We start from the raw sequence: 56,165 nt of genomic DNA, 5'->3' as shown, positions 1-56,165 counted from the left end.
CCGTCGACCAGGTACAGCGCGCGTTCGTCCGCATCGGCATCGATCGGCACCTGCCCGCCCGCCTCCAGCGCGATGTCCGCATAGATGGTCGGCGCATGCGCGGTGACGGGCGACGTCTGCCCCCACAATGTCCCCATGATGACGGTCGCGCGCGCGCCGCTGTCGCCGAACACCGGCAACGCCTGTGCCGCGACATGCTCGAATGCCGGATCGATATCCTCGCGCCCGTCGGGCAGCGCCAGCCAGGTCTGGATTCCCGACAGCGGCGGCCCCTTGGCACGCTCCGTTACCGGCGATCGTTCGGAATGGACGATGCCCTTGCCCGCCGTCATCAGGTTCACCGCGCCCACCCCGATGGTCTGCACGGTGCCCAGCGAATCGCGGTGGTCGATCGCCCCGTCGAACAGGTAGGTGACGGTGCTGAGCGCGATGTGCGGGTGCGGCCGCACGTCGATTCCCTCGCCCTGCGGCAGATGCGCCGGCCCCATCTGGTCGAAGAACACGAACGGCCCCACCATCGTCCGCAGCTTGTGCGGCAGCGTGCGGTGCACCTGGAACCCGCCGAGATCGTGCGTGACGGGCAGCAGCGTCTGCAACACCGGGTCTTCGTTCTGCATCGCGGCTCTCCTGATCGGCCGATCCTAGCTCGGAACCGGCCCCGGCTCCAGCCCGCGGGACGAACGGCGCCGGATGAACGGCGGCTGCCATCCGCACTCATCGGCTGTTCAAGCCGCCCCCGCCAGACGGGTCGCCACACGAACAGGAGAAGCATCATGACGTCCCGCCCGATCTTGGCCACCGTGCTGGCCGCGCTCACCGTCGCCGCGATGCCGGCCACCGCCGCCGCGCAGGACCGCTGGGACTGGACCGGCGGCCGCCGCGGCGAACGCGACATCCGGCTGGAGGGAGTCGGCGTGCCCCTGCTCTCGCCGGAGCTGCGCGGCACCAACCGCGGCCGCGCCTTCGTGCTGCGCAATTTCGACGCGAACGACGATGGCCGCATCAACCGGCGCGAGGCGGACGACGCGAACGCCGCCTTCACCCGCATCGCCGGGGGCCGGCCACGGTTCGACTGGGATGCGCGCGACACCGTGGTCGCCGTGCCGGTCGACGCCCGGGACGGCGGCTGGGACCGCCGCGGGATGCGCGACTATCGCATGAAGCAGACCCGCTACGGCGCGACGCTGGTGTTGCAGGACGTGCTGTTCCGCACCGGCAGCGCCGAACTGCGCCCCGGTGCGGAGGCGCGGCTGCGCCCGATGGCGGGCTATCTGCGGGCCAACCGCGCGGTCCGCGTGCGGATCGACGGCCATACCGATTCGGTCGGCACCGCGGCGGCGAACCGGTCGCTGTCCGAACGGCGCGCCATCGCCGTCCGGCAGGCGCTGGGCGCGATGGGCGTCGCACGCGATCGCTTCCGCATCCAGGGCTTTGGGGAAAGCGCACCGGTCGCCACCAACGCCACCGCCGCCGGTCGCCAGCTCAACCGCCGCGTCGAAGTGACGCTGATCGGGCAGCAGGCACGCACCTTCGACTATCGCGACTGATCGGAAGGCCACGCGACCGAACGCCGGGAGTGGCGGGGGCGCATCGAGCTTTCGGGCACCTTTCCGGCATCGCGGAACACCCCTACACCGAAACGGTTGATCGCCCCGATAGCCGGAGAAACAGCATGACGACTGCCCACACCACCCCGAACGAAGACGTCGATTTCCTGATTTCGTCGCACAAGGTGGACGGCACCCCGGTCCGCACGCGCGACGGCGACTCGCTGGGCGCGGTATCGACGTTCAAGATCGATCGCCGGACCGGACAGGTCACCTATGTCGTGCTGCGGATCGGCGGGATGCTGGGCATCGGCCAGACATTCTATCCGGTGCCATGGTCCGCGCTGACCTACGACGCCGAAAATGTCAGCTATGTCGTGTCGATGGACAAGCGCCTGCTCGAAGGCGGCCCCAGCTTCAGCGGCAGCACCGAACCGGTGTTCGACCGCGCCTATGCCGGCCGGGTGTCGAGCTACTACGCCTCCGTCGCCTGACGCCGGCCGGCCGCATCCGTCTTTTCCGTTCCACCGCGCCGTCCCGCCTGTTACGCCGGTTCATGATGCGAGGGGGGCCGGGTGGACGATAGCAAAATGCGCGATACCGTGCCGTCGGCGGATGTCGTCGCCGACGTTCCGACGCGCCGTGCCCCCCGCGGTACGGGGCGTCGGCTGCACGGCGCGATCGCCCACAAGCTGGGCGTCGCCATCCTGTCGGGCGAATATGCCCCCGGCGACACCCTGTCGGGCGAAGTCGTCTTTTCCGAAGCACTGGGCGTTTCGCGCAGCGCCTATCGGGAGGCCGTGCAGGTCCTGAGCGCCAAGGGGCTTGTCGAAAGCCGGCCGAAGGCGGGAACGCGCGTCCTGCCGCGCAACCGCTGGAACGTGCTCGATCCCGACGTGCTGGGCTGGGCGTTCACCGGGGAACCCGACCTGCGCTTCATCCGCGGTCTGTTCGAACTGCGCGGCATCGTGGAACCGGCCGCCGCCGCGTTGGCCGCCGAACGGCATCAGCCGGCGGACCTGAAACTGATGAAGGACGCGCTGGCCGACATGACCCGCCACACGCTGGCGAGCGAGGTCGGCCGCGCCGCGGACCGCGACTTTCACGATGCTATCCTGAACGCCACCGGCAACGACTCGCTCGTGGTGCTCAGCGCCAGCATCGGCGCGGCGGTCAACTGGACGACCAAGTTCAAATATCGCGGGCTGGGCCTGCCGCGCGATTCCATGCCCGAACATCGCCGCGTCTACGATGCGATCGCCGCCCGCGATCCGGGGGCCGCCAGCAACGCGATGCGCACGCTGGTCGATCAGGCGCTGGAAGATACCCAGGCGGCGATGAAGGCCTGATCGCCCGGATCCGGCCGCTCGTCGATCGACTGCGACCAGACGCGGCATCGGCCAACTTTCCCGTCATCCCGACGAAGGTCGGGATGACGGTGGCATAAGTCAGACCTGATCGGCAGCGAGCGAAGCTGGCGTCGCCATATCTGACGAAGTCAGGCGTCCACCACCTGCACGTCCGGCAGGGCGTTCGTCGTCCGCGAACCCCACAGCGCGTAGAACAGGATATATCCCTCGCACAGCACGGTCAGCAGGAACGACCATTGCAGGCCATAGGCATCGGCCAGCCAGCCCTGAACCACCACCAGCGCGCCGCCCGCGATCGCCATGATGAGCAGCCCGGACCCCTCTTCGGTCAACGGGCCGAGCCCCTTGATGCCCAGCGTGAAGATCGTCGGGAACATGATCGAATGGAACAGCCCGACCGAGATCAGCGCCCACATCGCGACATGGCCGGTGGTGAAGGTCGCGATCAGCATGACGATCGCCGCGCCGACGCTGGCGATCGCCAGCGCGTGGCCCGCGTCCATCCGCTGCATCGCGAATGCGCCGACCAGCCGGCCGACCATCATGCCGCCCCACAGCAGGAACAGATAGTTGGATGCCTGCTGATGCGTCAGGTTGCCGATGTCGGGCTGCGACACGAAATTGATGAACAGGTTGCCCACCCCGATCTCGGCGATCAGGTAGATGAAGATGGCCGGAATGCCGAACACCAGGTTGCGGTGCGTCCAGAGCGATTGTCCGCGCCGGTCGTCCCGCGCGGACCGCTGCGTCGCGGCCCCCATTGCCGGCAACGGGAAGCGCGCGATGACGATCGCCAGTACGGCCAGCACGCCCGCCACGATCAGATAGGGCAGGATGACCGACTGCGCATCGGCCAGCCGCTCCGCCGGGGTCGCCGCCGCCGCACCCGCTACCGCGGTGCCCGACGTCGACCGGCCCAGAATCAGGTAACCGCCGAACAGCGGGGCCAGCGTCGCGCCGGCGGAATTGAACGCCTGCACCAGGTTCAGTCGCGACGATGCCGTTTCGGGGCTGCCGACCACCGCGACATAGGGGTTCGCCGCCACCTGCAACAGCGTGATGCCGCTGGCGATCACGAACAGCGCGAACAGCGTGACGCCGTAGGACGGCATCCGCGCGGCCGGCACCATCATCAGCGCGCCCGCCGCCATCATGCCCAGCCCGATGACCATCGCGCGCTGGTATCCCACGCGCTCGATCAGCTTGGCCGACGGGATCGACGCGAAGAAATAGGCGATGAACCAGACGGACTCGATCAGCGTGGTCTGGGTGTAGGACAGCTGGAACACGCTGCGCAGGTGCGGCAGCAACGTTCCGTTGATGACCGTGATGAACCCCCACATGAAGAACAGGCTGGCCAGCAGCGTCAATGCCGCGCGGTAATTGGTGGGCGCGCTCGCGCCGCCGATCGTTCCACCCGTCGCGGCGCCCGGCGGCGTCGGCCTGTTCTGCTGGATTGGCATCGCCATGCTGTTCGCCCTTCTCCGTGCCGGGCCGCCGCGTCGCACGCACATCCGCGCGGCTTGCCCTCTTCCATCTTGTCCGACTATATATCCGGTCGGGGCACGTCAACGACCCTGCCGTTCGGGAAGAGGGTGTCGACATGCGGAGGATCTTCATGACCTTGCCGGTGCTTGCAGCGATCGCGGGGGCCGGCGGCACCGGCCACGCGGCGACGGTCGACCGGGCGTCCGCTGGCACGCTGGCGGACGGCACGAGGATCGAGGTCGTCACCCTGACCAACACGCGCGGCGTATCGGCGCGGATCCTGACCTACGGTGCCACGCTCCAGTCGCTGATGGCGCCCGACCGCGACGGGCGGATCGCCGATGTCGTGCTCGGCTATGACGACCTGAAATCCTATGTCGACCGGCCCAATTATTTCGGCGTCACGGTGGGCCGCTACGCCAATCGCATCGCCGGCGGCACCTTCACGCTGGACGGGAAACGCTACCAGCTGCCGCTGAACGACAAGACCAACACGCTGCACGGTGGCCCGGCCGGGTTCGACAAGGCGGCGTGGCGCGTCGCGTCATTGTCCGCCGGCCCGGTCGCGCGGCTGGTGCTGACGCATCGCAGCCCGGACGGCGACTCCGGCTTCCCTGGGCAGCTGGACGTCACGACCACCTACACGCTCGACGAGGCGGGCGACCTCGGCATCGCGTTCGACGCCACCACCACGCGGCCGACCATCGTCAACATGACGAACCATGCCATCTTCGACCTGGGCGGCGAGGGGTCCGCGGCCGGCGCCACCGGCCACCGGCTGACCATCCCGGCGGGCGCGATCACGCCGGTCGACGCGCGGCTGATCCCCACTGGCGCGCTGTTGCCCGTCGCCGGCACCCCGTTCGATTTCCGTAAGGCCCGCACGATCGCGGAGGGCCTGCGTGACGGCCGCGATGCGCAGATCCGCTTCGGTCAGGGCTACGATCATAATTTCGCGCTCGACAAGGGGCTCACCGCCACGCCCGGCCTCGCCGCGCGGCTGGAGGATCCGGTGTCCGGCCGGGTGCTGGAATTGCTGACCACCGAACCGGGCGTCCAGTTCTACACGGGCAACTTCCTCGACGGCAGCTATCTCGGCAAATCCGGCCATCTGTACCGGATGGGCGACGGCGTCGCGCTGGAACCGCAGAAGTTTCCGGATGCGCCGAACAAGCCCGCATTCGTGTCCGCCCGCGTCGATCCGGGCCGGCCCTACCATCACCAGATGATCTACCGCCTTTCCACGCAACGCTGACCCGACCGGAACCCCCGCCATGACCGACACCCGCCCGCCGCTGCGTTCGCGCGCCTGGTTCGACAATCCCGACAATATCGACATGACGGCGCTCTATCTCGAACGCTATCTGAACTTCGGGCTGTCGCTGGAGGAACTTCAGTCGGGCAAGCCGATCATCGGCATCGCGCAGACCGGATCCGATCTGTCGCCGTGCAACCGCCACCACCTCGTGCTGGCCGAACGGCTGCGCGAGGGGATCCGCGAAATGGGCGGCATTCCGCTCGAATTCCCGGTCCACCCGATCCAGGAAACCGGCAAGCGCCCGACCGCCGGGCTCGACCGCAACCTCGCCTATCTGGCGCTGGTGGAGGTGCTGTACGGCTACCCGCTCGACGGGGTCGTGCTGACCATCGGGTGCGACAAGACGACGCCGGCCTGTCTCATGGCGGCGGCCACGGTCAATATTCCGGCCATCGCGCTGTCGGTCGGCCCCATGCTCAACGGCTGGCACAAGGGCGAACGCACCGGTTCGGGCACCATCGTGTGGAAGGCGCGACAGATGCTCGCCACCGGTGAGATCGACGACGCCGGCTTCATCAAGCTGGTCGCATCGTCCGCGCCGTCGACCGGCTATTGCAACACCATGGGCACCGCCACCACGATGAACTCGCTGGCCGAGGCGCTGGGCATGCAGCTGCCCGGCTCGGCCGCGATCCCGGCGCCCTATCGCGATCGCCAGGAAATCGCCTACCGCACCGGCAAGCGCATCGTCGACATGGTGGCGGAGGATCTGAAGCCGTCCGACATCATGACGCGCGACGCGTTCCTGAACGCGATCGTCGTCAATTCGGCGATCGGCGGGTCCACCAACGCGCCGATCCACCTGGCCGCCATCGCGCGCCACACCGGCGTCGCACTTGAGTTGAAGGACTGGCAGACGCACGGTCACAAGGTGCCGCTGATGGTCAACCTGCAACCCGCCGGCGAATATCTGGGCGAGGATTATTACCATGCCGGCGGCGTCCCCGCGGTCGTGGCCGAACTGATGAAGCAGGGCCTGATCCACGAGGATGCGATCACCGCCAACGGCCGCAGCATCGGCGACAATTGTCGCGATGCCGTGATCGAGGACGAACGCGTCATCCGCCCGTTCGCCACGCCGCTGCTGGCCGATGCCGGCTTCGTCGTGCTGTCGGGCAACCTGTTCGATGCCGCGATCATGAAGACCAGCGTGATCGGCCCGGAATTCCGCGACCGCTATCTGTCCAACCCGGACGATCCCGACGCGTTCGAGGGGCCGGTCGTGGTGTTCGACGGGCCGGAGGACTACCACCACCGGATCGACGATCCCGCGCTCGGCATCACGTCCGAAACGCTGCTGTTCATGCGCGGCGCGGGGCCGATCGGCTATCCGGGCGCGGCCGAGGTCGTCAACATGCGCCCGCCCGCCTACCTTATCCGCGAGGGGGTTCACGCCCTGCCCTGCATCGGCGACGGGCGGCAATCGGGCACGTCGGGCTCGCCCTCCATCCTGAACGCATCGCCGGAGGCCGCGGCCAATGGCGGCCTTGCTCTGCTGCGCACCGGCGACCGCGTCCGCATCGACCTGAACCACGGCACCGCCGACGTGTTGCTCACCGACGCGGAACTGGCCGAACGGCGCACCGCGCTGATGGCCGACGGCGGCTACCGCTATCCCGCCTCGCAGACCCCCTGGCAGGAAATCCAGCGCGCCACCGTGGGCCAGCTCAACACCGGCGCCATCCTGGAAGGTGCGGAGAAATATCAGCGCATCGCCCAGACCATGGGCCTGCCCCGCGACAACCACTGAGGCGGGGAGCGGGCGGACCTGCAGGCCGCCCCCTCCCCCGTCATCCCAGCGGACGCCGGGATGACGTAATCCAGCCCTCAACCCCCGTCATCCCGGACTTGATCCGGGATCCAGAGCCACACACGCAGCGCCTGAAGCCCTGGATCCTGGATCAAGTCCGGGATGACGAATGCGCAAAATCGATAGCTTCTGACCCTACCCCATCGCCACCATCCGCGTCGCCAGCCGCTCCGCCTCGCGCCGGTCATGCGTCACATACAGGATCGGCAGCCCCAGCTCGTCGCGCACCCGTTCGATCACGGTCATGACCTCGCCGCGCCGCCCGGCATCCAGCGACGCCAGCGGTTCGTCCATCAGCAGCGTGCGCGCGCCGGACAGCAGCGCCCGGCCGATCGCCACGCGCTGCGCCTCGCCCCCCGACAACGACCGCGGCCAGCGATCCAGCAGGTCGCCGATGCCCAGAAACGCCACCACCGCGTCCAGCCCGATCCAGCGATCCGCCGGCTGCGCCAGCCGCCAGCCATAAAGCAGGTTCGCCCGCACGCGCAGGTGCGGGAACAGCCGCCCGTCCTGGAACACATAGCCGATCCGCCGCCGGTCGGGCGGCACGTCGATCCGCCCGGTCGCGTCGAACAGCGTGACGCCGTCCACCCGGACATGGCCGCTATCCGGGGTCAGCAACCCCGCCACCATGTTCAGCACCGATGTCTTGCCCGCGCCGGACGGGCCGAACAACACGGTCAGCCCCGCGTCCGCCACCAGCGTCAGCGCGATGTCGCGCGAACCCAGCCGGCGGCTGATCGCGATGTCAAAGGACATGGCCGGCCCGCCCGTCCTGGCCATCCCGCCCGTGCCGGACCAGCCATTCCGACAGGACCAGTGCCGCCAGCGACAGCGCCACCGATATCCCGGCCAGCCGCCAGACCGCGCCGTCGTTGCCCGGGATCTGCAACGCGGTGTAGATCGCGATCGGCAATGTCCGGGTCTCGTCCGGAATGTTCGACACGAAGGTGATGGTCGCGCCGAATTCGCCGATCGACCGCGCGAACCCCAGCACCAGGCCGGCGAGCACGCCCGGCCAGCACAGCGGCAGCGTGATCGTCGCGAACGTCCGCCACCGCCCCGCGCCCAGCGTGCGGGCCGCACCCTCCAGTCGCCGGTCGACCGCATCGATCGACAGCCGGATCGCGCGCACCATCAGCGGCAACGCCATGATCCCGGCGGCGATCGCGGCCCCCGTCCAGCGGAAGATCACCGACACGCCGAATGCCGATTCCAGCCATCCGCCCACCGGCCCGTTGCGCCCGAACGCCAGCAGCAGCAGCCACCCCGTCACCACCGGCGGCAGCACCAGCGGCAGATGGACGACCGCGTCGACCAGCGACCGCCCCGGAAACCGCCCGCGCGCCAGCAGATAGGCAAGTGCGAACGCCAGCGGCAACGTCACCGCCATCGCCACCCCGCTCACGCGCAGCGACAGCGCGACGATGGCCCATTCCTCGGCCGTCAGCATGGTCGCGCCCCGCGCCTCATCGCGTCAGGAAGCCATGGCGGCGGAAGATCGCCCGGCCGGCCGGCGAGATCAGGAAACGGCGGAATGCCTCGCCCGCCGCGCTGCCACCCTTCAGCAACGCGACCGGATAGGTGATCGGCGGATGACTGTTCGCCGGGAACACGCCGACCACGCGCACGCCCTTTTCGGCGCGCGCATCGGTGGCATAGACGATGCCGTACGGGGCCTCCCCGCGCGCGACCAGCGCCAGCGCGGCGCGCACGCTCTCCGCGCGCGCCACCCGCCGCGCGACCGAGGGCCAGACACCCAGTGCGGTCAGCGCCGCGCGGCCATATTTGCCGGCCGGCACCGCATCCGGATCGGCCATCGCCAGCCGCCCGGTGGCGCCGAGCGCGCGTGCCAGCGGGAACCCGCGCCGGATCGTGCCCGGCCCGGTCGCCTGCCCCCCGCCCCGCCCCGCCGGTGCCACCAGCACCAGCCGGTTGCCCAGGAACGAAACGCGCGTGCCGGCACGCACCAGCCCCTTGCGCGCGACATCGTCCATCCACGCCTCGTCCGCGGACACGAACAGGTCGGCGGGCACGCCGGCGTCGATCTGCCGCGCCAGCGCGGACGACGCCGCGAACGACAGGACCGGCCGTTCGTGCCGCCGCGCGGCCCACGCATCGCCCGCCGCGGTCAGCGACTCCTGCAGGCTGGCCGCCGCCAGCACCAGCGGCGGCTTCGCGGACGCCGGGCCGTGCAACGCCGCCAGCATCAGCGCCGCAAATGTCAGGATCGTCCGATACATGCCGCGCTCCGCCAGTCGATATCCGCCCACATAGGGCAAAGCGGTCGGTCGTGAACCCCGCGCCGCGTCAGGGGATCGCCGGCAACGCCCAGTCGATCGTTCCGCGCCCCTGCGCCGCCAGGAACGCATTGGCCTGAGAAAACGGTCGACTGCCGAAAAAACCGCGATGCGCGGAAAGCCCGGACGGATGCACCGACCGGATCACCAGGTGCCGGCGCTCGTCCACCAGCGCCGCCTTCTCCTGCGCGGGCTTGCCCCATAGCAGGAACACGGCGGGCGGCCCGCGGTCCACCGCGGCGATCACTGCGTCGGTGAACGGCTCCCACCCCTTGCGACGATGCGCGCCCGCCTGCCCCTCCGCCACGGTCAGCACGCTGTTCAGCAGCAGCACCCCCTGCCGCGCCCACGCCTCCAGATGGCCGTGCGACGCCGGCACGACACCCAGATCGTCGCGCAGTTCCCTGTACACGTTGCGCAGTGACGGCGGCACGCGCACGCCCGGCCGCACGCTGAACGACAGGCCATGCGCCTGCCCCGCCCCATGATAGGGGTCCTGCCCCAGGATCACGACGCGCACGTCGGCCGGCGCGGTCAGCTCCAGCGCGCGAAACACCTCCGGCGCGGGTGGAAACACCGTTGCCCCCCCCGCTGCCTCATCCGCCAGAAACGCGCGCACCCCCGCGAGGGTGACAGGATCGGCGGCCGTACCCAGTGCCGCGCGCCACTCGGCCGATGCGATCGGGGAAATATCGTACATGCGGATCGTCACCTGTTGCCCGGGGCTCGATGCCGCTAATCCAGCGCAGCCCGCCCGAACAGCATTTTCGGTTCCGCCGCAACCCGGACCCTGATCCGGTCCGGGACGTTACAGGGCCTCGTCAACAAGGGGGGTCGTCCGGTGCCGCATGCCAGCAACATCGTCTTCTGCGCGGGTCCCGACGCCGCCCACGCCTTCGACAACGTGGCCGTCCAGCCGCGCACCGGCGCGCTGGACGCGCGCTGCCCCATCTGCCGGGGCCATGGCCAGTGGAACACGCAGATCGACCTGATCACGTTCCGCTGCATGCGTGCGCTGTGCGACCATTGCCACGGCTATGGCTGGATCGAAACGGGCAGCGACCCGGTCGCCGTGCCCGATATCGTCATGGCACCCGAAGGCTATCCCAAATGGATCGTCCGCTACCTCGATGCCGCCGAAGTGCCGGGCGGCTGACGCTACCGACTACTCCTCATTTTCGGACGATGTCCCCAGTTCTGTTCGGTTCGAGCCTGTCGAGAACCCCGCGCCCGTTCCCACCGGAATGAACGAGACGAGCTCCCCGAAGAAGCACACCCTAAGACGCGCCACCTCCGTCCCCGCCCACATGGCCCACTACCATCGCGCGCACGTCCACCCGCGCCTTCAGCCGCGCGGCCAGCAGCGCCGTGCCGCTGATCTTGCGCTGCACGAACAGCGTGTCGATCGGCGGCAGGTGCCAGCTCGCCTTGTCGCGCACCAGTTCCATGCCCCGATCGCGCAAGGTGCCCACGAACGCCCGATCGCCGAAGTCGAACGGCCCCGGCCGGTTGAGTTCGATCAGGATCACGTCGATCATCTCGTCGATCACGGCGCGGTGCCGCGCGACGATCGCATCGCCCAGGAACCCGACCGCCACCGCCGCCTCGCGCACCGCATCGCGGTCCCCCGCCAGCCCCGCGGCCAGCAGCCGGCGATATCCCGCCGCGACATCGCCCGGCACGACACGCGCCGCGCCGAAATCGAGCAGCACCAGCCGTCCGCTCTCCCCCTGCCAGCGGTAGTTCGCGAAATTCGGGTCGGTCTGCATCAACCCCCAGTCCAGCAGTTCGCGCAGCACCACGGCGATCAGCGCCTGCATCGCCCGGTCGCGCACCTCCTGCGGCGCGGTTTCCAGCGTCTCCACGCTCACGCCATCGACATATTCCATCGCCAGCACGCGCGACGTGGTCAGTGCGGGGTCGAGCGCCGGCACCACCAGCCCCGGCGCATCGCCCACCAGCGCGCCGTAGCGTGCCAGCATCTCGCCTTCGCGGATATAGTCCGCTTCCTCATGCAACTGGCGCTTAGCCTCCGCCAGCAGCGGCACGATATCCAGTTCGCGCGGAAGGAGCCCGGACACGCGCAGCAGCGTCGCGACATTGTCGACATCCGCGTCGATGCTGTCCTTCACCCCCGGATATTGCACCTTGATCGCCAGCGTCCGCCCGTCGCGCATCCGGGCGCGGTGGACCTGCCCGATCGATGCCGCCGCGACCGGATGGGCCTGGAAATGCGCGAATTTGCTGCGCCAGTCGCGCCCCCATTCGGCGATCAGCACGCGGTTCAGCTGTTCCGGCGGCATATGATGCGCCCCGTCGCGCAGCCGGGCCAGGATGGCCGACAGTTCGGGCGGCAGCATGTCGCCGCTGTCCATCGACACCATCTGCCCCAGCTTCATCGCCGCCCCGCGCAGGTGCGACAGCTGGTCGGCCACCCGCACCGCGTTGGCCGGCGTCAGCAGCAGGTCGCTCATCTTCGGCCGCTCCCCGCTCGCCAGCCGCCGCGCGCCTTCCGAAATCACGTTGCCCGCGACCCCGCCGGCCATCCGACCGAACACGCCGAGCCGCGCCAGCCGCCCGCTGGGGACGGCTCTTCCTTTTCCAGGGCGATCGTCGGTCGTGGCATGATCCTTCAAATGACGCGGGCGCGCTTCGTGGATCGTAGATGGGACAGTCGGGCGATGGATCAATCGGACGTTTTGACCCGCGTCCGCCGCCCGCCGTCCACCGGGAAATATTCCTGCCGCGGGCTTCCCCGGATCATCCGGTTCGCGCCATGATGCGCGCCTTGGACGAACATAGGGGGGCAGCTGCCATGAAAATTTCCGGTCGGATCATCGCGGGTCTGGCGACACTTGCCGCGCCGCTCGCCGCACAACCTCCGGCACAGGCGCAGGCGCAGGCACTCCGGCCCGATCAGGCCGCGTTCCGCGCGCTGTACCGGGAGATGGTCGAAACCGACACGAGCATCACCACCGGCAGCTGCACCGCGCTGGCCGACAAGGTCGAAACGCGGCTGAAGGCGGCGGGCTACACGGCTGCCCAGATCACGCGCTTCGCGGTGCCCGACCATCCGAAGGAAGGCGGGCTCGTCGTAAGCTTACCCGGCGCGTCGCGGACCGCGAAGCCGATCCTGCTGATCGGCCATATCGACGTCGTCGTCGCCAAGCGGGAGGACTGGACGCGCGATCCGTACAGGATGGTCGAGGAAAACGGCTATTTCTACGGCCGCGGCGTGCAGGACATGAAGGCGCTCGACGCGATCTGGGTCGATGCCATGATCCGGTTCCGCCAGACCGGCTACCGCCCGCAACGCACGATCAAGCTGGCGCTGACCTGCGGCGAGGAAACGAGCTGGGCGTTCAACGGGATTCAGTGGCTGGCCAGGAACCGGCCCGATCTGGTCGCCGCCGAATTCGCGCTGAACGAGGGCGGCGGCGGCCGGTCGGACGGCAAGGGGATGCTGGTCATCGCCAACATGCATGTCGGTGAAAAGAGCGCGATCAACTACCGGATCGAAGCGACCAATCCCGGCGGCCACAGCTCCGCCCCGGTCCGCGACAACGCGATCTACGAACTGGCCGACGCGATCGGCAGGCTGCGCGATTACGATTTCCCGTTGCAGCTGAACGACACGACCCGCGCCTATTTCCGCATCGCGGGCAAGGCGCGCGGCGATGCGATGGGCCGCGCGATGATGGCGATCGCCGCCGATCCGACCGACAAGGCGGCGGCCGCGCTGCTCGATACCGACCCCAGCTATCATTCCATGCTGCGCACCACCTGCGTCGCGACGCTGCTCGACGGCGGCCATGCCAACAACGCGCTGCCGCAACGCGCCGGCGTGAACGTCAATTGCCGCATCTTCCCCGGCGTGTCGCCGGATCAGGTGCGCGACATGCTCACCCGCGTCGTCGCCGATCCGCGCCTGACCGTGAAGCAGGTGGACGAACGCGGACCGGTCGCCGTGCCGCCGCCGCTTGATCCGAAGATCATCGGTCCCGCCGAAAAACTGCTCGCCCGCTATTATCCCGGCGTGCCGCTGTCGCCGCTCATGTCGACCGGCGCCACCGACGGCATCTTCCTCGAAGCGATCGGCATCCCGGTCTACGGTCCGCCCGGCCTGTACGGCGATCCCGACGGCAACGGCGCGCACGGGCTGAACGAACGCGCGATCGTGAAGGCGGTCTATACCGGGCGCGATTATCTGTACGACTTGGTGAAGATCTACGCCGGCTGACGGTCCGTGCCGGGGGCGGCTTGCACCGGGTGACGGGCCTGCTACCCCCGCCCCATGTCGCACCCCCATGTCACCCTACTCACCTATCAGGACGAGACCCTCGCCCGCCTTGCACTGCCTGGCGGCACGCTGCACGTCACGCGCGGGCTCGGCTCCGGCCTCGCGCGCCGCGCGGGCGACCCGGCCGGCATGATCTGGGCGATCGGTGATCGCGGCCCCAACCTGAAGATGCCGCTCGCCATCGAACGCTATGGCCTCGACCATCTGGCCGATCATGCCGCGACGCCGGGGGCCAAGCTGATGCCCTGTCCCGATGTCGGGCCGGCGATCGTGGAACTGCATGTCGGCGACCGCCACGTCACTTTACGGCGCACGCTGCCGCTGCGCGACGGAGCCGGGCGGACGCTGTCGGGCCTGCCGCCAGCCGGAACGGACGACCGCGCCGCCGAACCGGCGATCGACCTTGCCGGCCAGGTCCTGCCGCCCGATCCCGGCGGGGCGGATACCGAGGGCCTGGCCTGTACGCCCGATGGCGGCTTCTGGGTGGGCGACGAATATGGTCCGTCGCTGCTCCGCCTCGATCCCGACGGCACGGTGCGTGTCCGCTGGGTGCCCGCCGGTACGGAGGCGTCGTTCGCCGGGGCCGGCTATCCGGTCGTCGGCGCCTTGCCAGCGCTCGCCGCGCGCCGCCGGCTTAACCGCGGGTTCGAAGGGCTGGCGTTGTCCACCGACGGCCGCCGCCTCCACCTCGCCTTCCAGAGCCCGCTCGCCCATCCCGACGATGCCAGCGGCCGCCATGCCCGGCACGTCCGGTTCTGGACGCTGGATACCGCGGACGGCACGCTGCTCGCCGAACATGCCTACCGGCTCGACAAGCCGAAAAGCTTCCACCGCGACGCCGCGCAGGGCGACGTCGACCGCGCCGACGTCAAGCTGTGCGATCTGGCGACCACCGACGACGGCCGGCTGGTCGTGCTGGAACGCATCTCGGCGACGGCCAGGCTGTACGCGGTGACGCTCGACCCCGCCTGCGCGCTCGACCCGCGCTGGAGCGATCCCGCGACCCGCCCGACGCTTGAAACGCTCAGCGCCGACGGCACGCTCGATTGCCCGGTCCTCGCCAAGACGCTGCTCTTCTCGACCGACGACCATCCGGAAATCGGTGCCGACCTCGAAGGCCTTGTCTTCCTCGATGCGCGCAGCTGCCTGCTGGTCAACGACAACGACTTCGGCGTCGAAGGCGCTCCCACCCGCTTCTGGCGCGTCGAACTTTAAGGTGATGACCTTAGGTTGTCCCGTCCATCCCGAGCGCAGTCGAGGGACCCGTCGCGCGTAGCCGAGACGGCCAACAGCGCCCCTCGGCTACGCTCGGCATGGACGGGTCTTGCAATGCCCGTCTGAAGCAGCCCCACCGCGACCCCAAACACGTCCGCTACGCCGCGCAACACTTCTTGTGCTTCCGCCCCGACCCGCATGGGCAGGGATCGTTGCGCCCCACCTTTGCGACCTCCACCGCCGCCGCCCCGCCATCGGGCCTCACCTGCCCGGCGTAGAGCGTCCGGATATCGGCCACGATCAACCCCGGGGCCGCATCGCACAGCGCGTTGATCTCCGCACTGTCCAGTTCCGCCGCGTCGCCGGCCACGTCCACCAGCGTCCGCAGCGAAGACAGCGCGGCCATCGCCGCACCATCGCCCGGCACCGCGTCCCAGCCTTCGGCATGCGCCTCCATCCCCATCGCGAACCCGTCGATCCAGATTTCCCACAGGACCTCGCCGTTGCGCTCGTCAATATCGAACAGCGGTTGCGGCTTGCCGCGCGCGAGATCGCGGACGACCTCCTGGTGGCGCGCCGCGACCATGTCCGCGAACATCTGAACGTCGATCGGATCGTCGAACGGCGGCGCCTCGCCGTGCCCGCCGCCCCAGATCGGCGGCAACCACGCGGCCTGGTCGATCGCCTGCGGATGGACGGCGACGGCGGTCAGATACCCGTCCAGCTCGCTCAGCAGCATCGGATCGTCCATCGGCAGGTCGGCGAGTATCTCGTCGAGCCGGCGGAGGCGGGAGGGCAGTTTGGGCATGGATGCGGTCGCCTGTTGGGGATCGCGCGCCTTCTGGCCGAGTTCGCCGTACCCGTCGAGGTCGGCGATCACGGCATGCCGCGGAGTCAGTGCGCGGCTGCCGTCCGCAAAACCGGGCCGGACGGGGTCGCGACCGATATCGCCCAGAACAGGAAACCGCCCAGCGCCAGCGCCGCCCCGACCCAGCCGGTCGACGTCCAGCCATATCCCGCCGCGATCGCCATCCCGCCCAGCCACGGGCCCAGCGCGTTGGCGGTGTTGAACGCGCTGTGGTTCAGCGCAGCGGCCAGCCCCTGCGCATCCTGCGCGACGTCCATCAGCCGGGTCTGCAACACGGTGCCGAGCGCACCGCCCAGCCCCACCGCGAACACCGCCGGCAGGATCGACCAGAGATGCTCTGCCGATACGGTATAGATCGCCAGCGAGGCCGCGCTCCACAGCAACAGCAGGCCGGCCGTCGGCATCAGCGCGCGGTCCGCGAAGCGCGGCACGACGAGATTGCCCACCGTCATGCCCAGGCCGAAGATCGCCAGCACCATCGGCACCGTCGCGCCCGACGCACGCGTGACCTCGGTCAGCGTGGAGGCGAGGTAGGTATAGACCGCGAAGATACCGCCGAACCCGATCGCCCCGGTCGCCAGCGTCAGCCACACCTGCGGGCGGCGCAACGCCTGCAATTCGCGCAACGGGCTGGCACCCGCCTCGGCCGGCTGGCGCGGCACGAACGCCAGCACCATCGCCATCGTGGCGAACGCCAGCACCGCGACCACCCCGAACCCCCAGCGCCAGCCCAGCGCCTGCCCCAACCAGTTGGCGAACGGCACCCCCACGATCGTCGCGACGGTCAGCCCCAGCATGATCCGGCCCACCGCCTGCGTCCGCCGGTCGGCCGGCACCAGCGATGCGGCGACCAGCGATGCGATGCCGAAATAGGCGCCGTGCGGCAGGCCGCTCAGAAACCGGAACAGCAGCAGGCTGTGGAAATCCGGTGCGATCGCGCTCAACCCGTTGCCCAGCGCGAACAGCGCCATCAGCACGACCAGCACCGTCCGCCGGTCGAACCGCGCCGCGCCGACCGCCAGTAACGGCGCACCCACCACCACGCCCAGCGCATAGGCGCTGATGACATGTCCCGCGGTCGGTGCATCGATCCGCAATCCTTCGGCGAAGATCGGCAGCAGGCTCATCGTCGCGAACTCGGTCGTCCCGATCGCGAACCCGCCGAGCGCGAGCGCGAAATGAACCAGCCCCACCGGGTGCCGGCGCGGGGGAGAAATGGCTTCGACCATGATGTCCGTTTCGATGTTGCGGTGCAGCAGCATGCCATGTGGGATCGGACGGCCGGCGCACAAGGACCGCACCAGCGGGCCATGCCCGCTCCGGACGCTGCATGCTGCGCCCCCCCGCAAAACTACCCCATTGCATGGTCCTTCCCGATCACGCGCCTTGCGTCGAATCGGTCTAGCAGGACGATCAACACGAAGAGGGCGATGCCAGGATGATCGGGGCAGACAGCGAAGTGACGGCACAAGACGAAGAGCGGGACGACAACCCCTATCTGCAGCACCGCGCCGACTGGCACAGACAACGCGCACAGGAAGCGAAAGACGACAGCAGCCGGATCCTGCACCTGCAATTCACGCGGCTCTACGAAGCCAGAATTCAAAAGCGATCCTAGTACAAAAGGCCTAGCGGAACCGGCTTAAATACCAGGAACCACGCACCCGCACCCTGGTTCTGTCGGTCTACTCGGCCGCGATGGTATTTTCGGCCCCCTTGTGGAGCATCTTCCAATGAAGCCTATTCCGACCATCGTCATGCCACTCGCGCTGCTGGCCGGCCTCGCCGGATGCGCCGCCCCGGCAACCCGCATCTCGACCGGGCTCCAGCGTTACGGGCTCGACGCCGCGCGCGCCGATTGCGTCGGCGGACGGCTCCAGTCGCAGCTGTCGCTCGGCCAGTTGCAACGGCTGGGCAAGGCGGCCGCCGCCTACCGCGAAGGTGACACGACGCCCGGCGTGCTGACGCCGTCCGATCTGATCCGCGTCGCCACCGAACTGCGCGATCCGGCGATCGCACTGGAAGTCGGCAAGGCCGCGGCCACCTGCAACGTGCTGCCCTGATCCGGCGCTGCCCCTCTCCAGCAAACAGGAAGACATGATGAACAAGGACGAATTCCAGGGCGGTGTCCGCTATGTCGGCGGCAAGGTCGAAAAGACCGTCGGCGATACCGTGAACAGCCGCGACTGGCAGGTCGACGGCGTCGTCGACCAGGTCGCGGGCGGGGCGCAGAACCTGTACGGCCGCGCAAAGTCCGCGCTGGGCGATGCGATCGACGGCGCACCGGAACTGGCCGAACGGATCGGCGACGAAGCGCGCGAGACCGCCGATCGTGCGGCGGATGCGGCACGGCGCGGCGCACGCACCGTCCAGGCATCGGCCGAGGACTCGCCGTTGCTATGGGCACTGGGCGCGGCGGCGATCGGCTACGGCCTTGCCTGGTTGCTGCACGGCCGGCACGCCTGACGCGATGCGCGCCGCCCCCGTCCTGAAGTCGCTGCGCGACTCCGCCGATCTGCGCCACCTGCGGCAGATCATCGCGGGGCTCGACGAGGGCGTGATCCTGGTCGATCCGGACCAGTCCATCCTGTGGGCCAACGACGCCGCGCTCACGATGCACGGCGTCGACAGCGTCGCCGATTTCGGCGCCACGGTGGACGAGTATCGCGATCGGTTCCAGCTGCGCTACCGCAACAATCACCGGCTGAACGACGCGGACTACCCGATCGAACGCGTCGTCTCGGGCGAGGCGTTCTCCGAAGTGGTGGTCGAGGTCGCCGTGGCGGGCGAGGACGACCCGCGCTGGGTGCATCAGGTCCGCAGCCTGGTGCTGACCAACGATGCCGACGAACCCGAATGCCTCGTCATGATCATCCAGGACGTATCGGCGCGGTTCGAGGCGGAGGACCGGTTCGAACAGTCGTTCAACGCCAATCCCGCGCCCGCCGTCATCTGCCGGCTGTCCGACCTGCGGTTCGTGAAGGTGAACCAGGGGTTCCTCGACATGACGGGGCATGACCGCGACGGCGTCCTGTCGCGCACCGTCTACGATATCGACGTGCTGGCGCGTGCGGAAAAGCGCGCACTGGCAAAGGAACGGTTGTCCGAAGGCCGCACCATCCCGCAGATGGAGGCCGAACTGGACCGTCCGGACGGCGGCACGCGCCTGGTCATCGTCGCCGGCCAGCCGATCGAGATGGGTGAAGAGCCCTGCATGCTGTTCACCTTCGCCGATCTGGAACCACGGCGCGTGGCCGAAACCGCGCTGCGCCAGAGCGAGGAGCGCTTCACGCGGACCTTCTCGCTGGCGCCCGTGGCACTCGCCATCGGCACCCGCGACGGCCACCGGTTGTGCGACGTGAACGAAGCCTTCACCGGCCTGACCGGCTATGCCCCCGCCGACATCATCGGCCGCCCGCTGGGTCAGGTCGACCTGTGGGAAACCGCCACGGTGCGCGACGCGGTGGAGGCGGACATCGAAACCGGCCGCGCGATCCGCGACCGGGAAGTCCGGCTGCGGCCGAAGGACGGCGACGTCATCGACTGCGTCGTGTCGACCGAACCAATCCGGCTGGGTGACGAGGATTGCGTCCTGTGGGCGATGCGCGACGTCAGCACGCGCAAGGCGTCGGAACGCGAACTGGTGGGCGCGATCGATGCGGTGATGAAGGATACCAGCTGGCTCAGCCGCTCGATCATGGAGAAGCTCGCGCGGATCCGTGCGCCGCAGGCCGAACCGGCGGGTGTCGGGCTGGACGAACTCACGCCGCGGGAACGCGACGTGCTGGCGCTCATCTGCCGCGGGCTGGACGACAAGTCGATCGCGCGCGCGCTGGGCGTGTCCGGCAACACCGTGCGCAACCATGTCGCGCGCATCTATTCCAAGATCGGCGTCAACCGCCGCAACGCCGCCGCTGCCTGGGCACGCGCCCGCGGCTTCGACGGTGATTCCATGCCGGTCCCGCGGGTCGGTGCCGCAAACGTACGGGAAACTGCCGCATGACGAGCGAAAAAGACAAGGCCCGCGCCCGTCAGGCGAAGGGATCCGTGCAGGAGGCGATCGGCAAGATCATCGGCGACACCGCCGTCGAGAAGCGCGGATCGCGCGAACGCAAGGCCGGCGCGCGGCAATCCGATACCAAACACCCCACCCCGAAGGACGGCGACGACTGACGCCGCCCCCCGGGCATTTTTCAGAACGAACAGGAGTATACCATGGCTACCAATCCCAAACTCGGCTTCCCGCCGACCCAAGACGGCCGTCTCGTGCCGTCCGTACCCCGCATTTCCTGGGGCGCGATCTTCGCCGGCGTCGTACTGGCCATCGCGGTCCAGCTCGTCCTCGGCATCCTCGGCACCGGCATCGGGCTCAGCCTGGTCGATCCGGTCGAGGGCACGACGCCGGGTGCGGCCGGGTTCGGCATCGGCGCCGGCCTGTACTGGATCGTGACGACCATCGCCGCGCTCGGTGCCGGTGGCTATGCCGCGGCCCGCGTCGCAGGCGTGCATGACCGGTTCGACGGGCTCGTCCACGGCCTCGTCATGTGGGGCGTCACGCTGATCCTCACCCTCTATCTCCTGACCTCGGCCGTCGGCGGGATCATTGGCGGCGCGTTCCGCACCGTCGGTTCGGTCGCCTCCGCTGCCGGCACCGGCATCGGGGCCGCCGCACCCAAGGTGGCCGATGTCGCCAATGTGGATGTCGGCGACGTGCGCGAGCAGGCCGCCGCCTATCTGTCGACCGCGCCGTCCGACCCCGCGCAGATGACGCCGGAACAGGCGCAGAAGGAAATCGCCCTGGAACTGCCCGCGCTTGCCCGCGGCGGGTCCGACGGTGCCCAGGCCGAAAGCCGCATCGTCGATATCGTCGCGGCACAGCGCAAGGTTCCTCGTTCGGAGGCGCAGGCCGACGTGACGCGCGCCAAGGCGCAGTTCGTGAAGACCAAGAACGACACGATCGCCACCGCCAAGTCCGCGGCCGACACCGCCGCCGGCGCCGCCGCCAGCACGTCCTTCATGGTCGTGATCGCGCTGCTGATCGGGGCCGGTGCCGCCGGGTTCGGGGCCGTCGCCGCAACGCGCCGCCGGGTCTGATCCGGTACGGAGCCCGGCGACGCCTGGCTCCGTCTGCCCTTACGGGCGGTAGAGATTTTCGTGCCGGATCTCGGCGGTCTGGCGCGCAAGCGCATCCGGGCCGCCGAACTGGAACCCCAACTGCGACGCATAGGCGGCGCACATCCCGTATCGCGCATCGCGATCGGCGTCGGTCAGGGCGTGGCGGATCAAGGGTTCCATATTCGGCCGCGTGTCCGCCCGGCGCAGATAGGGCCAGTCTTCCCACAACAGAAATGGCAGCCCGGTCGCCGCCAGTGCATCGCGCACGACCCAGTGATCGACATGATCGCCGATCGCTAGCGGACCGAGCAATAGGCTGGGCGCAAGCTCGGCAAGCCGTTCGGACAACGCCGCCGCCAGCGGTTCGACCATGCCGTCGTCCTGCCGCCGCGAACCGAACAGCTCGGCCGCACTGGTATAACCGCGATGCGGTGCCTCCAGGAACGGGAGATGCACCGCGTCCGCACCGATCACCGCACAGGCGGCGTCGTCTTCCGCCCGCCGCAGCGCCATATAGTCGATATCCGGGCCAAGCCCCTTGTCGGTCTGGCACGCCAGCGCGAACCCCTGTGGCTGCGCGACGTTGCCGGTGAAGCACGTCACGATCGTCACCCGGTCCCCCGACCGCGCGCGCGCGGCGAGCAACCCGCCGACCGAAAAGGCCGCATCGTCCAGATGCGGCGAAATGGCGACGATATGGCTCACAACAGATGCGGCTCGGCGCGGAACCGGCACGGCGTCACCGCGATGCTTTCCGAGATTCCGGTCGCCGGCGTCGTGCCGCGCAACGCCGCGTAGATCTCCATGATCTGCCGCCCCACCGCATGCCAGCTATAGACACGCCGGCACTCCTCGAGCGCGGCCGCGCCCAGCCGCCGGCGCAGCCCTGCGTCGTTGACCAGGCGGGTCAGCGCCGCCGCCTGCGCCGCCACGTCGCCGGCCTCGACCAGCAGGCCGTTCTCCCCGTCCCGTACGCAATCGACCACCCCGACGGAGCGGCAGGACAACACTGCATGGCCACTCGCCATCGCTTCCAGGATCGTATTCGAGAACCCTTCCGCATAGGTCGGCGAAACGAACACGTCATGGTCGCGGTACAGGTCGGATACCCGGTCATATTCGGCATAGCCGCTGAAAGTCACGCGATCCGTCAGCCCCAGTTCCGCCGCCAGCGCCCTGGCCGGTTCCAGATCGGGACCGATTCCGGACACGGTGCAGCGCCAAGCGCCCTCTACGTCCGGCAGCGCGTGGAGCATGTCCAGCACGCCTTTCCGGCGATCGACCCGGCCATGATAGAACAGCCGCACCGGTCCGTCGGCCGCGCCGTCGCCGCCCGGTCCGGGCGTGAACCGGTCGGTATCGACCGCGCCCGGCACGATCGTGAACCGGTCCAGCGGCGTGCCGAGCCGCGCCTGGACCTCGCCCGCAAAGCTTCTTCCGCCGATCAGCAGCGCGCCGGCATGGTCCAGCACGCGCTCCATCGCGATGCGGTGCGTGGAACAGCAGGATCCGACCCAATGGCCGTCGCCGCCCTGGATCGACACGACGCACGGCACGCCGATCCGCTGCGCCGCGATCAGCGTCGCCCAGCCGGTCGGATACCCATATTGCGCATGCAGGATGTCGAACGGCGCGCGCGCATGTTCCGCCGCGATGGTCGCGGCGATCGTCTCGACGTCGCGTTCGAAATCGCCGCCAGCCTGTTCGCCGTGCGCTTCCAGCCCGATCACGCGCACGCCCGGCACCGCGGGCGGGGGGCCGCCGCCATAGACTTTGCGCCGTTCCGGATCGCCATAATATTGGCTGATCATCGTCACGTCGTGCCCCGCCGCGACCAGTTGGCGCAGCAGGTTGATCGCATAGATCGACATGCCCGAAATGGCGGGGAAGAAGCGCCGCGAAACGAAGCAGATCCTCATGCCAGGATCCTGCGCAGATAGGCGATCGATTCCGGGATGGCGGCATGCGCGCGCGGGCTTTCGCGCGACAGCTCGACGCAGACGAGGCCGGCGAACCCGATCTCCTCCAGCGCCTCCAGCACTGCGGGCATGTCCATGTCGCCCTGCCCGAACGGCAGATGCGTATGGTCGCCGCGCCGCATATCCTCGATCGCGACCGTCCCGATCCGGTCGGCATAGCGCCGGACCGCCACGTCGGGCGCGATATCCTGCGTCACCAGGCAATGCCCGGTGTCCAGCGCCAGCAGCAGCCGCGGATGCCGTTCCGCCAGCGCGGCATACTCGTCGACCGTCTCGATCAGCATGCCCGGTTCGGGCTCGAAACTCGCCTCCACCCCTCGCGCCTCCGCATGGTCCAGCACGCGCGCCAGCCCGTCGTCCAGCCATTCGCGCGCCTGCTCTGCATCGACATCCGGCTTCGGCACGCCGGCCCAGAACGACATCGTCTCGCTGTTCAGCATCGCCGCGATGTCCAGCGCGCGGCACAGGAACGCCACCCGCCGCGCGCGGCCGTCCGCGTCGCGCGACACCAGCGTCGGCTCATGCTTGTCGCGCGGGTCGAGCAGGTAGCGCGCGCCCGTCTCGATGACGCTGCCCAGCCGCAACGCCTGCAACAGCGCGGCCACCCGCTCTGCCTCCCGCGTCCAGCCATCGGCGAACGGATCGAGGTGATGATGGTCCAGCGTCAGCGCCACCCCGTCATAGCCCGCATCCGCGATCAGCCGCAGTGCGTCGTCCAGCCGGTGATTGGCCGCCCCGTTGGTATTATACGCGTAGCGCAGCGTCATCGCCCGCCCTCCTGCGCCACCGCGGCGACATGATGCGCCTCGGGCTCGCGGTACAACGGATAGAGCGGCCCGACGATCGCGTCCGCCGCACCCGTATCGAACAGCGGATGACCCAGCCGCTCGGCCTCGGCCGGGGTCAGCCGGATCGGCCGCAAGCGGTCGGTCGCCGCGCCGAACCGGACCAGCGGCGAATCCATCGCCAGCAGTTTCTCGGTGTTGCGCGCGCCGATCCGGTAGTAGCTCATCGTCTCCACCTCCATGCCCGGCACGATCACCTTCACGACGGTGACCGACCCGTCCGGCGGCGACATGTCGACATACAGGATGTCGAACCCCGCCGCCTCCACGGCCGCGCGGGCGCGGGCGGCGCGCGCATGGCCGTCCGCCGCCGCTTGCGTCGGCAACGCGTCGAACCGGTGGGTCGTCCGTTCGCACAGCACGCTGTCGGCCAGCCAGTCGCGCAGGGTCGCGGCATCCCGCCCGGTCCAGTCGCGCATCGCGTCGAATGCGCGCGTATCGCTCGATTTCGCCGCGCCGCCCGCCTGGGCCAGGAACCGCCGGACATAGCCGTCCGGCGCGACGCGGGCGACCAGTTCGGCCGGGCCGTGCGCGAACGCCTTGCGCGCCCGGCTCGCCGCATATTCGGTCAGGCACTTTTCCAGCGCCTGCACCCGGTCGGCATGGCACGCCTCGCCGCATGCGGTGACCATGATCGGCGCTGTTGGCGGTGCCGCCTCGTCGATCCCGACGCAATACAGGTTCGGCAACCCGAACTGGTCGGTGGCGAATTTCGGCATCGCGCGGATGCCGGCTGCCGCGAACCGATCGAGGATCGCCATCGTGGAGGGCGGCAATGCGCCATCAAGGTCCAGCATCACGCCCTGATCGAGCGCGCGGAACAGCAGCCCGTTGCCGTCGCGCTGCAATATCTCACACAGTCCGTGGCCCACCGCCCAGTCCAGGTCCGGTCCCGCCCCCATCCCGTTCGAGATGATCGTCGTGAACGGCCGGTATCCCGGCGCCAGTTCCTTGGCAGAATAGGCCGCAAGGTCGATCGGCACGAGCACGGTCGATCCATCGGCCCAGCGCTTGGCCGCCACCCAGTCGAGCACCGTATCGCGCCCGACCGCGGATCCGGCCGGCAGGCACAACGTCAGCGGATCGGCCACCGCCCGCTCGCCCAGGCTCGCCACCAGCGCGGTGTAGCTGCCCTGCGTCTTGGCGCGCGTGCCCAGCGTCAGCGTCGGCCACACCATCTCGGCGATCTCGCCCAGCCCGCCGAGCACGGCGGCTTCCTCGGTCGCGCCATATCCCACGCCGTACGGCATGATCCCGGCCAGCGCCGGATCCTCGGGGAACAGCGCCACCACCCACACCGGCAGGCCCAGCCGGTCCAGCGGATCGATCGGGAACGCGACCACGTCACCGGCCGGAAACGCATCGAGATAGCGGTGCGCCGCAGCACCCAGGCCGCCGGGCAACCCTGATCGCAGCCCCGACCTCATAGCCCCAGCCTCCGCACGCCCGGCATTCGTGCGAGCCCGTCGTCCAGTGCGGCCAGCGCGACCGTCCGGTCCACCTCCGGCGCATATTCGAAGGGGGTCAGCACGGCGTCGAATGCCAACGGAGCGATCGCGGCGCGGTACTGCGCCAGTTCGGCATGGGTCAGCGGAATATCCTTGTGGAACGCCTTGTGGCTCGAAATCGCGGTCGACCGGCCGTCCGCATCCTGGTCGATCTTGAACATGTCGCCGCAGAACAGTCGCCGGCCGGGCGCATCGTGCAGGCACGCCTGCCCTTCATAATGCCCGCCGACATGATGCAGCGTGTAACCGGGTTCCAGTTCCAGTGCCTCGTCATAGGGCACCGTCACGCGGAACGCCTTGGTCATGCGCAGGTCGTCCTTCTGGATCGCGACGACCGCCGGGTCGAACCGGCGTTGCAGCTGGAACAGCGCGCCATAGCCATGCGCATGGCTGGCCGCGAGGAACGCGATGCCGCCCAGCTGCGCGATCCGGTCCAGCATCGCGTCGGAATAATAGGGCGCCGCCTCGAACGCGATGTTCCCGCCGTCGCGCACGATCAGCCAGCCGGTGCCGGCCAGCCCCAGCGCCGGCGTCGTGGTGAACGCCCACAGGCCGGGCGCCACTTCCCGCGCGTCCCCGCCATGATGGGCCGCAACCTCCGGCTCGGCCAGGAACCGCCAGCCGTCCTCGGGCAGGTCGTTGCGCACGTCGGTGCACACCGGGCAATCGGGCGGCGCAAAATGGCGTTGCCAGAACCCGCAATTGCCGCAGGCGAACATACTCAAAGCCACGTCCGGGCCTCCTGATAAGCGCGATCGAACAGCCGCATCAACGCCAGGTCGCGCGGCATCGAGAAATCATGGGCGTCCCCCCGCGCCGCGGCCATGAAAGCGGCGGCCTGTGCGGCGAACGGCGATGTCGCGGCGTCGAACGGCACCGCCGTCTCGGTCCCGCTCGCGGCGCACCGGCGGGTCAGCGTGCCGCCCGCGGTCTGCCCCATTGTGTCGATCGCGATCAGCAGGCCGCTTTCGCCCAGCACCTCCAGCCGACGGCGGGGCAGCACCTCCGCGCAATTATAGGCGACATGACTCTGGAACAGCACGCCGGCCGCCGTCCGGCCGGTCAGCATCCCGCCATCGTCCACCGGATAGGCATGGATCCGCCGTTGCAGCATCACGTTCAGGTCGGTCAGCGGCTCGGCCAGCAACCGTTCCGCCAGGTCCAGCCCGTGCAGCGCCAGATCGATCACCGCGCCGCCGCCCGCGCGCACCGGGTCCGCCCGCCAATTGTCGTGCTCGCTGCCGTCGGGGGTCCAGTCCGGCGCGACCCAGCACGCATAGACGATCCGCACCGCAACCGGCCGCCCGATGTCGCCGCCCGCAATCGCATCCGCCATCGCACGGTGCGCCGGATGATGCCGCTGGTCGAATGCCGTGCCGTACAGCACGCCGCCCGCCACCGCCCCGGCCAGCGCCTCGGCCTGGCCCAGCGTCGCGGCGATCGGCTTCTCGCACAGCACCGGCACCCCCGCCCCGGCGGCTGCGCGCACCGGCCCGACATGCGCATCGTTCGGCGTGGCCACATACAGCAGATCGCACAGACCGGATGCCAGCATGGCCTCCGCGGTGCCGAACGCGACCAGTCCGGCCGCCTCCGCCAGCGCGCGGGCATGCGGGCTGGGGTCGGCCACCGCCGTCACGGTGCCGCCCGCCGCGCGGATCGCGGGCGCCATATGGTCGCGCGCCACCCAGCCATAACCCGCTATGCCCCAGCGCATCACCAGCGCTCCGGCAGGTCGACCATGCGGCGCAGGCGCACCGGGTCCGCCGTCGGCAGGGTCGCATCGTCCTGCGCCCACAGGCATCCCGCGCCATATTCGTCACGGTACAGGTCGGACGGCCAGCGCACGCCATCGCCCGCCAGCAACGGGTTCGGCCGCAACACCGCGTCCGGCATCGGCATGGCAAGGCCGTTCACCACGGCACGCGGCGCCGGCCCACCCTCGATCAGCGACCAGGCCTCCACCGCCGGGTCGTCCCGCCACCCGACCGCCACCGGCACGCTCCGTTCCATCAGCGCGCCCAGCAAAGCCGCCTCGTCATGCACGACCGCATCCGGAAACAGCGCGGCCCAGTCCGCCGCCGAACGTGCCGGCCCCTTCGCCCCGCCGCGATACCCGGCATTATGCAGATGGCTGATCGCCAGCACTCCGGCGTCCGCCGTCACGTCGCGCAACTGCTCTGCGACCCGCGCCTGTTCCGGCAGGAAATAGAAGGCGTCGTGGCACATCGTCAGGTCGAACCGCGCATCCGCGATCGGCCACGTCGCCGCCGCATCGAACACGACATAGTCGGCCAGCGGCGCGACCCAATGCCTGGCCAGCCAGCATTTGGCGAACACCACGTCCGCCCCCATACACGCCACGCCGCGCGCGCCCAGGTCGCGCAGATAATGGCCGATCCCGCACGCCAGTTCGAACGCAGCATAGGGTTCCGCCCAATGCGCCTCGATCAGCGCCAGCCCGGCCAGATAGGTCGGGTCGCTCCAGCGATAGGCGAAATAATCCGCCACCGGCCCCATCCGCAACAGCGCCATCGCCTCGCGCAGCGACAGCATGTCGCGCTCGCGCACCAGCCGCTTCAATTCGCGCAGGTCGGTCGCCGGCCCCGTCCACCACGCGTCCTGATCGGTCAGCAGCGCGACCAGCGCATCGTCCGGGCATCCGGCGTCGAGATGATCGAGCGCCACCGCCACCAGTCCCTCGCTTTCCACCCGCAGATAGGGAATGCCGTCCACCACCGGCCAGCGTTCTCCCGGTGCCGCCAGCGAATGGGGCGTATCGGGCATCAGGGCCCGACCGGTCAGCGGCGAACGGAAGCTCACGCCCGACCCGACAGGCCGGTCGTCGCGAGTATCTCGTCGTGGAATGCCTTGACCGGGCCGTCATGGACCAGCCCGTAATCGTCCAGCACAACGCCCATCGTCAGTCGCCCCGCGCGGGTATGCTGTTCGATCTCCAGCACGCGGTCCAGCACGTCCGCGACATGGAACGCGCGCGCCTCCGGTGTCTCGTCCCCACCGATCGGCGCCAGTGCGGCACGCACCGCCGCCGCCAGTTCCGGCACGTCGGCCAGTTCGCGATAGGCCGCCTCGCGGGCCTGCACGATGACCGTATCGAGCATGTCGCCCAGCAGCATCTCACCCGAATAGCCGCTGTCCGGCATGTCGGCATTGTGCAGGTGATGCGCCATCCCGGCAAGGAACACCGCGACCGGATCTGCCCCGTACCACGGACTTGCCACCACGCCGTACACCGCCACCATCAGGCAGTGCTCGGCATGGTTCTCGGCCGGCTGCAACATGATCCGCGGCTGGCCGGGACAGGTCACCCCCGCCCGCGGTTGGCGCGCCAGCTTGTCGACGAACGCCGGAACGTCCGCTGCATCCGGGCCGACCGCCGGCCGCCCGGACGACAGCGCCCCGCGCAACCGGGCGCGCAGCCCCGGGTCCATGTCCCCGGTCACCTCGTCGAAGCTGCGGTTCAGGATCACCACCGCCTGGTCGCCCGCCCCCAGCGCCCGCAACGTCGCCAGATCCAGATCGCCCAGCCGCGCCGCCACCAGCGCGGCCGCCACGACCTGTTTCATCACGTCCGCCGGCGCCTGCCCATCGACCAGCGCCGCCCAGCCGTCACGGAACAGCCGTTCCGCGATCGATCCCGCCGCGCATGCCGAATGGATGCGCTTCAGGTCGCCCAGTTCGCGGAAGAACGGCAGCGCCGCCGGGGACAGCATCGCCGGGGATCGGCCGCCGCTCACGCCTGCGTATCGCCCAGCCAGCGATCCAGGATCAGCTGCTGTTCCGGGAAACCGTGCACCGGCGCGCGGTCGCCGGTCATCTGCGGCAGCTTGAAGAACAGCCCCATCTGCTCCTGCACGCCGCCGTCCCCACGCTGCTGCGCCAGGTCCAGGCATCGTGCGATCTCGATCGCCAACGGGGCCGCCAGGATCGAATCCTTGCACAGGAAATTCAGCTTCAGCTGCATCTTCTGGCCCATGAAGCCGGTCAGGTCGATATTGTCCCACGCTTCCTTGTCGTCGCCGCGCGGCCGGTAATAATGGATCATCACGATATGATCCTCGACCGGATAGCCCAGAATCGAATCCAGCACGCTGCCCTTGGTGCCCAGCTTGCTTTCCAGCGACTTCGGATCGTCCAGCGCCAGCCCGTCCGAATTGCCCAGGATGTTGGTGGAGAACCAGCCGTCGACATGTAGCGCACGGTCGCGCAGCGCGGGTGCGATCACCGTCTTGATGAACGTCTGGCCGGTCTTGCCGTCCTTGCCTGCGACCGGGACGTTGCGTTCCGCCGCGAACTGCGCGAGCGGTGCCACGTCGGCGGCCACCGACGGCGTGAAATTGGCATAGGGCGTGCCTGCGTCGATCGATGCATAGGCATAGAGCATCGCCGGGCTGATCGCGCCGTCATCCGCATCCAGCCCGCGTTCGAACGCCTCGCGCGACTGCAGCGCTTCGTCGCTTGCGCCCGGCATCCGCTCGGTCGAGGCCAGGTTGATCACCACGACGCGGTCGAGCCCCTTCTCCTCCTTGAACCGGCGAAGATCCTCCTGGATCTGCCGCACCGCGGCGCGGTGTCCGCTTTCCATCTTGTTGCGGCCGTCGATATTGGCGCAGTGGCCGGTACTGCCCACGGCCTTCCAGGGGCGCATGTCGTTCAGCGTCGCTGCACCGTCCGCCAGTTCCTTCTCACCGATCACGCCGTGGCGCAGCGCGCAGGCGCCCAGCGTGTCATCGGCCAGGTCCCAGCCGCCGAACACCATGTCGCGATACGCGACCATCCCGGCCACGTCGCGGTCGGCCAGCGGCAACCCCTGGAAACTGTTCGATCCCGCCTTGATGAGTTCGATTCCGGCGATCGCGGTGGTGGCAACCGCCCCACCCACGCCCACGATCGCTACGCCCAGCCGCTCCGCCATTGCAAATTCCCTACTCGCCGGCCCGGTCAGGGCGGCTTCGAGGGCGGACCATGACCTGTTTTGCGACTATTTCGTCGCGAATGACGCATGATCCGGAAATAAGCCGGGTGGCCGGTTACATAGGTTCACTTGGTGGCCAGGATCGCATGATCCATGTCACCGATCGCCCCGATCGTGCCCGTGGGCGGCAGCCAGTCAGTGGCGACATGACTGTGCCGGTCCTGGAAATCGACCATCTGCGCCAGCCGTTCGACATCGTTGATGCGGATGACCTTGCCGACGCGCTCGACCAGCCCGGTTTCCGCCAGCGCCTTCAACGACCGGCTGACATGCGTCTTGGTCAGCCCGACCGCATCGCCCAGATCCTGCTGCGTCAGCGGCAGTTCGAACGTGGCGCCGTCCATCCCGTCCATGACCCGCAACCGCGACCGGATATCGAGCAGCAGCGTGGCGATCCGCGTGATGCCGTCGGTGCGCCCGACCGACGTCAGCCGGTCCGCCATCGCGACATGTTCCGATGCGCTCACCGCGTACAGCAGCGCGCCCAGCCGGGGATGGTCGCGGAACAGCCGGCCGAACGCCTGCCGCGGCATCTCGTACAGCATCGTCGCACTTACGGCGGTCAGCGTGGCGGCACTGCGCCCCCACGCGATCGAGAATGTGGTCGTCAGGTCGCCCACGAAATAGAAACGCAGGACCTGCCGCCCGCCGCCCTTCAGCCGCACCGATCCGTGCAGCCAGCCGCTGGCGACGACATAGAGCCGGTCGTTTTCCTCGCCTTCGTTGACGATCACGTCGCCCGCGCGAAAAACCCGTTCGCGCCGTTCGAGCCAGCGCAGCGCGTCACGTTCCGCATAGGTCAGCAGCAGATGCTGCGACAGGCGGGCTTCAAGCGGACTCTCCACAGTCATGACAACGCCATATCGACGCCAACGTGCAAAGCGACTCTTTTCTGGACGCGCACGCGTCCGTCCGCCGGCGCATGACGATTCCCGCGGGAAACGCCCGTCTAGGGCGACCTGTCGGGCGCAGTGGAAACGCCCCGCACCGCGGCTTCGAAGGGAATACCGTGCGGCGGTTCGCTCCGAACTCCTTGCGCTCCTGTGGCTAGTGGCGCGGCCTGTCCCAGGCTTTTTGCCCGACCAGCATGATGGCCGCCTGCAGGATTTCTTCCGATATCCGCACGGCTTCTTCCGGCGGCAGGGCAATGATTGGCCCCGGCATGCCGGACAGCATGACATGCGTATCGCTCGTCGCGATGGTAAGAGCGCCGTCGCCCGCCTCGGAAACCTCTACCATCGGACAACCCCGTACCGCTCGCGGACATACGGACCGCCGCAATCGCAGCCTACTCTTCCTTCCGTATACAGTATTAATCCAGGTTAAATGGCCCGGCGGTTTTTTCCGCTACGTCCCGCGCCATGTTCGTTGTAATCCTGTCAGATAGTTGCGTCGAACCCGCGCCCGCCGTGCGGGCTTGATCGCTATTCCGCTCCGGCTGGACCTCGACCGCGGCGTTGGCGATCTGCAGCGCGCCCCGCGCGGTCGCTCTTCCGGCCGACGCGACACGATGGGTCGGCCTTCTAGCGATCGGCAATTCGACGCGGTTCGACGCTTCGCCTTCCTGCGCAGGCATGCGCCGGGTATCCTGGAAAGCGGTGTCACTGGGCATAAAATTGCTTTCGGAGGCAAGCGGAGCGCGCTATTCCACAATCATCAACACCTGCTGAACGTTTGAATGATGACAGACCTGGATACCCGATCAGCATTGGAGCCCATCGATATTAACTTTAGACAATATACCATAACAATTTATATTTCCCGCATGTGTGATTAGACGGCCCTCGTGCTGAACCGATTCATCAAGAAGCTGCAGGATTTCGGACCGTTGTCGGTCGATGATATCGCTGCCCTGGAACGGATCAGTGCCGCGTACCGGCGTGTACCGGCGCGGACGGACCTGATCCGTGAAGGCGATCCGCCCACACACGTCATCGTGGTGCTGGAAGGATGGGCGCAACGCTACAAGATCCTGCCGAACGGCACGCGGCAGATCACCGCCTTCCTGATGCCGGGCGATTGCTGCGACCTGCATGTCGGCATGCTGGCGCAGATGGACCACAGCATCCAGACGGTGACGCCCGCCCGCATCGCGACCGTCCCCAGCCCGGACATGGACGGCCTGCTCGATCGGCATCGCAACATCCAGAAGGCGATGTACCGCGCGCAACTGACCGACGAAGGCACCCTGCGCGCCTGGATCGTCAGCATGGGCCGCCGCACCAGCATCGAACGCGTCGCGCATCTGATGTGCGAACTCTATCTACGCGCCAGCCGGATCGGACTGGTGCTGACCACCGAGTTCGAGCTTCCGCTGTCGCAGATTATTCTGGCGGACGCGCTCGGCATGACGCCGGTCCACATCAACCGTGTCCTGAAGGATCTCCGGTCGCAGGCCGCGATGTCGGTCAAGCGCGGCAGCATGGTCATCGTCAACCCGGTGCTGCTCGCCCAGATTGCGGGCTTCGACGAAAACTACCTTCATCGCCGGCTACGTACACCCAGCTGAGGCCGTCGATCGCGACTAGGCCGGCGTGGTCGTCCCGGTCGGTCGCGGATCGTTCCACGTTCCGTCGCCGCCCATCATGTGCGCGGACGCGGCATGCTGATGCAGCACCGCCAGGTTGACGTGCGCAAAGTGGCTTTCGTCGCACGTTGCTGCTTTCGCCCGGTCCAGTTCCTCGAAATACCGACGAAGATGATATGCGCTACCGTGTTGCTCGACCATGAAGACACTCCCTCCGGTTAGGTATTCTTGAATTACTTGATTTATCGATCGATACATTGACGTGGATAAGTAAATCGGAATTTAAAAATTCGGAACACGGCGAACTTGCAATCAAGATCGCATGCGTATCGTCGGTAATCGCTAATTACATTGATATATGTTGATGCGAATCTTTCAGAAAGACCTAAGCCGCCCAAGTGGCAACCGACTTGCTGCAGGCACTTCCATGCCCGGTAACCCCGGGGATTAGGCCGCAGGGGCTGACCGCGCTCTCGATCTATCACGATCTGGACCTGCCCTGGGACAAGCGCGGTCGAGTCGGTCGTCCGCGTGGCGCCCGCCCGTCTGCCGTGGAACAGGCTCGGCAGGGCATCATGGCGCGCCATTGTCGAATGGACCGAACGGTGTCACCGCCGCACCCGGTCCGCCATCGGTGCATTCCCCTGATCGGCAGCGACCGAGCTTGCCGACCGGCCGGCCGCATCGCGGATCGCCCGGTCGGCCCCGGCGGCAAGCAGCATCTCGACCTGTTTCGTCCGGTTGAACAGCGCCGCCATCATGAGTGCGGTCTGCCCGGCATTGTTGCGCGCGTTCACGTCGCATCCCGCCTTCAGCAGCCGTGCCGCGATCGCGTCCTCACCCTTGAAGGCCACGCCCATCTGCGCGGTATTGCCCTGGTCGCGGTCCGGGCGGCAGGCGTCGGCGCCCCTGGCGATCAGCGCGTCCACGGTCGCAAGCTGGCCGTTATATGCGGCCAGGATCAACGGCGTGAAACCCCGATCGTCCCGGCTGTCGATATCCGCCCCGGCCTTCACCAGCGGACCGATCAGGTCCGCCCGTCCCAGCCGCGCGGCCTCGAACAGCAATTGCTGGCGCCGCTCCGGCGACGGCAGCGTCGCGGGTGCGGCGGGCGGTGTGGCGGGTGCGCCCGGCGCGGCGGTCGCCATCAACAGGGCGGCAAGGAAAGTCAGCATCAGCGGTCCCGATCATCTGGAAGCACGACAGCGCCGGGATGCGGACGACCCGCACCCCGGCCCCGACCGTCAGCGGGCCGACTGGCCCGGGTTGGCGGCGCGGTAATCGCGCACCGCGCGCGCGACCTCCGCCAGCGGCACGTCGACCGCCGTCGCCAGCCGCGCGCCGAAATCGCGGTCCGCCTGGTAGAAATAGCTGACCATGATCGTCTTGGTCCGCGCGGCGGTGACGACGTTCAGATCGCCTGCCAGGTTGGTCACTAGGTCCGCCTTGTCCTGCGGCTTCAGCGCCCGGTAGAATGCGCCGGCCTGCGCGAAATTGTCGGTCTTGGCGATCGGCACGGCATCGACCGTCGCGTCGACGGCGTAGCGGGACGCGCGGAACCGCGCCGCGGTCGATTTCGCGGCGGTCGCGGCCGGGAAGTAATTCACGTCCGACGTCCGGTTATCGCGGTCGAGCTGGCCGTCCTGATTGTTGTTGACGACCGGCGCCAGCGGCCGGTTGACCGGCAGCTGCATCGCATTGGCACCGATCCGGTACCGCTGCGTATCCGAATAGGAGAATAGCCGCCCCTGCAACATGCGGTCGGGCGACGCCTCGATCCCCGGCACCAGGTTGGCCGGCGCGAATGCCGACTGCTCGGTATACTCGAAGAAGTTGGTCGGCACCTTGTTCAGCGTCATCTCGCCGATCTTGCGGAACGGCACGTTCAGCCACTCCTTGGTATCGTCGAACGGATTATAGTCGAGCCTGCCGAATTCGGACGCCTTCATGGTCTGTACCATCAGGTCCCAGGTCGGGAAATTGCCCTTCGCAATCTCGCCGTACAGGTCGTCGGTCAGGTAGTTCCAGCCCGCGATCGCGACTTGCGCGCCGTTCAGGTTTCGTACGCCCTGCCGACTGATCCAGCGGAACTTGGCGAACACCGTCTCCCCCTGTGCGTTCACCAGCTTGAACGCATGCACGCCGTTGCCGTCCATCGTGCGGTACGATGCGGGGGTGCCCAGGTTCGAATAGACATGCGCCAGCATGTTCGTCGCTTCCGGCGTGGCGGAAAAGAAGTCGAAGAACCGGTTCGGATCCTGCTTGTTCGTCACCGGCGACGGCTTCAGCGCATGGATCATGTCCGGAAACTGGATCGCATCGCGGATGAAGAAGATCGGCAGGTTGTTGCCGACCAGATCCCAGTTACCCTGGTCGGTGTAGAATTTGGTCGCGAAGCCGCGCGGATCGCGCAGGCTTTCCGGGCTGCCCGACGGATGGATCACGGTGGAAAAGCGCACGAACACCGGGGTCTGCTTGCCCGTCGCGAACAGCGATGCATTGGTAATGCCGGACAGGTCGGCCGTCGCGGTGAACACACCGTGCGCGCCGGTGCCGCGGGCATGCACGACACGCTCGGGCACCCGCTCGCGGTCGAAACGCGCCAGCTTCTCGATCAGCGTGGTGTCTTCGATCAGGACCGGGCCAAGGTCGCCCGCCGCCTTCGAATGGCGGTTCTCGCCGATCGGCGCGCCGTTGTCGCGGGTCATCTGCGGTGCGGCGGCGCTGCCGGCATCGCCGCGCGCCTCCACCGTGCCGGCGACGCCGGCCTGCGCGGCGGCCGGCTTGCCGGCACCGACGGGTGCGGCCGCGGTCGACATGCGGGTTTCGGCCTGCGTCTCGGCGGGCGTCACCGTCTGCGCGGTCGACGGCTGAACGATCGCGATCGCCGATCCGGCGGTCAGCAGCATCGCTGCCAACGGATGGCGGCTGGTCATATTTCTCATCTGAACCCCTTGGTCGTCACGGGCCACCTCTGCGGCCGGTGTGCGCGATACGCGACAGCGCCGCCTCCTGACCGAAGGGCGGACAACTGCCAAACCGGGGTTATCGGTCAGGGTGATCGACCCATCCGATCGGTCACCCGCCCCGCGCACGGCCGGGCGGCCCGCCGGCACAACGGTTTATCAACACTTTCCGGTTAGGCGGGGCCGCTGAGGAAGCGCCAGATCATGTTCGAGCTTTTCCGCCTGAGGTCCCGCACGCCGCCATCGGACGCATTCCTGCTTGAGCAGTATGCGACCCTGCGTCGCCAGATCCCGCTGATGTACGCGTTGATGTTCATCAACGTGCTGTTCCTGGGCATCGCGACCTTCCACGACGTGCCGCTGGGCATGAGCTTCGGCATACCCGTGGCGCTGTCGATCGTGATCGCCGTGCGCGCGCTGCTCTGGTTTCGCCGCCGCACGATCGTCGCCGCGCCGGCCGACATACAACGCTACCTGCGCGGCACGCTGATCACCGCCGGTTTGTTGAGCGCCATATTCGGCGGCTGGGGTTCGCTGCTGTTCTCCGAACAGGATCCTGTGCGCAGCGCGGCGATCGCGCTCTATGTCTTCGTCGGAGCGATGAGCTGCTGCTTCTGCATGCAGGCCCTGCCGCGGGCGGGCCATCTCATCCTGTTGCTCGGCGTCATGCCGGTGACGGTCCGGTTGCTGGTGTCGTCCGACTGGTCGTTGTTCACCGTGGGCACGAACTTCCTCGTCGTCGCCGCGCTGATCCTGCGCACGCTGACGACCAGCCACACAGGCTTCAAGCAGGTCCTCGAAACACGGTCCGGCATGATCGCGGAACAGGAACGGGCCCGCGCGGCGGAACGTATCGCGCAGGATCTGGCCTATCGCGATCCGTTGACCGGCCTGCGGAACCGCCGCGCGCTGAGCGAGCGGCTGGACCAGTTCGTCGCCTCCCGGCAGCCCACGCAACTCTGCCTGTTCATGCTCGACCTCGATCGTTTCAAGGAGATCAACGATTCGCACGGGCATGGCGCGGGCGACCGGCTGTTGCAGGCGGTGGCCAGCCGGCTGATCGCGATAGTCGGCGATCTGGGCCATGCCTACCGCCTGGGCGGGGACGAATTCGCCGTAACGATCGAAACCGCCCCGGACGGCAGCTTCGCGTCCACCGCGATGGCGGACCGCATGGTGCAGGACATGGCCGCGCCGTTCCTGATCCACGGCTTCACCCATCATATCAGCGCCAGCATCGGCATCTCGATCTTCCCCGCCGATGCCATCAGCCGCGAAATGCTGATGCAGCATGCCGACATCGCGATGTACGACGCCAAATCGCTCGGCCGTTCGCGCTACAGTTCGTTCGAACCAGCCATGGCCGCAAAGCTCGCCGCCCGTGCCGTCCTGGAACGCGAAATGCGCGTCGATCTGCCGGCAAACGCGTTCCAGCCGCATTATCAGCCGATCGTCAGCCTGGCCTCGGGCAGCATCGTCGGCTTCGAAATGCTCGCCCGCTGGAACCGTACGGACGGGGCGACGGTCGGCCCGGCGGAATTCATCCCGATCGTCGAGGAATGCGGCCTGATCGGCGAACTGACGCTGAAACTGCTGGACCAGGTCTGCATCGACGCGGCCGACTGGCCGAACGATCTGACCATCGCGATCAACGTCTCGCCCATCCAGTTCCGCGACCCGTGGTTCTCGGAAAAGATCCTGGCCGTCCTGACGCGGCGCGTCTTTCCGTCGCGGCGGATCAGCCTGGAAATCACCGAGAACGCGCTGATCTCCGATCCGATCGCGGCACAGCGGATCATCGAATCGCTCAAGAACCAGGGCATGGCGCTGGCGCTCGACGATTTCGGGACCGGCTATTCCTCGCTCCAGCATCTGCGCATGCTGCCGTTCGACAAGCTGAAGATCGACCGTTCGTTCGTCCGCAACGTCGATCGCGACGACGGGGCGTATCAGATGGTCTCGGCCATCATCCGGCTGGCCGACAGCCTGAAACTCAGTGTCGTCGCCGAAGGGGTGGAAAGCCTGTCGGTCTGCCAGACGCTCCAGCGGCTCGGCTGCCGGGAGGCGCAGGGCTATCTGTTCGGCAAGGCGATGAGCGCGGTCGACACGAACCTGCTGCTGCATTCCAGCCGTTACCGCTGGCCCACCGCGCCCCCCGGCCCCGGCCATTCCCTGCTCGCGACCGCCCCCGAACCCGCAACCCTCGTGCGGGAGTCGCGCCTGACCGGCTAGGCAGATGACGTCAGGTTTATCCGTTCCCTCAATCCCGCTGAGTTCGCGCCGCCTGAGGCTCTCGAAGGGCGAGAACCCAGCGCAGGGTTCCCGAAAGGCTCGCACCAAACGGGGGGCAGATACCAGTTCGGCTAACTTATTATGCTCGAACGATCGAAGCGCCCCACACAGTCGATTACTCTGCCAAGTACAATTCAACCGGCACCCGCGCAGGCACCGCCAGTCGCGGCCCGGGTCGCGCGGCGGCCGTGGCCAGCCAATCGGGTCCGCTCGGTCGGCGGCGCGTCGAACCGTCCGACCGTTCCGGCACCTTGCCGTAGATCGGCGGGCCGTCGCGGCCGGGCGCGCCACCGCCGAACGATGCGGCGATATTGCCGTAGGTGGACGGATCGCGGCCATCCAGGCTCAACCGGTCGTTCAGGTAGCAGGCGGTCGCCCACGCGGTTTCCGGGTCGGGCGTCATCGCGATGATCCGTTTTGCCCAGTACATCCGCAGGTTGTTGTGCATCCAGCCGTCGATCAGGAACTGGCGCTGGCAGGCGTTCCACGTCTCGTCGCGCGTCTCGCCGTGGGTCAGCGCGTCCAGCGTTTCGAGTTCCGGCCGCGGGTCGCCCGCATGCGCCTCCAGCGTCTCGCGCGCCCAGCCGGGGATCCGGTCGTAGCGCTCCGGGGCGGCAAGCCCGCGCGCCTGATAATGAAACCATTCGCGCCAGCTCAGCAGTTCGTCCGCGAACTTCTCCTTGCTGGCCGCCGGGGCGGCGGCCGCGTCGACCGTCGCCATCACCTCGCGCGGTCCGATCACGCCGAAATGCAGGAAGGGCGAAAGCATGCTCGCGCCGATCGGGCGCGTCGCGTCGTTGCGGGTCGCGGCATAGGTCGGCAACACCGTGTCCATCAACCGCTCGAGCATGACCAGCGCGCCCTCCCGGCCGGCGACGAACAGCGTGCTTGGGGCGAGCGCATGATCAATCTCCGCCGCGCCCACCAACGCGTCCAGCTCGGCGTCGCTCGCGGTGCCCAGCCGGTCGGGCGCGAAGGGCAGCGGTCCGTCATAGGGCGCCGCGTCCGGCACGAGGTCCGCCGCCTCGGCCCAGGCGGCGCGCAACGGTTCATGCCGCCGCCGGAACGCGCTGGTCGAACCGATGCCGTCGCCCAGCACCGCCGGCGGGACCAGGCACGCGGCGTTGACCGCCAGCATCGCCCGGTCGATGCGCCCCGCCACCCGTTCCGCCTGCCAGCGCGCGACGAACGTCGGCTGATCCTCGACCAGCACCGCCGCACTGTCGGCGGCCAGGCGATAGACCAGCCCCTTCTCCCGCATCGCGGCCCGATCGACATGCTGCACGCAGGCCAACCCACGCTGCCGGCATTCGCGCGCCAAATCGCGGCTCGCATGCAGGATGAACCGGTGCAGCCGGTCGGACGCGTGGGGATAGTCCTCGCGCAGCCCGTGATAGACGAGCACCGGCAGGCCGAGCGCGTTGCCGAGCTGGAGCGCCGCATCGATCACCGGATTGTCGCGCGCGCGCAGCGCCTGCTGCAACCAGCACAGCACATAGCGTCCCTCGGGCCGAACATCCTGCCCGTTCATCGATCGGACGCGCGGCGCCTCGGACCAAGACGACAGCGCGGGATGGAGCATGGTCATGTCCGCTCAACCCTCGACGCCCCGCCGGGGTCCGTCGCGCCCGGTGGACAAAACCGCCCATCCCGAGCGCAGTCGAGGGACCCGTCGAGCGCCGCCGAGACGGCCAACCGCGCCTCAGGGCCACCCTTGGGAAATCAGCGCAACCCTACTTCGGCACGATCGGATAGGACACGATCAGCGTCAGCGGCGCGCTGCCGACCTGGCGGATGCCGACCGTCTCCCCGGCATAGAGATAGGCCGCCATGCCCACGCTCAGCCGCCGTTGTTCCGTGCCCGACGTCACCTCGCCCGCGCCGGCGATCACGTAATAGACCTCGTCATGTGCGATCCGATGCGCGCCGATCGCCGCACCGGGGTGCAGCACCCGCTTGCGGAACTCCATCGTCCGGCCGGGCACGCCGTCGCTGATCCGATATGCGGTGCTGGTGCCGATCGCACCGTGCGGCGGCGGCTCGGTCCGCACCGTCGCCCGCTCGTCGATCACGACCAGCGGGCGTCGCGCCGGAGCCGGAGACGGAGCCGGGGCCGGAGCCGCGGATATCGCTGTCGGCACCGCCGCCAGGGCGATCAGGAACAATCTGCTTTGCATCCGGCGCATCCTGTCCCCTTCCGGCATTCCGGGTCAACGGCGCATCGGATCGATGCGGTTCGCGGCGCGATCGCGTCCGGACACGGATCAGCCGGGTTGCAGTCGCCGGCCGCCGCGCTCCGTCCCGAACCGGGCGAGGCTGGTGACGCCGCTGTCAACCACACGGCGATCGCCGATCATCCGCAGGTCCGCTTCCAGCCGTCCTGGGCGGACGTCGATCAGCACGTAACCGGCCTGTTCGACATCGCTGAACCGGATGTGCGTGTTGTTCGCCGAGACTGCGCCGAACCGACCCGCCGGCGGGGACGCCGCACCCAGCGCAGACGTCACGATCTCGCTGGCGACCGGCCGGCCGGCCGCGTCGTCCAGATCGTTCACCCAGAAGGAATGGACGTCGCCGCTCAGGATCACCGGCCCGGTAACGCTAGGGCCGGACAGGCCGCGCAGCACCCGGCCGCGGTTGCCGCTGTACCCGTCCCACTGGTCGCTGAACGTCGATCGCCCCGCACTGTCCAGGGCAAGCCGCGCGAAGAACACCTGCTGCCCGATGAGCGTCCACGGCCGCCGTTCCTGCGCCAGCCGGCGATCGAGCCAGCGTTCCTGCGCGGCCCCCATGATCGTCGCGGCCGGTGCCGCGGCCGCCGCGCAATCGTCCAGCCGCACGTTGCGGGCAAGGCCGGGGGGCGCGCAGGGCGGCGCACTGCGATATTGCCGCGTGTCGAGCAGCGACAGCGACGCCAGCTCGCCCCAGTCCACCCCGCGGTACAGCCGCGGTGCCGAGACGCCGCGCCACAGGCTCGGCCGGATCGGCATATGTTCGAAATAGGCCTGATACGCCGCCGCCCGCCGGGCTGCGAAGATTGCCGCCGGTGCCCGGTCGCGGTTCGCCAGCCCGGCATAGTCATTCAGCACCTCATGGTCGTCCCACGTCACCAGCCACGGGCAAACGCGGTGCGCGGCCTGCAGGTCCGGGTCGGTCTTGTACAGCGCGTGCCGCCGGCGATACCCGTCCAGGTCGCGCGGTTCGGGTGCACCGAAGGACCGCACCTTCACGCCGTCCGGATAGGATTGTTCGTAGATATAGTCGCCCAGTTGCAGGACGAGGTCCGGCGCCTGCGCGATCACGTCGCGATAGGCGCCGAACCGCGCCTGTTCCCAATGCTGGCAGGATGTGACCGCCAGCCGCAACCGGTCGCTCGTCGCCGGCACCGTCGTCGCCCGCCCGACCGGGCTGACCGCGCCGAGCGCATGGAAGCGATACCAGTAAGGCCGCCCGGGCGGCAGGCCGAAGACCTCCGCGTGCACGCTGTGCGCGCTTTGCGACTGCGCGACCGTGGTGCCGCGGCGCACGATGGTCCGGAACGCCGGATCGGTCGCGACCTCATGCCGCACCGTCACGCCGCCCGCCGCCAGCGGCGCAAGCCCGGCCCCGATCAGCCGCGTCCACAGCACGAACCCGTCCTGCGACGGATCGCCGCTGGCGACGCCCAGCGCGAACGGATTGCCGGCGGCGCGCGTGCCGCGGCCGACTGCGCCCGCCGGTGCCGCCGCCAATGCGCCCATCGCGGCGAGGACCGCGCGCCTGTGCCAATATCGATCTTCCACCGCCCTCCGATACGCGCGATCGGTGACGGGGCCGTGACCGAAACGCTGCCGTCACGGAATTGACGCCGCCCCGTAACGGTCATGTCCGACGCGCTGCCTAAGGCCCGGCGACGAAGCCGGACGATCGGCTCTTCGATCAGGGGAAATTTACGTGTCCAAGTCCTTGCTCCTGGCATCTGCCGGGTGCGTCATTCTGTTTGCCGCGTGCGGCGCACAGGCGCAGATGATCACCGCCACGGCATCCACTGCGGCGGCGGACGTCGCCACCGGTGTCGCACCCGCCGATCAGGAGGGCGAAATCGTCGTCTACGGTTCCGGCAAGGTCCGCCAGGAACAGACCGTCAGCAAGGCGGCGATCGACATCCTTCCCCCCGGCAGTTCGCCGTTGAAGGCGGTCGCCCGCCTGCCCGGCGTCGCATTGCAGAGCGCCGATCCGTTCGGCAGCTACGAACTCGGCACCCGCCTGTCGGTGCGCGGCTTCAACCAGAGCCAGATGGGCTACACGCTCGACGGCGTGCCGCTGGGCGACATGTTCTACAACAACCATAACGGCCTGCACATCAGCCGCGCCATCGCGGCGGAAAACATCGCCCGCGTCGACGTGTCGCAGGGTGCCGGATCGCTCGCGATCGCGTCGACCAGCAACCTCGGCGGCAACCTCGAATTCGTGTCGCGCGCGCCGTCCGAAACGCTCGGCGGCGAAGCGGCGGCCACCTACGGCATGTACGACACCGTGCATCTCTACGGCCGCATCGACAGCGGGCTGATCGGTGCCGGTACGCTCCTGTCGGTCTCGGGCGTCTATCATGATGCCGACAAGTGGAAGGGCTACGGCGCGCAGACCGATCGCAAGCTGAACGGCAAGATCGTCCAGCGGATCGGCGACGCCACGCTGACCGGCTGGCTCAACTATTCGCTTCACAAGGAGCGCAACTATGCCGACCTGTCGCCGGCCACGCTGGGCCGGATCGGCTACGACCTCGATTTCCTGCGGCCCGATTTCGACACCGCCGTCCGGCTGTCGCAGGTCAGCGCGAACCAGACCGCCGCCGCCGCGCGCCGGCCGCTGCCGTTCCCGACCGCCGGCACGGTCTTCCCGTCGCCCTACACCAACGTCAACGATACTTATTATGACAGCGGCGGCGTCCGGCGCGACTATCTGGGCGCGTTGCAGTTCGCCATGCCGGTCACCGACTGGCTCGACCTGTCGGGCACCTATTATCACCACACGGACAAGGGGTCCGGCGGCATCTACACGCCCGCCGTCTTCTCGCCGGACGGCTTTCCGCTTTCCGTCCGCACGACCGAATATGCCATCAACCGCGACGGCGGGATCGCGAACGCGACCGCGCGGCTGGGCGATCACAGCCTGCAATTCGGGTATTGGCACGAGGACAACGACGCCGCGACCGACCGCAACTATTATGCTGTCAGCCAGACCAACCGGCCGGACGTGACCGATTTCCTCGATACGCCGTTCCGCTCGGATTTCCGCACCGACCTGACCACCGTCACCAACCAGTTCCACGTCAGCGACACGTGGAAGCTGACCGACGCGTTGACGATCGCTGGCGGGTTCAAGGGCGCGCGCGTGTCGAACGGCATCACCACCACCTTCGGCACCCCCTTCATCAACGGCAAGATCGCGGCGAAGGACTGGTTCCAGCCGCAGGTCGGCGCGACCTACCGCACGGGCGGCCAGGAATTCTTCGCCAACTATGCGGAGAATATGCGCGCCTATATCAGCTCGTTCCGCGGCCCGTTCGGCACGACCCAGGTCGGGTTCGAGGCGATCCGCGGCGTGCTGAAACCCGAAACGTCGCGCACGATCGAAGGCGGCTGGCGTTTCGCGGCCGGCCCGCTGCGCGGCGTGCTGGCGGTCTATGACGTGAAGTTCGAAAACCGCCTGCTGGCCGCGTTCAGCGGGGCCAACATCCTGGGCAACCCCAGCATCCTCCAGAATGTCGGCAGCGTGACGAGCCGCGGCGTCGAGGTTGCGGCCACCTACCGCGTGGCGCGGAACCTGTCGCTGATCGGCTCCTACTCCTACAATGACAGCACCTATGACGACGACACCGTCAACGGCGCGGCCACGGTCGCGACCCGGAATGTCCGCACCGTCGATACGCCGGCCCATCTGGCGAAGGGCGAGGTGAATTATGACGACGGCCGCTTCTTCGGCAACCTCGCCGGCGCGTACACGTCGCGGCGCAACGTCACCTATACCGGTGACGTGACGGTGGATGGCTATGTGCTGTTCGACGCGGCGCTGGGCTACCGCTTCCCCGAAGCCGGCCCGCTCGCCGGGTTCGAGGTGCAGCTGAACGCCGCCAACCTGTTCGACAAGCGGTATATCGCGGCGCTGGGCTCGGGCCAGTTCTTCAACACCGCCGCCTCGCTCAACAACACGCTGCAGGCCGGATCGCCGCGTCAGGTCTTCGGGACGATCCGCAAGCGGTTCTGATTTGATCGCGTCACGCTCTATGGCGTGACGCGTCTAGCTCGACCGTCCATCCCGAGCGAAGTCGAAGGACCCGTCGAGCGCAGCCGAGACGGCCTACAGCGCCCCTCGGCTATGCGCGGGGAAAGGTGCCTCGACTACGCTCGGCATGGACGGGCTTTGCAACGGTTCGTTCTAAAATCATCGGGCCGAACGCATCATGCCCTACTGATTGCGATCACCCGGTCGGCTCGACGCTCCAGTCGCCGCCGGCCTCTTCGCGTATCGCGACATGCCCGGCATGCACCGCCGGCAACCGGTTCAACCGATGCTCGGCCAGGTCGACATGGTCGAGGCAGATGGCGTGCCAGTCGTCGACGCTGTGCGCCTCGCCGCCACAGGCGAATTGCAGGTCGCCGTCATCGTCATGGACGAACACGAGGATCGGCGCGCCGTCGATGACGTGCCGGCAGACGATGCAGGCCTTGTCGGGTTCGAAACCATAGGATGCCAGGGTAATCATCCCGCCCTTCTACCGACGAATGTCCGGTCCGCAATCGCGATCACCCATGGCGGCGCTCAGAACAGCTTGCGCAGCGAGAGCGTGAACGCGCGACCGAGCGGGTCGAGCAGGTCGCGCTGATACCGATAGGGCACCGTTCCATCGGCATCGCGGACCCGCTGGCGCGCATCGGTCACGTTCGCGATGTCCAGTTTCAGGTTCAGCTGCCGCGCCCAGCCCTGTTTCGGCAGGAAATGCTGCAGGTTGAGCGTGCCGCCGACATTGATCTTGCAAAGCGGGGCGAAGCCGAGCGTCGACGCCGGAACGGGACCGCGAATTCGCGCCCTGCCGGTGCAGTAGAGGTCGAAGGTGGCGCCGCTGCCCAGATGATTGATCCCGCCATAGGCATAGCCCGACAGCCGCGGCGTAATGCCGCTCGACAGCGTATCGCCGGCCAGCAGATCGAGCGTGGCTGCCCCGGGGCGAAGCACCACGCGGTCGGCCAGCCGGATGGTCGGTCCCAGCCCGCCGTAGAAGGCGGGGCGGCCGGGCGGCTGTCCGCCGGGTGATGCCGGCGGCCGGGCGCGACCCAGCTGCCCGCTGGCGCTGAGCGTCAGGTTGAGCGTGCGCTGCCGTTCGCGGAACAGGTTGGTCGGCCGGAATGCCGCCTGTGTCAGGACGCCGGCATCGTCGCGCACGAACAGGTCGGGCAGGTTGGCCTCGGTAAAGGGGGTGAGCGCGTAGATCGTCTGGACCGCGTTCGCGATCCTGGTCCTGTCATAGGTCGCGCTGATTCGCAGTTCCCGCGCGGCGAACGGCTTGATCGTCGCACCGATCGATCGGACGCGGCGCCGTTCGGCGGCCAGGTCCGGGTTCCCGCCGATCAGCAGCGTGACCAGCGTCGAACGGCCGGTCGCGAAATCGAACAGCGGCACCTGCGGTATCGCGCTTTGCGGTGTCGCCAGTTGGTCGAGCGCCGGCGCGACGGCCGATCGCCTGAGCTGGAGGATCAGCTGCACCGCCGGGACGGGTGCCCAGTTCAGGCCGAACGTCCCGTCCGCCAGCGTGCCCACACCCCCGACGCGGCGCAGGGCGCCCGATGCGTTGCCGGACAGGTCGCCCGCCCCGGCCAGAAACGCTTCGCGTCGCGATGTGATCGGCACGTCGATCGCAAAGGCGCCTTCCACGCGGCTGCGGCCGAACGCCAGCGCATAGGGCGCATCGCCGCGCGTCTCGGCATCGATGTGCGTGCGATCGGTCTCGACCGTGCCGGTCAGGGTGATCCGTCCGGCGGGCAGGCGGAACGGGTGCCCGGTCACGACCAGCTTGCTGCCGCCCCCGCGTGTCGTCTGGCTGCTGCGATCGACCAGCCGGTCGGCGACCAGCGCCGGCGCGAACGGCCGGAACGGATCGCCACCGGCCGCGATCGCGGCGTTGGCGGCAGCAGGGTCGATCCCCTTGACGATGGATCCGTTCCGACGTTGCGCGTCCAGCGTCGCGGTCAGGTCCCACTGCCAGCCGCGCCATGCGCCGCGCACCACGCCGCCGGCATGAAGGGTCGTCGTCGCGTACCGCTGGCCAAGCGGCGCCGCCTCGACGAGGTAGCGCTGGAGCAGCACGTCACGGCCGAACGGCGAAAAGGGATTGCCGCCGGGCACCAGCAGCGTCGCGCTGGCCGGGCCGAAGGCGGTGACGTCGCGGCTGTGGTCCGCGGTGATCGTCAGCGAACCCGAAAGCCCGCGGCCGATCCGGTCGGCCACCACCGCCTCGCCGTGGAACGTGTCGTTGGCGGGCGCAAGCGCGCGGAACGGCGAAACGTCGAACAGGCGCGGCCGGTTCGCGTCCACGGCGAAACCGGGCAGATCGGGCAAGCCGACTGGCACAGGCGCGATCGTCACGACCCGCCCGGCAAGCGCGGACAGCGCCGGGTCGATCTCGCCCCCCGCAAGTCCCGTCACGTTGCCGCGCGCGTCGAACGGCACGTCCAGATCGGGCAGGATATTGCGCCGCGACTGGCGCAGCGCGTCGGTATGGCGCGCGTCGAACGACACTGTCAGGCGCCGATCGTTCGCCAGGCGGGTCAGGTCGACATGCGCGTTGCCGTTGCCGGCGCCGCCGCCCGTCGTCGCACCGCCCGCACCCTTGACGGCGATCTGCCGGAAACGGCGTTTCGTGATGAAGTTCACCACCCGCCGCGTCGGCGCGTAGCCATATTGCAGCGCGACCGGTTCGGGCAGCACGTCGACCCGCTCGATCGCCTCGGGCGGCAGGTTGCCGATGTCCTGATAGCCCGACACGCGTTGCGCGTTGAGCAGGAAGATCGGTTCCTGCCCGTCGCCCGACTGCGTCACCGCGCGCAACGGACGCAGCAGTTCGCCGATCGAGGTCGCACCGGTCGCGGCTATCGCAGCCGCATCGAACGTCGCCAGCGGCGGAAGGTCGGTCGCCACCGCGCCGCGCCGGCCGATCACCACGATATCGGCGGGATCGGTGTCCGCATCGCTATCCGCGTCGCGGTCCGCATCGCCGGCCATCCCGGACTGCGCGTCCGCGCGGACCTGGCATGTGACCATCGTGGCCGGCACCATCATCCCGACCGCCACAAATCGTACGAAACCCGATCCGTCCCGCACTGGTGCCCCCCCATCTGCGGCACCCGATTGCTAACCGGACGAACGCCGCCGGGCAATGCGAAACGCGTTCGAAAGGTCCGTCACGACGAATGACCGCCTCAATCACGAGACTGCCGACACAGATCGATCTTCAACCCGGGCGGTCGGTATTGGCGCCGGTCTTCCACTGCTTCGGTGCGGACTTCCCGCGCATCAGCTATGAATGCCGAAAGGCGATACGTCCCGGGAATCCCTACCGCCGCGCCGCGCGGCTCTTCGCGCGGATGGGTGCGAAGTCGCCGCCGGGTCGCCACTCCGGCCAGCGATCGCCGTTCGCCACCTGCAGGCCCAGTGCGTGCACCAGCGCGCCGTCCTGTCCGGCCGCCGCCATGTCCCAGCCCTCCTGAAATTCGTCGCAGCGCTGATGGTAACATTGCGCATTATACTGCGCGACCGCCGCATCCGCCCGCGTGCCGTCCGCCAGGTCGCGACCGGCGCGGAAATACAGGCTCGGCACGCCGGCCTGCGCAAACGCATAATGGTCCGATCGCTGATACCAGCCTGCTTCCGGTGCCACCTCAGGTTCGATCCGGCGGCCCTGCGCCTGCGCCAGTCGGGCCAGATCATCTTCCAGGTCGACGCGCCCGGCCCCGATCAGCTCGACCGACCGCGTCGCCGACAGCGCGAGATGCGGATCGAGGTTGAACACCGCCGCGGTGGTTTCCAGCGGGCGAATGGGGTTGGCGACATAATGATAGGCCCCTAGCAACCCGTCCTCTTCGGACGTGTAGCCGACGAACAGCAGCGTGCGTTTCGTCCGCGGCCCCCGTGCGAACGCCCGCGCCACGTCGAGCAAAGTCGCGGTGCCGACCGCATTGTCGATCGCGCCGTTGCGGATCCGGTCGCCGGTCGCGTCCGCCGCGCCGATGCCGTACGCATCCCAATGCGCCCCGAACAGCACGGTTTCGCCGGCGCGCGTCGTGCCGTCGATCCGGGCGACGATGTTGCGCGTGATCATCGGCGTCGCAGTCACCGTGGCGGACGCGGTCAGCGCCGCACCCGGGATCGCGACCGGCCTGAACCCAGGCCGCTGCGCCGCGCGGATCAGCGCCTCCAGGTCCAGCCCCGCACGCGCCATCAGCTGCGCGGCCAGGTCGCTGGTGACGTAACCGGTCAACCGGGCCGGGTCGGTGGGTGTCGGGGCCGACGCCGGGCGGAACGTCGCGTTCGCGTCCGAATTCCACACCTGCTGCCAGGGCCAGCTCGTCAGTGCTTCGCGGTGGATCGTCAGCACCGCCGCCGCCCCGCGCGCGAATGCGGCGGCCGCCTTGCCGCCCGCATAACGGCTGCGCTGCCGCCCGCCGAACGGGCCGGTCGGCTGGTCATGGTCCGGGTCGTTCGGCAGGATCAGCACCACCTTGCCGCGCACGTCCGCGCCGGCATAGTCGTCCCAGCCCAGTTCGGGCGCGCTGATGCCGAAGCCCGCGAACACCAGCGGCGCGTCCGTCACGCCGGCCACCCCCTCGTGCGACGCGCCGAGCGACCAGTCGCGCGCCCGCGCGGTCGGCAACGGCGCGCCACCGGCCGTGACGGCAAACGCCACCGCCGCCTTGTCCATGCGGATCAGCGGCACGTCCTGGAACCACGCGCCGTTCGGCCCGCCGGGCTGGAGCCCCGCCGCCTCGAACTGCGCCTTCAGATAGGCCAGCGTCACCGTCTCGCCGCGCTCGCCCGGGCCGCGTCCCTGGAACGCGTCGGACGACAATATCCGCACATCCTCCTTGATCGCATCGGGCTGGACCGGGGACGGCAGCGGCTGCGCCCCGGCGGCGGCGGACAGGAGGAGGGCGGTGAGGACAAGGGTGCGCATCGGGCCGAGGCTAACCGTACCGCCGGCGAAGAGCCAGCTGTCTTCGCCGGCAGAAGCCCGGCCCGTTCGGTCTTCGGAACGGAACGAGGGTTTAACGCGCTTCCCGGCGCGCCTATCTACGCGCGGCAAGGGGGACTTGATGCCAGAACCGATCCTCGCCGTCACCGGCGTGTCCAAGACGTACAAAGGCGGGTTCACCGCGCTGCACAGCGTCGACCTCACGATCCACAAGGGCGAAATCTTCGCGCTCCTCGGTCCCAACGGCGCGGGCAAGACCACCCTCATCAGCATCATCTGCGGCATCGTCACGCCCTCCACCGGCACGATCCTGGTCGCCGGCCACGACGCGCTGACCGACTACAAGGCCGCGCGCCGCCGGATCGGCCTCGTGCCGCAGGAACTGTCGGTCGACATGTTCGAAACGGTGCTCGCCACCGTCACCTTCTCGCGCCGGCTGTTCGGGCGGTCGGGCGACAGCGCCTATATCGAACAGGTGCTGCGCGACCTTTCGCTGTGGGACAAGCGCGACGCGAAGATCATGGAACTGTCCGGTGGCATGAAACGCCGGGTGCTGATCGCCAAGGCGCTGGCGCACGAACCCGAAATCCTGTTCCTCGACGAACCCACTGCCGGCGTCGACGTGGCGCTGCGCCGCGACATGTGGAAGCTGGTCCACCGCCTGCGCGAACGCGGCACGACGATCATCCTGACGACGCATTATATCGAGGAAGCCGAGGAGATGGCCGACCGCGTCGGGGTCATCAGCAAGGGCCGGCTGCTGCTCGTCGACGACAAGGCCGCGCTGATGCAGAAACTGGGCAAGCGCGAACTCGACCTGACGCTGGTCGATCCGCTGGACGCGGTGCCGGTCGGCCTGGAACGCTGGCGGCTCAGCCTGCTGAACGAGGGCCGGACGCTGCGCTACGTCTTCGACGCGACCGACGAGCATACCGGCATCCCGTCGCTGCTGCGCGAACTGGCCGACCGGCATATCGCGTTCAAGGATCTCGAAACGTCCAAGTCGAGCCTTGAGGACATCTTCGTCGATCTCGTGGAGGAACGGGCGTGAACCTGCACGGCATATGGGCGATCTATCGCTTCGAAATGGCCCGCTCGCTGCGCACGCTGTGGCAGAGCCTCGTCGGGCCGGTCCTGACCACCAGCCTGTATTTCATCGTCTTCGGCGGCGCCATCGGCAGCCGGATGCAGGCCGTCGACGGCGTGAGCTACGGCAGCTTCATCGTGCCCGGCCTCATCATGCTGTCGCTGCTCACGCAAAGCGTCGGCAATGCGTCGATCGGCATCTACTTTCCCAAATTCACCGGCACGATCTTCGAACTGCTGTCCGCCCCCGTCTCGCCCATGGAATTGGTAGTGGGCTATGTCGGCGCGGCCGCGACCAAGTCGGTCGTGCTCGGGCTCATCATCCTGGCCACCTCGGCATTCTTCGTGCCCATCAGCGTGCTGCATCCGGGTGCGATGGTGGCGTTCCTGCTGCTCACCTCGATCGCGTTCAGCCTGTTCGGCTTCATCCTCGGCATCTGGGCGAAAAGCTTCGAACAGCTCAATTTCGTGCCGATGCTGCTCATCACGCCGCTGACCTTCCTCGGCGGCAGCTTCTATTCGATCGACATGCTGCCGCAGCCGTGGCGGACGGTCAGCCTGTTCAACCCGGTCGTCTATCTGGTCAGCGGTTTTCGCTGGAGCTTCTTCGGCAAGGGTGACGTCGACATCGCGGTCAGCCTGGGCGTGACGCTGGGTTTCCTGGTCGCCTGCCTCGCCGTCATCGCCTTGATCTTCCGGAGCGGCTGGCGGCTGAAGAACTAGGTCCGCGTCGTCGTGGTCCGGCGCCGTGATCCGTCGGTGGTCTAGACCGGGCGGACCAGCGTCGGTTGGCCATAGCCGTCGATCCGGAGCGAGGCGCCGATTTCGGTCAGCAGGCTGTAGGACCGCCACATTACGGGGGCGGCACCCTCGTCGGCAGCCTCCGCCCGCTCATACTGCACGTCGATCGCCGTCTGCACGATGCTTATCACCTCGTCGTTGGTCAGCATCGCATTCTCGCGAAGTCCGTGGATGAGGCTTTCGACCAGCAACAGCGCCGCCATCCCCGGACCGTCCGTCGCCGACATCGCCGGGCCCGGGTCCGAACCGGTGTCCGTCGGGCCATTGTCGTTGATCGGCATGCAAGCACCTTTTCCTACGAAGGGGACCCTTGTCCCTTCCGGTCGCCCATGTCGGGGATCCGCCGGCGACATGCTGACGCCTACGCGAACCGCCGGACAATTCCACAACCTGCGGCAACATTGGACAACAACATTCAGCAATTTCGTCACCGCGTCGAAAAGGGTAGGACCGTGCATGACCAATCCTTTCGTTCAGAAATTGCGTGGGCTGGCCACGCTGACGAACGATGATGCGGCGGCGCTGGAAACCGCGACGGCGCGTCCGCGTCACTACATCGCCCGGCAGGACCTGATCCGCGAGGGCGACGAGCCCGGGCCGATGTTCGTCGTGCTGGAAGGCTGGGTCTGCCGGTACAAGATCCTGCCGAGCGGGACGCGCCAGATCATGGCGTTCCTCATGCCCGGGGACGCCTGCGACCTGCACATCAAGCTGCTGGCGGAAATGGACCACAGCATCCAGGCGATCACGACCGCGATGGTCGCCACCGTCGGGAAGGCCGAGATGCAGGCGATGATGCTCGCCCATCCGAACATCGCCAGCGCGATGTACGCGGCCCAGCTGGTCGACGAAGGGATCATGCGCGCCTGGATCGTCAGCATGGGGCGCCGCAGCGCGCCGGAACGCGTCGCGCATCTGATCTGCGAACTCTATCTGCGCGCGCGCAACATCGGCCTGACGGGGGACGGCGAATTCGCGCTGCCGCTGTCGCAGGCCGTCCTCGCCGACGCGCTCGGCATGACGGCGGTGCACATCAACCGGGTCCTGAAGGAATTGCGGCTGGCCGGCGCGATGGCGCTGAAACGCGGCAGCGTCACCATCCTCGACCCGGTAAAGCTCATCCAGATCGCGGGGTTCGATGAAAACTACCTGCATCGCCGGTTGCGGCGGGTCGCCTGAACCGCCGATCTGCGGCCGAAACCCGCGGCGGACGATAAATGATGATCCTAACATGGGTCAGACTTGCGGTGTCGCGCCGGTGCTACGCGAGTGGTTGGTCTCAACCGCAAAGTGTTATTATGCCCCTTATCCGACGGCTCGACACTTGCTTCGATCTTTCTCAAGCCGACCGGGCCGCACTCGAACGGCTGGCCGGTTTTCCCGCGCGGGACATCGAACCGCGGCGCGACCTGGCCCGCGAAGGCGATACGCCCCACCATATCCGCCTTCTCGTCGACGGCTGGGCCTGTCGCTACAAGACCACGCCCGACGGCCATCGCCAGATCGTCGGTTTCATTCTGCCGGGCGATTTCTGCGACTTCAGCGGTCACCTCCTCAGCCGGATGGATCACAGCATCGGCGCGATCACCCGCCTTCGGGTTGCGCAGATCGCACCGGAAACGCTCGACGCGCTGGTGGTGGACCATCCGGGCATCGGTCGCGCCCTGTGGCGGCGCGAACTGGTCAGCGCGTCGATCCAGCGCGAATGGCTGCTCAGCCTTGGCCAGCGTTCGGCCTATGAACGGCTGGGACACCTGCTCGTCGAACTCTTCTGTCGCCTGCGGACGACCGGTGTCGTGAACCACGACCACTGCGCCTTCCCGCTCACGCAGAACGACCTTGCCGATGCGACCGGCCTGACGTCGGTGCACGTCAACCGCACGCTGCGGGAGTTTCGGTTGCAGGGGCTGGTCGAACTCGACCGCCGGATCCTGCGCCTGCCGGATCTCGACGGGCTCATGAAGGTGTCCGGTTTCAACTCCGCCTACCTCCATGTCGATGAGGAAGGCCCCGTCGATGCCTATGTCTGAGGACGATCAGTCGCCCAACGCCTTCGAAACCGATAAGCCGGACACCGCCGCGCGGTCTTCGATGGAGGACACCATCGAACAACTGCGCCGCCGCGGCGGGTTTTTCGTGGAGGCGGTGCGGGCCACGCGCATGGCGATGGCGCTGACCGATCCGAACCTGCCGGGCAATCCGATCGTCTTTGCCAACCAGGCGTTTCTCGACCTCACCGGCTACAGCCTGGACGAGGTGCTCGGGCAGCAGCCCTTCTTCATGAACGGCCCGGACACCTGCCCGGACGACGCCGCCCGGCTCCGCCAGGCGCTTGCGGAGGATGAAGACGGGCTGCTCGAATCGATCCAGTATCGCAAGGACGGTTCCCGGTTCGTCGCGGCGATGCTGCTCAGCGCGTTCAAGGACGACGCCGGCCGGACCATCCATCAATTCCTGTCCTGGCAGGACCAGACCCGGCGCGTGGACGCCGAGGCGGAGGCCGGCTCGCTCCGCGAGACCCAGGCGCGGCTGCTTGAAAGCGAGGGCCGGCTGGCGGCCGCATTCGAGGTGATCCCCGTCGGCATGGCGATCATGGATACCGACGGGAGGCTCATCGTCTCCAACGCCGAGATAAAGCGGTTCCTGCCGACCGACGTCATCCCGTCGCGCGATCCACAATTTTGCGCGCGCTGGAGTACGCAGGATTCCGACGGGGCGGCCGTCGATCCCGTCGACTGGCCGAGCGCCCGCGCGCTGCGCGGCGAGCGCGCGCTGCCCGGCGTGGAGATGAACTACCGGCTGGCGGATGGCCGTACGGTGTGGACCAAGGTCTCCTCGGCCCCCATCCGGGATGCCGACGGGGCGATCACCGGCGCCGTGGTCGCGGTGCATGACATCTCCGCGTTGAAACAGGCCAACGAACGCCAGCGGCTGTTGCTGGCCGAACTCCAGCACCGCGTCCGGAACATCCTGGCGATGATCCGTTCGGTCGCCCGCCGGACGGCCGAGACCGCCGACACGGTGGCCGACTATGCACAGCATCTCGAAGGCCGGATCAGCGCCATGGCGCGGACGCAGGGGCTGCTGACGCGCGGTTCCAGTACCGGCGTCGACCTCCAGAATCTCATCATGGACGAACTCAAGGCCCAGACCACGCAGCCCGATCAGTTGACGATGACCGGGCCCGACGTCGCGCTGCCCGGCAAGGCCGCCGAAGTCCTGAGCCTGGCGATCCACGAACTGGCGACCAATTCGGTGAAATACGGGGCGTTGAGCCGCAGGACCGGACGGCTCGACATCCGCTGGTGCCTGCTCGACGGTGGCGAACATCCGCGGCTCAGCCTCGTCTGGACCGAATCGGGGGTCGTGCTCGATCCCACGCAGAGCCGGCAGGGTTTCGGGAGCGAGTTGATCACGGAACGCGTACCCTATGAACTCCAGGGTATGGGCAGCCTGGAATTCGGGTCGGGCGGCGTCATCGCGACGATCGAGTTTCCGCTCGTCGGAACGACCAGCATCCTGCAAACCGATGTCGATCCGTTTGGGAGCATGAGATGAAACCAGCGCGATCCCTTGCCGGAAAACGCATTCTCATTCTGGAAGACGACTTCTACCTCGCCCGGGAAGCGGCGACGGTGCTGGCGCAGGCCGGTGCCGCGGTCGTGGGGCCGTTCGGAACGGCATTCCGGCCGGGCGATCTTGCCGGTCTGACCGCCGTCGACGGCGCGGTCGTCGATATCAACCTCGGGCGTGGCCCCGCCTTCGATGTCGCGTGCCTGTTGACGGAACGGGGCGTCCCGTTCCTGTTCGTCACCGGCTACGATGCCGCGATCATCCCGGCCGACCTGGCGCATGTCGAACGCCTGGAAAAGCCGATCCGACCGGCGGAACTCGTCGCCGCGGTCCTGCGCCTCGCCCCGGCAACATAACCTCACGCGAGACTCGCCCTTGCCGGATGGCTCGTCGAACCGCGGTCCGCTACCCGCGCGGCAACCACGACCGCGGCACGCCCATCCGGCGCATCCAGTACTGCACGATCGACTTCGGCATCCGCGCGAAGTCCTGATGCGTCTCCGACCGGCCGGCATCACGCATCGCGTGGTTCCGGCCGGTCCAGGCCGCCTCTTACGCGAACCCCCCCGGATCGAACGCCGCCGCCGTCCGCGCCCGCACATCGGNTCACGTCCGGCGCCAGTTCGATCAGCGTCAGCCCGCCGCCGTCCGGGTCCACCGCCATCACGCACAGGTCGGTGACGATCAGGTCGACCACCCCCTTGCCGGTCAGCGGCAGGGTGCATGCCTCCAGCACCTTGGATTCGCCGTGCTTGTTGGCATGGTCCATCACCACCACCACGCGTTTCACGCCGGCCACCAGGTCCATGGCGCCGCCCATGCCCTTCACCATCTTGCCGGGGATGGTCCAGTTGGCGATGTCGCCATTGGCGGCCACCTCCATCGCGCCCAGCACGGTCAGGTCGATATGCCCGCCGCGGATCATGGCGAAACTGTCGGCCGACGAAAAGAAGGATGACGTCGGCAACGCGGTGATCGTCTGCTTGCCGGCGTTGATCAGGTCGGGGTCCGCCTCGCCCTCATAGGGGAACGGCCCC

Annotated in this window: 55 protein-coding genes (1 of these 55 running past the window's edge); 23 read left to right on the top strand and 32 right to left on the bottom strand. The window is 68.3% G+C overall.

The annotated features are described in order from the left end of the window. A protein-coding gene (locus tag BKY59_RS00780; RefSeq protein WP_076068194.1) for a pirin family protein crosses the window boundary here: on the bottom strand, positions 1–617 show its 5' portion. Its footprint begins 283 nt before the window's first position; 617 of the gene's 900 nt are visible here — the first part of the coding sequence; its start codon is at positions 615–617; its stop codon lies beyond the left edge, outside the window. Between the two features lie 156 nt (positions 618–773). Here BKY59_RS00780 and BKY59_RS00775 point away from each other — a divergent pair, with 156 nt between their 5' ends. The 3 genes from BKY59_RS00775 (at position 774) to BKY59_RS00765 (ending at position 2,896) form a co-directional block, all read left to right on the top strand. Next, positions 774–1,547 (top strand): OmpA family protein, encoded by a 774-nt coding sequence (locus BKY59_RS00775; protein WP_076068193.1) that lies wholly within the window; start codon positions 774–776, stop codon positions 1,545–1,547. Between the two features lie 125 nt (positions 1,548–1,672). After that, a complete protein-coding gene (locus BKY59_RS00770) occupies positions 1,673–2,041 on the top strand; it encodes a PRC-barrel domain-containing protein (RefSeq protein ID WP_076068192.1) in 369 nt (122 codons plus the stop codon). 96 nt (positions 2,042–2,137) lie between these two features. Continuing rightward, positions 2,138–2,896, top strand: coding sequence for a FadR/GntR family transcriptional regulator (locus BKY59_RS00765; protein WP_076068191.1), 759 nt, complete (start codon positions 2,138–2,140; stop codon positions 2,894–2,896). Positions 2,897–3,045: 149 nt separating this feature from the next. Here the strand turns inward: BKY59_RS00765 and BKY59_RS00760 are convergent, their stop codons facing one another. Then, positions 3,046–4,386, bottom strand: a complete 1,341-nt coding sequence (locus BKY59_RS00760; protein ID WP_083671794.1) for a sugar MFS transporter — start codon at positions 4,384–4,386, stop codon at positions 3,046–3,048. A gap of 149 nt (positions 4,387–4,535) precedes the next feature. Between BKY59_RS00760 and BKY59_RS00755 the strand changes: the two genes are divergently transcribed. Further along, positions 4,536–5,660, top strand: a complete 1,125-nt coding sequence (locus BKY59_RS00755) for an aldose epimerase family protein (protein ID WP_129586143.1) — start codon at positions 4,536–4,538, stop codon at positions 5,658–5,660. Positions 5,661–5,679: 19 nt separating this feature from the next. Next, the gene (locus tag BKY59_RS00750; protein ID WP_076068189.1) at positions 5,680–7,473 is read left to right on the top strand and encodes an IlvD/Edd family dehydratase; all 1,794 of its coding nucleotides are present in this window, start codon (positions 5,680–5,682) and stop codon (positions 7,471–7,473) included. A 195-nt stretch (positions 7,474–7,668) separates the two neighbouring features. On the opposite strand, the gene BKY59_RS00745 is transcribed toward BKY59_RS00750, so the two are convergent. The 4 genes from BKY59_RS00745 to ung all read right to left on the bottom strand — a co-directional run bounded on the left by BKY59_RS00745 (position 7,669) and on the right by ung (position 10,533). After that, complete coding sequence (locus tag BKY59_RS00745) at positions 7,669–8,292, bottom strand: ATP-binding cassette domain-containing protein (protein ID WP_076068188.1); 624 nt, start codon at positions 8,290–8,292, stop codon at positions 7,669–7,671. Beyond that, positions 8,282–8,986, bottom strand: coding sequence for a molybdate ABC transporter permease subunit (gene modB / locus BKY59_RS00740; protein ID WP_076068187.1), 705 nt, complete (start codon positions 8,984–8,986; stop codon positions 8,282–8,284). The genes BKY59_RS00745 and modB overlap by 11 nt, the downstream gene beginning before the upstream one ends. A gap of 16 nt (positions 8,987–9,002) precedes the next feature. Next, positions 9,003–9,776 carry a molybdate ABC transporter substrate-binding protein gene (modA, locus tag BKY59_RS00735; RefSeq protein WP_076068209.1) on the bottom strand — a complete coding sequence of 258 codons (774 nt, stop codon included), beginning with the start codon at positions 9,774–9,776 and terminating at the stop codon, positions 9,003–9,005. A 67-nt stretch (positions 9,777–9,843) separates the two neighbouring features. Then, positions 9,844–10,533, bottom strand: a complete 690-nt coding sequence (gene ung, locus BKY59_RS00730; protein WP_076068186.1) for a uracil-DNA glycosylase — start codon at positions 10,531–10,533, stop codon at positions 9,844–9,846. 141 nt (positions 10,534–10,674) lie between these two features. Here ung and BKY59_RS00725 point away from each other — a divergent pair, with 141 nt between their 5' ends. Then, positions 10,675–10,989 (top strand): hypothetical protein, encoded by a 315-nt coding sequence (locus tag BKY59_RS00725; protein WP_076068185.1) that lies wholly within the window; start codon positions 10,675–10,677, stop codon positions 10,987–10,989. A 121-nt stretch (positions 10,990–11,110) separates the two neighbouring features. Here BKY59_RS00725 and BKY59_RS00720 read toward each other — a convergent pair whose 3' ends face one another. Beyond that, positions 11,111–12,469: an ABC1 kinase family protein gene (locus BKY59_RS00720; protein WP_076068184.1), complete on the bottom strand. Its 1,359-nt coding sequence runs from the start codon at positions 12,467–12,469 to the stop codon at positions 11,111–11,113. A 179-nt stretch (positions 12,470–12,648) separates the two neighbouring features. Here BKY59_RS00720 and BKY59_RS00715 point away from each other — a divergent pair, with 179 nt between their 5' ends. Both BKY59_RS00715 and BKY59_RS00710 read left to right on the top strand, forming a co-directional pair. Further along, positions 12,649–14,073 carry a M20/M25/M40 family metallo-hydrolase gene (locus tag BKY59_RS00715; RefSeq protein WP_206361995.1) on the top strand — a complete coding sequence of 475 codons (1,425 nt, stop codon included), beginning with the start codon at positions 12,649–12,651 and terminating at the stop codon, positions 14,071–14,073. Between the two features lie 54 nt (positions 14,074–14,127). Beyond that, entirely contained in the window at positions 14,128–15,348 is a 1,221-nt protein-coding gene (locus BKY59_RS00710; RefSeq protein ID WP_076068183.1) for an esterase-like activity of phytase family protein, read from the top strand. A gap of 157 nt (positions 15,349–15,505) precedes the next feature. On the opposite strand, the gene BKY59_RS00705 is transcribed toward BKY59_RS00710, so the two are convergent. Continuing rightward, complete coding sequence (locus tag BKY59_RS00705) at positions 15,506–16,228, bottom strand: UPF0149 family protein (RefSeq protein WP_240499898.1); 723 nt, start codon at positions 16,226–16,228, stop codon at positions 15,506–15,508. A 14-nt stretch (positions 16,229–16,242) separates the two neighbouring features. Then, entirely contained in the window at positions 16,243–17,445 is a 1,203-nt protein-coding gene (locus BKY59_RS00700) for an MFS transporter (protein ID WP_076068206.1), read from the bottom strand. A 209-nt stretch (positions 17,446–17,654) separates the two neighbouring features. Between BKY59_RS00700 and BKY59_RS17185 the strand changes: the two genes are divergently transcribed. The 6 genes from BKY59_RS17185 to BKY59_RS00675 all read left to right on the top strand — a co-directional run bounded on the left by BKY59_RS17185 (position 17,655) and on the right by BKY59_RS00675 (position 21,310). Then, the gene (locus BKY59_RS17185) at positions 17,655–17,834 is read left to right on the top strand and encodes a hypothetical protein (protein WP_129586142.1); all 180 of its coding nucleotides are present in this window, start codon (positions 17,655–17,657) and stop codon (positions 17,832–17,834) included. A 115-nt stretch (positions 17,835–17,949) separates the two neighbouring features. Beyond that, positions 17,950–18,279 (top strand): hypothetical protein, encoded by a 330-nt coding sequence (locus tag BKY59_RS00690; RefSeq protein ID WP_076068181.1) that lies wholly within the window; start codon positions 17,950–17,952, stop codon positions 18,277–18,279. A gap of 34 nt (positions 18,280–18,313) precedes the next feature. Beyond that, positions 18,314–18,682, top strand: a complete 369-nt coding sequence (locus tag BKY59_RS00685) for a CsbD family protein (RefSeq protein ID WP_240499897.1) — start codon at positions 18,314–18,316, stop codon at positions 18,680–18,682. Positions 18,683–18,686: 4 nt separating this feature from the next. Then, the gene (locus tag BKY59_RS00680; RefSeq protein ID WP_076068180.1) at positions 18,687–20,219 is read left to right on the top strand and encodes a PAS domain S-box protein; all 1,533 of its coding nucleotides are present in this window, start codon (positions 18,687–18,689) and stop codon (positions 20,217–20,219) included. Beyond that, positions 20,216–20,389: a hypothetical protein gene (locus BKY59_RS17550; protein WP_165374774.1), complete on the top strand. Its 174-nt coding sequence runs from the start codon at positions 20,216–20,218 to the stop codon at positions 20,387–20,389. The genes BKY59_RS00680 and BKY59_RS17550 overlap by 4 nt, the downstream gene beginning before the upstream one ends. A 42-nt stretch (positions 20,390–20,431) precedes the next feature. Beyond that, positions 20,432–21,310 (top strand): hypothetical protein, encoded by an 879-nt coding sequence (locus tag BKY59_RS00675; RefSeq protein WP_076068179.1) that lies wholly within the window; start codon positions 20,432–20,434, stop codon positions 21,308–21,310. Positions 21,311–21,349: 39 nt separating this feature from the next. Here BKY59_RS00675 and BKY59_RS00670 read toward each other — a convergent pair whose 3' ends face one another. From BKY59_RS00670 to BKY59_RS00615, 12 genes are all read right to left on the bottom strand, one after another. Continuing rightward, positions 21,350–22,036 (bottom strand): PIG-L deacetylase family protein, encoded by a 687-nt coding sequence (locus BKY59_RS00670; protein ID WP_076068178.1) that lies wholly within the window; start codon positions 22,034–22,036, stop codon positions 21,350–21,352. Further along, positions 22,033–23,250, bottom strand: coding sequence for a glycosyltransferase family 4 protein (locus tag BKY59_RS00665; RefSeq protein WP_076068177.1), 1,218 nt, complete (start codon positions 23,248–23,250; stop codon positions 22,033–22,035). The genes BKY59_RS00670 and BKY59_RS00665 overlap by 4 nt, the downstream gene beginning before the upstream one ends. Next, entirely contained in the window at positions 23,247–24,077 is an 831-nt protein-coding gene (locus tag BKY59_RS00660) for a sugar phosphate isomerase/epimerase family protein (protein WP_076068176.1), read from the bottom strand. The genes BKY59_RS00665 and BKY59_RS00660 overlap by 4 nt, the downstream gene beginning before the upstream one ends. After that, positions 24,074–25,582 carry a YcaO-like family protein gene (locus BKY59_RS00655; protein ID WP_076068175.1) on the bottom strand — a complete coding sequence of 503 codons (1,509 nt, stop codon included), beginning with the start codon at positions 25,580–25,582 and terminating at the stop codon, positions 24,074–24,076. The genes BKY59_RS00660 and BKY59_RS00655 overlap by 4 nt, the downstream gene beginning before the upstream one ends. Continuing rightward, complete coding sequence (locus BKY59_RS00650; RefSeq protein ID WP_076068174.1) at positions 25,579–26,394, bottom strand: MBL fold metallo-hydrolase; 816 nt, start codon at positions 26,392–26,394, stop codon at positions 25,579–25,581. The genes BKY59_RS00655 and BKY59_RS00650 overlap by 4 nt, the downstream gene beginning before the upstream one ends. Continuing rightward, positions 26,385–27,380, bottom strand: coding sequence for a Gfo/Idh/MocA family protein (locus BKY59_RS00645; RefSeq protein ID WP_076068173.1), 996 nt, complete (start codon positions 27,378–27,380; stop codon positions 26,385–26,387). Before BKY59_RS00645 ends, BKY59_RS00650 begins: the two co-directional genes overlap by 10 nt. Beyond that, positions 27,380–28,450 carry a class I SAM-dependent methyltransferase gene (locus BKY59_RS00640; protein ID WP_076068204.1) on the bottom strand — a complete coding sequence of 357 codons (1,071 nt, stop codon included), beginning with the start codon at positions 28,448–28,450 and terminating at the stop codon, positions 27,380–27,382. Before BKY59_RS00640 ends, BKY59_RS00645 begins: the two co-directional genes overlap by 1 nt. A gap of 32 nt (positions 28,451–28,482) precedes the next feature. After that, positions 28,483–29,421: an HD domain-containing protein gene (locus BKY59_RS00635; RefSeq protein ID WP_240499896.1), complete on the bottom strand. Its 939-nt coding sequence runs from the start codon at positions 29,419–29,421 to the stop codon at positions 28,483–28,485. Beyond that, positions 29,418–30,599 (bottom strand): inositol-3-phosphate synthase, encoded by a 1,182-nt coding sequence (locus BKY59_RS00630; protein WP_076068171.1) that lies wholly within the window; start codon positions 30,597–30,599, stop codon positions 29,418–29,420. The genes BKY59_RS00635 and BKY59_RS00630 overlap by 4 nt, the downstream gene beginning before the upstream one ends. A 125-nt stretch (positions 30,600–30,724) precedes the next feature. After that, entirely contained in the window at positions 30,725–31,510 is a 786-nt protein-coding gene (locus BKY59_RS00625; protein WP_076068170.1) for a Crp/Fnr family transcriptional regulator, read from the bottom strand. Positions 31,511–31,706: 196 nt separating this feature from the next. After that, on the bottom strand, positions 31,707–31,835 hold the full coding sequence (locus BKY59_RS18180) for a hypothetical protein (protein ID WP_276205469.1): 129 nt from the start codon (positions 31,833–31,835) through the stop codon (positions 31,707–31,709). A 136-nt stretch (positions 31,836–31,971) separates the two neighbouring features. Next, entirely contained in the window at positions 31,972–32,271 is a 300-nt protein-coding gene (locus BKY59_RS00615) for a hypothetical protein (RefSeq protein ID WP_129586140.1), read from the bottom strand. 174 nt (positions 32,272–32,445) lie between these two features. On the opposite strand from BKY59_RS00615, the gene BKY59_RS00610 reads away from it, so the two are divergent. Continuing rightward, positions 32,446–33,168 (top strand): Crp/Fnr family transcriptional regulator, encoded by a 723-nt coding sequence (locus BKY59_RS00610; protein WP_240499895.1) that lies wholly within the window; start codon positions 32,446–32,448, stop codon positions 33,166–33,168. Positions 33,169–33,183: 15 nt separating this feature from the next. Here the strand turns inward: BKY59_RS00610 and BKY59_RS00605 are convergent, their stop codons facing one another. From BKY59_RS00605 to BKY59_RS00595, 3 genes are all read right to left on the bottom strand, one after another. Continuing rightward, on the bottom strand, positions 33,184–33,387 hold the full coding sequence (locus BKY59_RS00605) for a hypothetical protein (RefSeq protein WP_076068167.1): 204 nt from the start codon (positions 33,385–33,387) through the stop codon (positions 33,184–33,186). Between the two features lie 407 nt (positions 33,388–33,794). Then, on the bottom strand, positions 33,795–34,361 hold the full coding sequence (locus BKY59_RS00600; protein ID WP_083671792.1) for an ankyrin repeat domain-containing protein: 567 nt from the start codon (positions 34,359–34,361) through the stop codon (positions 33,795–33,797). A gap of 69 nt (positions 34,362–34,430) precedes the next feature. Beyond that, a complete protein-coding gene (locus BKY59_RS00595) occupies positions 34,431–36,131 on the bottom strand; it encodes a catalase (protein WP_076068166.1) in 1,701 nt (566 codons plus the stop codon). 225 nt (positions 36,132–36,356) lie between these two features. Here BKY59_RS00595 and BKY59_RS00590 point away from each other — a divergent pair, with 225 nt between their 5' ends. Beyond that, positions 36,357–38,384 carry a putative bifunctional diguanylate cyclase/phosphodiesterase gene (locus tag BKY59_RS00590; protein WP_076068165.1) on the top strand — a complete coding sequence of 676 codons (2,028 nt, stop codon included), beginning with the start codon at positions 36,357–36,359 and terminating at the stop codon, positions 38,382–38,384. Between the two features lie 175 nt (positions 38,385–38,559). On the opposite strand, the gene BKY59_RS00585 is transcribed toward BKY59_RS00590, so the two are convergent. From BKY59_RS00585 to BKY59_RS00575, 3 genes are all read right to left on the bottom strand, one after another. Beyond that, a complete protein-coding gene (locus BKY59_RS00585; RefSeq protein ID WP_076068164.1) occupies positions 38,560–40,032 on the bottom strand; it encodes a deoxyribodipyrimidine photo-lyase in 1,473 nt (490 codons plus the stop codon). 145 nt (positions 40,033–40,177) lie between these two features. After that, complete coding sequence (locus tag BKY59_RS00580; RefSeq protein WP_129586139.1) at positions 40,178–40,621, bottom strand: cupin domain-containing protein; 444 nt, start codon at positions 40,619–40,621, stop codon at positions 40,178–40,180. Between the two features lie 87 nt (positions 40,622–40,708). Further along, positions 40,709–42,226 carry an alkaline phosphatase D family protein gene (locus tag BKY59_RS00575; RefSeq protein ID WP_129586138.1) on the bottom strand — a complete coding sequence of 506 codons (1,518 nt, stop codon included), beginning with the start codon at positions 42,224–42,226 and terminating at the stop codon, positions 40,709–40,711. Between the two features lie 151 nt (positions 42,227–42,377). Here BKY59_RS00575 and BKY59_RS00570 point away from each other — a divergent pair, with 151 nt between their 5' ends. Continuing rightward, positions 42,378–44,690 (top strand): TonB-dependent receptor, encoded by a 2,313-nt coding sequence (locus BKY59_RS00570; protein ID WP_076068162.1) that lies wholly within the window; start codon positions 42,378–42,380, stop codon positions 44,688–44,690. A gap of 214 nt (positions 44,691–44,904) precedes the next feature. Here BKY59_RS00570 and BKY59_RS00565 read toward each other — a convergent pair whose 3' ends face one another. From BKY59_RS00565 to BKY59_RS00555, 3 genes are all read right to left on the bottom strand, one after another. Further along, positions 44,905–45,189, bottom strand: coding sequence for a hypothetical protein (locus BKY59_RS00565; protein WP_076068161.1), 285 nt, complete (start codon positions 45,187–45,189; stop codon positions 44,905–44,907). Between the two features lie 56 nt (positions 45,190–45,245). After that, positions 45,246–47,759 carry a TonB-dependent receptor gene (locus BKY59_RS00560; protein WP_083671790.1) on the bottom strand — a complete coding sequence of 838 codons (2,514 nt, stop codon included), beginning with the start codon at positions 47,757–47,759 and terminating at the stop codon, positions 45,246–45,248. Positions 47,760–48,033: 274 nt separating this feature from the next. Continuing rightward, a complete protein-coding gene (locus BKY59_RS00555; protein ID WP_076068160.1) occupies positions 48,034–49,650 on the bottom strand; it encodes a M28 family peptidase in 1,617 nt (538 codons plus the stop codon). 139 nt (positions 49,651–49,789) lie between these two features. Between BKY59_RS00555 and BKY59_RS00550 the strand changes: the two genes are divergently transcribed. Both BKY59_RS00550 and BKY59_RS00545 read left to right on the top strand, forming a co-directional pair. Next, entirely contained in the window at positions 49,790–50,719 is a 930-nt protein-coding gene (locus BKY59_RS00550) for an ABC transporter ATP-binding protein (RefSeq protein ID WP_076068159.1), read from the top strand. After that, complete coding sequence (locus BKY59_RS00545) at positions 50,716–51,477, top strand: ABC transporter permease (RefSeq protein ID WP_076068158.1); 762 nt, start codon at positions 50,716–50,718, stop codon at positions 51,475–51,477. The genes BKY59_RS00550 and BKY59_RS00545 overlap by 4 nt, the downstream gene beginning before the upstream one ends. Before the next feature lie 41 nt (positions 51,478–51,518). Here the strand turns inward: BKY59_RS00545 and BKY59_RS17545 are convergent, their stop codons facing one another. Then, complete coding sequence (locus tag BKY59_RS17545; RefSeq protein ID WP_076068157.1) at positions 51,519–51,836, bottom strand: hypothetical protein; 318 nt, start codon at positions 51,834–51,836, stop codon at positions 51,519–51,521. Between the two features lie 175 nt (positions 51,837–52,011). On the opposite strand from BKY59_RS17545, the gene BKY59_RS00535 reads away from it, so the two are divergent. The 4 genes from BKY59_RS00535 (at position 52,012) to BKY59_RS00520 (ending at position 55,484) form a co-directional block, all read left to right on the top strand. Continuing rightward, entirely contained in the window at positions 52,012–52,734 is a 723-nt protein-coding gene (locus BKY59_RS00535) for a Crp/Fnr family transcriptional regulator (protein ID WP_076068156.1), read from the top strand. Positions 52,735–52,853: 119 nt separating this feature from the next. Further along, positions 52,854–53,585 (top strand): Crp/Fnr family transcriptional regulator, encoded by a 732-nt coding sequence (locus BKY59_RS00530; protein WP_076068155.1) that lies wholly within the window; start codon positions 52,854–52,856, stop codon positions 53,583–53,585. After that, positions 53,572–55,113, top strand: a complete 1,542-nt coding sequence (locus BKY59_RS00525) for a PAS domain S-box protein (RefSeq protein ID WP_165374773.1) — start codon at positions 53,572–53,574, stop codon at positions 55,111–55,113. Before BKY59_RS00530 ends, BKY59_RS00525 begins: the two co-directional genes overlap by 14 nt. Then, entirely contained in the window at positions 55,110–55,484 is a 375-nt protein-coding gene (locus BKY59_RS00520) for a response regulator (RefSeq protein WP_076068153.1), read from the top strand. The genes BKY59_RS00525 and BKY59_RS00520 overlap by 4 nt, the downstream gene beginning before the upstream one ends. Before the next feature lie 250 nt (positions 55,485–55,734). On the opposite strand, the gene BKY59_RS00515 is transcribed toward BKY59_RS00520, so the two are convergent. After that, positions 55,735–56,165 (bottom strand): CoA-transferase (locus tag BKY59_RS00515; RefSeq protein ID WP_206361994.1); only part of this gene is annotated, 431 nt, incomplete at both ends.

It is taken from the genome of Sphingomonas montana (genome assembly GCF_001956315.1).
GTDB classification, from domain to species: domain Bacteria; phylum Pseudomonadota; class Alphaproteobacteria; order Sphingomonadales; family Sphingomonadaceae; genus Sphingomonas_R; species Sphingomonas_R montana.
Note: the sequence above shows the minus strand (reverse complement) of the source record. Positions and strands in the feature narration are given on the sequence as shown.

Excerpts from the sequence above, each read along its gene's own strand:
- BKY59_RS00775 (WP_076068193.1), top strand. The coding sequence starts at position 774 with ATGACGTCCCGCCCGATCTTGGCCACCGTGCTGGCCGCGCTCACCGTC.
- BKY59_RS00770 (WP_076068192.1), top strand. The coding sequence starts at position 1,673 with ATGACGACTGCCCACACCACCCCGAACGAAGACGTCGATTTCCTGATT.
- BKY59_RS00765 (WP_076068191.1), top strand. The coding sequence starts at position 2,138 with ATGCGCGATACCGTGCCGTCGGCGGATGTCGTCGCCGACGTTCCGACG.
- BKY59_RS00760 (WP_083671794.1), bottom strand. The coding sequence starts at position 4,386 with ATGGCGATGCCAATCCAGCAGAACAGGCCGACGCCGCCGGGCGCCGCG.
- BKY59_RS00755 (WP_129586143.1), top strand. The coding sequence starts at position 4,536 with ATGACCTTGCCGGTGCTTGCAGCGATCGCGGGGGCCGGCGGCACCGGC.
- BKY59_RS00750 (WP_076068189.1), top strand. The coding sequence starts at position 5,680 with ATGACCGACACCCGCCCGCCGCTGCGTTCGCGCGCCTGGTTCGACAAT.
- BKY59_RS00745 (WP_076068188.1), bottom strand. The coding sequence starts at position 8,292 with ATGTCCTTTGACATCGCGATCAGCCGCCGGCTGGGTTCGCGCGACATC.
- modB (WP_076068187.1), bottom strand. The coding sequence starts at position 8,986 with ATGCTGACGGCCGAGGAATGGGCCATCGTCGCGCTGTCGCTGCGCGTG.
- modA (WP_076068209.1), bottom strand. The coding sequence starts at position 9,776 with ATGTATCGGACGATCCTGACATTTGCGGCGCTGATGCTGGCGGCGTTG.
- ung (WP_076068186.1), bottom strand. The coding sequence starts at position 10,533 with ATGTACGATATTTCCCCGATCGCATCGGCCGAGTGGCGCGCGGCACTG.
- BKY59_RS00715 (WP_206361995.1), top strand. The coding sequence starts at position 12,649 with ATGAAAATTTCCGGTCGGATCATCGCGGGTCTGGCGACACTTGCCGCG.
- BKY59_RS00710 (WP_076068183.1), top strand. The coding sequence starts at position 14,128 with ATGTCGCACCCCCATGTCACCCTACTCACCTATCAGGACGAGACCCTC.
- BKY59_RS00700 (WP_076068206.1), bottom strand. The coding sequence starts at position 17,445 with ATGGTCGAAGCCATTTCTCCCCCGCGCCGGCACCCGGTGGGGCTGGTT.
- BKY59_RS17185 (WP_129586142.1), top strand. The coding sequence starts at position 17,655 with ATGATCGGGGCAGACAGCGAAGTGACGGCACAAGACGAAGAGCGGGAC.
- BKY59_RS00690 (WP_076068181.1), top strand. The coding sequence starts at position 17,950 with ATGAAGCCTATTCCGACCATCGTCATGCCACTCGCGCTGCTGGCCGGC.
- BKY59_RS00685 (WP_240499897.1), top strand. The coding sequence starts at position 18,314 with ATGATGAACAAGGACGAATTCCAGGGCGGTGTCCGCTATGTCGGCGGC.
- BKY59_RS00680 (WP_076068180.1), top strand. The coding sequence starts at position 18,687 with ATGCGCGCCGCCCCCGTCCTGAAGTCGCTGCGCGACTCCGCCGATCTG.
- BKY59_RS17550 (WP_165374774.1), top strand. The coding sequence starts at position 20,216 with ATGACGAGCGAAAAAGACAAGGCCCGCGCCCGTCAGGCGAAGGGATCC.
- BKY59_RS00675 (WP_076068179.1), top strand. The coding sequence starts at position 20,432 with ATGGCTACCAATCCCAAACTCGGCTTCCCGCCGACCCAAGACGGCCGT.
- BKY59_RS00665 (WP_076068177.1), bottom strand. The coding sequence starts at position 23,250 with ATGAGGATCTGCTTCGTTTCGCGGCGCTTCTTCCCCGCCATTTCGGGC.
- BKY59_RS00660 (WP_076068176.1), bottom strand. The coding sequence starts at position 24,077 with ATGACGCTGCGCTACGCGTATAATACCAACGGGGCGGCCAATCACCGG.
- BKY59_RS00655 (WP_076068175.1), bottom strand. The coding sequence starts at position 25,582 with ATGAGGTCGGGGCTGCGATCAGGGTTGCCCGGCGGCCTGGGTGCTGCG.
- BKY59_RS00645 (WP_076068173.1), bottom strand. The coding sequence starts at position 27,380 with ATGCGCTGGGGCATAGCGGGTTATGGCTGGGTGGCGCGCGACCATATG.
- BKY59_RS00640 (WP_076068204.1), bottom strand. The coding sequence starts at position 28,450 with ATGCCCGATACGCCCCATTCGCTGGCGGCACCGGGAGAACGCTGGCCG.
- BKY59_RS00630 (WP_076068171.1), bottom strand. The coding sequence starts at position 30,599 with ATGGCGGAGCGGCTGGGCGTAGCGATCGTGGGCGTGGGTGGGGCGGTT.
- BKY59_RS00625 (WP_076068170.1), bottom strand. The coding sequence starts at position 31,510 with ATGACTGTGGAGAGTCCGCTTGAAGCCCGCCTGTCGCAGCATCTGCTG.
- BKY59_RS18180 (WP_276205469.1), bottom strand. The coding sequence starts at position 31,835 with ATGCTGTCCGGCATGCCGGGGCCAATCATTGCCCTGCCGCCGGAAGAA.
- BKY59_RS00615 (WP_129586140.1), bottom strand. The coding sequence starts at position 32,271 with ATGCCCAGTGACACCGCTTTCCAGGATACCCGGCGCATGCCTGCGCAG.
- BKY59_RS00605 (WP_076068167.1), bottom strand. The coding sequence starts at position 33,387 with ATGGTCGAGCAACACGGTAGCGCATATCATCTTCGTCGGTATTTCGAG.
- BKY59_RS00600 (WP_083671792.1), bottom strand. The coding sequence starts at position 34,361 with ATGCTGACTTTCCTTGCCGCCCTGTTGATGGCGACCGCCGCGCCGGGC.
- BKY59_RS00595 (WP_076068166.1), bottom strand. The coding sequence starts at position 36,131 with ATGAGAAATATGACCAGCCGCCATCCGTTGGCAGCGATGCTGCTGACC.
- BKY59_RS00590 (WP_076068165.1), top strand. The coding sequence starts at position 36,357 with ATGTTCGAGCTTTTCCGCCTGAGGTCCCGCACGCCGCCATCGGACGCA.
- BKY59_RS00585 (WP_076068164.1), bottom strand. The coding sequence starts at position 40,032 with ATGACCATGCTCCATCCCGCGCTGTCGTCTTGGTCCGAGGCGCCGCGC.
- BKY59_RS00580 (WP_129586139.1), bottom strand. The coding sequence starts at position 40,621 with ATGCAAAGCAGATTGTTCCTGATCGCCCTGGCGGCGGTGCCGACAGCG.
- BKY59_RS00565 (WP_076068161.1), bottom strand. The coding sequence starts at position 45,189 with ATGATTACCCTGGCATCCTATGGTTTCGAACCCGACAAGGCCTGCATC.
- BKY59_RS00560 (WP_083671790.1), bottom strand. The coding sequence starts at position 47,759 with ATGATGGTGCCGGCCACGATGGTCACATGCCAGGTCCGCGCGGACGCG.
- BKY59_RS00555 (WP_076068160.1), bottom strand. The coding sequence starts at position 49,650 with ATGCGCACCCTTGTCCTCACCGCCCTCCTCCTGTCCGCCGCCGCCGGG.
- BKY59_RS00550 (WP_076068159.1), top strand. The coding sequence starts at position 49,790 with ATGCCAGAACCGATCCTCGCCGTCACCGGCGTGTCCAAGACGTACAAA.
- BKY59_RS17545 (WP_076068157.1), bottom strand. The coding sequence starts at position 51,836 with ATGCCGATCAACGACAATGGCCCGACGGACACCGGTTCGGACCCGGGC.
- BKY59_RS00535 (WP_076068156.1), top strand. The coding sequence starts at position 52,012 with ATGACCAATCCTTTCGTTCAGAAATTGCGTGGGCTGGCCACGCTGACG.
- BKY59_RS00530 (WP_076068155.1), top strand. The coding sequence starts at position 52,854 with ATGCCCCTTATCCGACGGCTCGACACTTGCTTCGATCTTTCTCAAGCC.
- BKY59_RS00525 (WP_165374773.1), top strand. The coding sequence starts at position 53,572 with ATGCCTATGTCTGAGGACGATCAGTCGCCCAACGCCTTCGAAACCGAT.
- BKY59_RS00520 (WP_076068153.1), top strand. The coding sequence starts at position 55,110 with ATGAAACCAGCGCGATCCCTTGCCGGAAAACGCATTCTCATTCTGGAA.